The organism is Acinetobacter sp. WCHA29 (genome assembly GCF_002165335.1).
Taxonomy (GTDB): Bacteria; Pseudomonadota; Gammaproteobacteria; order Pseudomonadales; family Moraxellaceae; genus Acinetobacter.
Window position 1 is genome coordinate 1 of the sequence record NZ_NHRQ01000010.1, and the last position, 57,671, is coordinate 57,671.

General features: G+C 38.1%; 57 protein-coding genes and 3 pseudogenes (1 of these 60 running past the window's edge). 22 read left to right on the forward strand and 38 right to left on the reverse strand.

Translation table 11 applies throughout. The features are described from left to right. Nucleotides 1–75: 75 nt before the first annotated feature. Nucleotides 76–516, reverse strand: a pseudogene (locus CDG59_RS08400) (TolC family protein); the annotation flags it as partial. Nucleotides 517–865: 349 nt separating this feature from the next. Between CDG59_RS08400 and serC the strand changes: the two are divergent. Further along, nucleotides 866–1,945, forward strand: coding sequence for a 3-phosphoserine/phosphohydroxythreonine transaminase (gene serC / locus CDG59_RS08405; protein WP_005161323.1), 1,080 nt, complete (start codon nucleotides 866–868; stop codon nucleotides 1,943–1,945). Between the two features lie 73 nt (nucleotides 1,946–2,018). Here serC and CDG59_RS15305 read toward each other — a convergent pair whose 3' ends face one another. Then, complete coding sequence (locus CDG59_RS15305; RefSeq protein ID WP_171287519.1) at nucleotides 2,019–2,162, reverse strand: hypothetical protein; 144 nt, start codon at nucleotides 2,160–2,162, stop codon at nucleotides 2,019–2,021. Nucleotides 2,163–2,198: 36 nt separating this feature from the next. After that, entirely contained in the window at nucleotides 2,199–3,137 is a 939-nt protein-coding gene (locus CDG59_RS08410) for a hypothetical protein (protein ID WP_087544796.1), read from the reverse strand. Between the two features lie 221 nt (nucleotides 3,138–3,358). On the opposite strand from CDG59_RS08410, the gene CDG59_RS08415 reads away from it, so the two are divergent. Both CDG59_RS08415 and CDG59_RS08420 read left to right on the forward strand, forming a co-directional pair. After that, the gene (locus CDG59_RS08415) at nucleotides 3,359–3,829 is read left to right on the forward strand and encodes a YaiI/YqxD family protein (RefSeq protein ID WP_004661117.1); all 471 of its coding nucleotides are present in this window, start codon (nucleotides 3,359–3,361) and stop codon (nucleotides 3,827–3,829) included. Nucleotides 3,830–3,836: 7 nt separating this feature from the next. Next, nucleotides 3,837–4,730 carry a DMT family transporter gene (locus CDG59_RS08420; RefSeq protein ID WP_087544798.1) on the forward strand — a complete coding sequence of 298 codons (894 nt, stop codon included), beginning with the start codon at nucleotides 3,837–3,839 and terminating at the stop codon, nucleotides 4,728–4,730. Between the two features lie 17 nt (nucleotides 4,731–4,747). Here the strand turns inward: CDG59_RS08420 and CDG59_RS08425 are convergent, their stop codons facing one another. Next, on the reverse strand, nucleotides 4,748–5,335 hold the full coding sequence (locus CDG59_RS08425) for a PilZ domain-containing protein (RefSeq protein ID WP_005161296.1): 588 nt from the start codon (nucleotides 5,333–5,335) through the stop codon (nucleotides 4,748–4,750). Nucleotides 5,336–5,360: 25 nt separating this feature from the next. Here CDG59_RS08425 and CDG59_RS08430 point away from each other — a divergent pair, with 25 nt between their 5' ends. The 3 genes from CDG59_RS08430 to CDG59_RS08440 all read left to right on the forward strand — a co-directional run bounded on the left by CDG59_RS08430 (nucleotide 5,361) and on the right by CDG59_RS08440 (nucleotide 9,789). Beyond that, the gene (locus CDG59_RS08430) at nucleotides 5,361–6,596 is read left to right on the forward strand and encodes a lipoprotein-releasing ABC transporter permease subunit (RefSeq protein ID WP_087544800.1); all 1,236 of its coding nucleotides are present in this window, start codon (nucleotides 5,361–5,363) and stop codon (nucleotides 6,594–6,596) included. Further along, complete coding sequence (lolD, locus tag CDG59_RS08435) at nucleotides 6,589–7,275, forward strand: lipoprotein-releasing ABC transporter ATP-binding protein LolD (protein WP_050041672.1); 687 nt, start codon at nucleotides 6,589–6,591, stop codon at nucleotides 7,273–7,275. Before CDG59_RS08430 ends, lolD begins: the two co-directional genes overlap by 8 nt. Nucleotides 7,276–7,362: 87 nt before the next feature. Next, nucleotides 7,363–9,789, forward strand: a complete 2,427-nt coding sequence (locus tag CDG59_RS08440; protein WP_087544801.1) for a DNA internalization-related competence protein ComEC/Rec2 — start codon at nucleotides 7,363–7,365, stop codon at nucleotides 9,787–9,789. Between the two features lie 41 nt (nucleotides 9,790–9,830). Here CDG59_RS08440 and CDG59_RS08445 read toward each other — a convergent pair whose 3' ends face one another. Further along, nucleotides 9,831–10,781: a lysophospholipid acyltransferase family protein gene (locus CDG59_RS08445; RefSeq protein ID WP_087544803.1), complete on the reverse strand. Its 951-nt coding sequence runs from the start codon at nucleotides 10,779–10,781 to the stop codon at nucleotides 9,831–9,833. A 138-nt stretch (nucleotides 10,782–10,919) separates the two neighbouring features. On the opposite strand from CDG59_RS08445, the gene sppA reads away from it, so the two are divergent. Together sppA and CDG59_RS08455 are read left to right on the forward strand one after the other, a co-directional pair. After that, nucleotides 10,920–11,942, forward strand: coding sequence for a signal peptide peptidase SppA (gene sppA / locus CDG59_RS08450; protein ID WP_087544804.1), 1,023 nt, complete (start codon nucleotides 10,920–10,922; stop codon nucleotides 11,940–11,942). Between the two features lie 136 nt (nucleotides 11,943–12,078). Next, entirely contained in the window at nucleotides 12,079–12,873 is a 795-nt protein-coding gene (locus CDG59_RS08455; RefSeq protein ID WP_087544806.1) for an alpha/beta fold hydrolase, read from the forward strand. 498 nt (nucleotides 12,874–13,371) lie between these two features. Here the strand turns inward: CDG59_RS08455 and purN are convergent, their stop codons facing one another. Continuing rightward, complete coding sequence (purN, locus tag CDG59_RS08460) at nucleotides 13,372–14,001, reverse strand: phosphoribosylglycinamide formyltransferase (protein ID WP_171063585.1); 630 nt, start codon at nucleotides 13,999–14,001, stop codon at nucleotides 13,372–13,374. Further along, a complete protein-coding gene (gene purM / locus CDG59_RS08465; protein ID WP_050041677.1) occupies nucleotides 13,998–15,068 on the reverse strand; it encodes a phosphoribosylformylglycinamidine cyclo-ligase in 1,071 nt (356 codons plus the stop codon). Before purM ends, purN begins: the two co-directional genes overlap by 4 nt. A gap of 134 nt (nucleotides 15,069–15,202) precedes the next feature. Here purM and cxpE point away from each other — a divergent pair, with 134 nt between their 5' ends. The 4 genes from cxpE (at nucleotide 15,203) to CDG59_RS08485 (ending at nucleotide 21,577) form a co-directional block, all read left to right on the forward strand. Next, entirely contained in the window at nucleotides 15,203–16,396 is a 1,194-nt protein-coding gene (gene cxpE / locus CDG59_RS08470; protein WP_087544808.1) for a chloramphenicol efflux transporter CxpE, read from the forward strand. Nucleotides 16,397–16,416: 20 nt separating this feature from the next. Continuing rightward, nucleotides 16,417–17,112 (forward strand): DnaA regulatory inactivator Hda, encoded by a 696-nt coding sequence (gene hda, locus CDG59_RS08475; RefSeq protein ID WP_087536399.1) that lies wholly within the window; start codon nucleotides 16,417–16,419, stop codon nucleotides 17,110–17,112. Between the two features lie 115 nt (nucleotides 17,113–17,227). Continuing rightward, nucleotides 17,228–19,075, forward strand: a complete 1,848-nt coding sequence (gene rbtA / locus CDG59_RS08480; RefSeq protein WP_087536400.1) for a rhombotarget A — start codon at nucleotides 17,228–17,230, stop codon at nucleotides 19,073–19,075. A gap of 18 nt (nucleotides 19,076–19,093) precedes the next feature. Further along, nucleotides 19,094–21,577, forward strand: a complete 2,484-nt coding sequence (locus tag CDG59_RS08485) for a hypothetical protein (RefSeq protein ID WP_087536401.1) — start codon at nucleotides 19,094–19,096, stop codon at nucleotides 21,575–21,577. A gap of 95 nt (nucleotides 21,578–21,672) precedes the next feature. Here the strand turns inward: CDG59_RS08485 and CDG59_RS08490 are convergent, their stop codons facing one another. The 5 genes from CDG59_RS08490 to CDG59_RS08510 form a co-directional block, all read right to left on the reverse strand. Next, on the reverse strand, nucleotides 21,673–22,062 hold the full coding sequence (locus CDG59_RS08490; protein WP_087536402.1) for a DUF3106 domain-containing protein: 390 nt from the start codon (nucleotides 22,060–22,062) through the stop codon (nucleotides 21,673–21,675). Continuing rightward, on the reverse strand, nucleotides 22,052–22,375 hold the full coding sequence (locus CDG59_RS08495) for a hypothetical protein (RefSeq protein WP_087544809.1): 324 nt from the start codon (nucleotides 22,373–22,375) through the stop codon (nucleotides 22,052–22,054). Before CDG59_RS08495 ends, CDG59_RS08490 begins: the two co-directional genes overlap by 11 nt. Beyond that, complete coding sequence (locus CDG59_RS08500) at nucleotides 22,368–22,979, reverse strand: RNA polymerase sigma factor (protein WP_087544811.1); 612 nt, start codon at nucleotides 22,977–22,979, stop codon at nucleotides 22,368–22,370. The genes CDG59_RS08495 and CDG59_RS08500 overlap by 8 nt, the downstream gene beginning before the upstream one ends. Before the next feature lie 157 nt (nucleotides 22,980–23,136). After that, nucleotides 23,137–23,913, reverse strand: coding sequence for a TrmH family RNA methyltransferase (locus CDG59_RS08505; RefSeq protein WP_087544813.1), 777 nt, complete (start codon nucleotides 23,911–23,913; stop codon nucleotides 23,137–23,139). Nucleotides 23,914–23,972: 59 nt separating this feature from the next. Then, a complete protein-coding gene (locus CDG59_RS08510; protein WP_087536405.1) occupies nucleotides 23,973–24,944 on the reverse strand; it encodes a class 1 fructose-bisphosphatase in 972 nt (323 codons plus the stop codon). Between the two features lie 176 nt (nucleotides 24,945–25,120). On the opposite strand from CDG59_RS08510, the gene CDG59_RS08515 reads away from it, so the two are divergent. Continuing rightward, a complete protein-coding gene (locus tag CDG59_RS08515; RefSeq protein ID WP_005161254.1) occupies nucleotides 25,121–25,306 on the forward strand; it encodes an NF038105 family protein in 186 nt (61 codons plus the stop codon). Between the two features lie 50 nt (nucleotides 25,307–25,356). Here the strand turns inward: CDG59_RS08515 and pal are convergent, their stop codons facing one another. The 11 genes from pal to CDG59_RS08570 all read right to left on the reverse strand — a co-directional run bounded on the left by pal (nucleotide 25,357) and on the right by CDG59_RS08570 (nucleotide 35,167). After that, nucleotides 25,357–25,926 (reverse strand): peptidoglycan-associated lipoprotein Pal, encoded by a 570-nt coding sequence (gene pal / locus CDG59_RS08520; protein WP_087544814.1) that lies wholly within the window; start codon nucleotides 25,924–25,926, stop codon nucleotides 25,357–25,359. Between the two features lie 22 nt (nucleotides 25,927–25,948). After that, entirely contained in the window at nucleotides 25,949–27,232 is a 1,284-nt protein-coding gene (tolB, locus tag CDG59_RS08525; RefSeq protein WP_087544816.1) for a Tol-Pal system beta propeller repeat protein TolB, read from the reverse strand. A 96-nt stretch (nucleotides 27,233–27,328) separates the two neighbouring features. Next, nucleotides 27,329–28,738, reverse strand: coding sequence for a cell envelope integrity protein TolA (gene tolA / locus CDG59_RS08530; protein ID WP_087544818.1), 1,410 nt, complete (start codon nucleotides 28,736–28,738; stop codon nucleotides 27,329–27,331). 3 nt (nucleotides 28,739–28,741) lie between these two features. Beyond that, entirely contained in the window at nucleotides 28,742–29,194 is a 453-nt protein-coding gene (gene tolR / locus CDG59_RS08535) for a protein TolR (RefSeq protein ID WP_087544820.1), read from the reverse strand. After that, nucleotides 29,194–29,892, reverse strand: coding sequence for a protein TolQ (gene tolQ, locus CDG59_RS08540; RefSeq protein ID WP_087544822.1), 699 nt, complete (start codon nucleotides 29,890–29,892; stop codon nucleotides 29,194–29,196). Before tolQ ends, tolR begins: the two co-directional genes overlap by 1 nt. A gap of 25 nt (nucleotides 29,893–29,917) precedes the next feature. Then, nucleotides 29,918–30,325, reverse strand: a complete 408-nt coding sequence (gene ybgC, locus CDG59_RS08545; RefSeq protein ID WP_004661168.1) for a tol-pal system-associated acyl-CoA thioesterase — start codon at nucleotides 30,323–30,325, stop codon at nucleotides 29,918–29,920. A 155-nt stretch (nucleotides 30,326–30,480) separates the two neighbouring features. Then, the gene (locus CDG59_RS08550; protein WP_087544824.1) at nucleotides 30,481–31,389 is read right to left on the reverse strand and encodes a hypothetical protein; all 909 of its coding nucleotides are present in this window, start codon (nucleotides 31,387–31,389) and stop codon (nucleotides 30,481–30,483) included. 141 nt (nucleotides 31,390–31,530) lie between these two features. Further along, the gene (gene ruvB, locus CDG59_RS08555; RefSeq protein WP_046739447.1) at nucleotides 31,531–32,526 is read right to left on the reverse strand and encodes a Holliday junction branch migration DNA helicase RuvB; all 996 of its coding nucleotides are present in this window, start codon (nucleotides 32,524–32,526) and stop codon (nucleotides 31,531–31,533) included. Between the two features lie 18 nt (nucleotides 32,527–32,544). Beyond that, nucleotides 32,545–33,147: a Holliday junction branch migration protein RuvA gene (gene ruvA, locus CDG59_RS08560; RefSeq protein WP_087544895.1), complete on the reverse strand. Its 603-nt coding sequence runs from the start codon at nucleotides 33,145–33,147 to the stop codon at nucleotides 32,545–32,547. 8 nt (nucleotides 33,148–33,155) lie between these two features. Next, nucleotides 33,156–33,827: a hypothetical protein gene (locus tag CDG59_RS08565; RefSeq protein WP_087544826.1), complete on the reverse strand. Its 672-nt coding sequence runs from the start codon at nucleotides 33,825–33,827 to the stop codon at nucleotides 33,156–33,158. Next, nucleotides 33,827–35,167, reverse strand: a complete 1,341-nt coding sequence (locus CDG59_RS08570) for a deoxyguanosinetriphosphate triphosphohydrolase (RefSeq protein ID WP_087544828.1) — start codon at nucleotides 35,165–35,167, stop codon at nucleotides 33,827–33,829. The genes CDG59_RS08565 and CDG59_RS08570 overlap by 1 nt, the downstream gene beginning before the upstream one ends. A gap of 301 nt (nucleotides 35,168–35,468) precedes the next feature. On the opposite strand from CDG59_RS08570, the gene purL reads away from it, so the two are divergent. Continuing rightward, the gene (gene purL / locus CDG59_RS08575) at nucleotides 35,469–39,299 is read left to right on the forward strand and encodes a phosphoribosylformylglycinamidine synthase (protein ID WP_087544830.1); all 3,831 of its coding nucleotides are present in this window, start codon (nucleotides 35,469–35,471) and stop codon (nucleotides 39,297–39,299) included. 101 nt (nucleotides 39,300–39,400) lie between these two features. After that, a complete protein-coding gene (locus tag CDG59_RS08580; protein ID WP_087544897.1) occupies nucleotides 39,401–39,715 on the forward strand; it encodes an NGG1p interacting factor NIF3 in 315 nt (104 codons plus the stop codon). Here the strand turns inward: CDG59_RS08580 and CDG59_RS08585 are convergent, their stop codons facing one another. Together CDG59_RS08585 and CDG59_RS08590 are read right to left on the reverse strand one after the other, a co-directional pair. Further along, nucleotides 39,716–40,477 (reverse strand): nitroreductase family protein, encoded by a 762-nt coding sequence (locus CDG59_RS08585; RefSeq protein ID WP_087544832.1) that lies wholly within the window; start codon nucleotides 40,475–40,477, stop codon nucleotides 39,716–39,718. It abuts the gene before it with no gap. Between the two features lie 112 nt (nucleotides 40,478–40,589). Then, nucleotides 40,590–41,390 carry an enoyl-CoA hydratase-related protein gene (locus CDG59_RS08590; protein WP_087544834.1) on the reverse strand — a complete coding sequence of 267 codons (801 nt, stop codon included), beginning with the start codon at nucleotides 41,388–41,390 and terminating at the stop codon, nucleotides 40,590–40,592. 108 nt (nucleotides 41,391–41,498) lie between these two features. On the opposite strand from CDG59_RS08590, the gene CDG59_RS08595 reads away from it, so the two are divergent. Continuing rightward, nucleotides 41,499–42,074, forward strand: coding sequence for a nicotinate-nicotinamide nucleotide adenylyltransferase (locus tag CDG59_RS08595; protein ID WP_087544898.1), 576 nt, complete (start codon nucleotides 41,499–41,501; stop codon nucleotides 42,072–42,074). Nucleotides 42,075–42,283: 209 nt separating this feature from the next. Next, nucleotides 42,284–42,988: pseudogene (locus CDG59_RS08600) on the forward strand (IS5 family transposase). A 104-nt stretch (nucleotides 42,989–43,092) separates the two neighbouring features. Here the strand turns inward: CDG59_RS08600 and CDG59_RS08605 are convergent. The 6 genes and pseudogenes from CDG59_RS08605 to dapD all read right to left on the reverse strand — a co-directional run bounded on the left by CDG59_RS08605 (nucleotide 43,093) and on the right by dapD (nucleotide 46,625). After that, nucleotides 43,093–43,557, reverse strand: a complete 465-nt coding sequence (locus CDG59_RS08605; RefSeq protein ID WP_087544836.1) for a peroxiredoxin — start codon at nucleotides 43,555–43,557, stop codon at nucleotides 43,093–43,095. Beyond that, a pseudogene (locus CDG59_RS15760) lies at nucleotides 43,550–43,706 on the reverse strand (hypothetical protein); the annotation flags it as partial. The pseudogene CDG59_RS15760 and the gene CDG59_RS08605, both read right to left, overlap by 8 nt. A 77-nt stretch (nucleotides 43,707–43,783) precedes the next feature. Next, nucleotides 43,784–44,200 carry a hypothetical protein gene (locus CDG59_RS08610; protein WP_087544838.1) on the reverse strand — a complete coding sequence of 139 codons (417 nt, stop codon included), beginning with the start codon at nucleotides 44,198–44,200 and terminating at the stop codon, nucleotides 43,784–43,786. Between the two features lie 30 nt (nucleotides 44,201–44,230). Next, nucleotides 44,231–44,899, reverse strand: a complete 669-nt coding sequence (gene queC, locus CDG59_RS08615) for a 7-cyano-7-deazaguanine synthase QueC (RefSeq protein WP_205666456.1) — start codon at nucleotides 44,897–44,899, stop codon at nucleotides 44,231–44,233. 77 nt (nucleotides 44,900–44,976) lie between these two features. After that, nucleotides 44,977–45,687 carry a 7-carboxy-7-deazaguanine synthase QueE gene (queE, locus tag CDG59_RS08620; RefSeq protein WP_087544842.1) on the reverse strand — a complete coding sequence of 237 codons (711 nt, stop codon included), beginning with the start codon at nucleotides 45,685–45,687 and terminating at the stop codon, nucleotides 44,977–44,979. A 116-nt stretch (nucleotides 45,688–45,803) separates the two neighbouring features. Then, nucleotides 45,804–46,625, reverse strand: coding sequence for a 2,3,4,5-tetrahydropyridine-2,6-dicarboxylate N-succinyltransferase (gene dapD, locus CDG59_RS08625; RefSeq protein ID WP_004661218.1), 822 nt, complete (start codon nucleotides 46,623–46,625; stop codon nucleotides 45,804–45,806). Nucleotides 46,626–46,917: 292 nt separating this feature from the next. Between dapD and carO the strand changes: the two genes are divergently transcribed. Then, on the forward strand, nucleotides 46,918–47,670 hold the full coding sequence (gene carO, locus CDG59_RS08630; protein ID WP_087544843.1) for an ornithine uptake porin CarO: 753 nt from the start codon (nucleotides 46,918–46,920) through the stop codon (nucleotides 47,668–47,670). A 107-nt stretch (nucleotides 47,671–47,777) separates the two neighbouring features. Here carO and CDG59_RS08635 read toward each other — a convergent pair whose 3' ends face one another. From CDG59_RS08635 to CDG59_RS08660, 6 genes are all read right to left on the reverse strand, one after another. Then, on the reverse strand, nucleotides 47,778–48,701 hold the full coding sequence (locus tag CDG59_RS08635) for a CysB family HTH-type transcriptional regulator (RefSeq protein WP_087544845.1): 924 nt from the start codon (nucleotides 48,699–48,701) through the stop codon (nucleotides 47,778–47,780). A gap of 65 nt (nucleotides 48,702–48,766) precedes the next feature. Then, on the reverse strand, nucleotides 48,767–49,837 hold the full coding sequence (locus CDG59_RS08640; RefSeq protein ID WP_005161170.1) for a sulfate/molybdate ABC transporter ATP-binding protein: 1,071 nt from the start codon (nucleotides 49,835–49,837) through the stop codon (nucleotides 48,767–48,769). Nucleotides 49,838–49,848: 11 nt separating this feature from the next. Further along, the gene (cysW, locus tag CDG59_RS08645) at nucleotides 49,849–50,733 is read right to left on the reverse strand and encodes a sulfate ABC transporter permease subunit CysW (protein ID WP_087544846.1); all 885 of its coding nucleotides are present in this window, start codon (nucleotides 50,731–50,733) and stop codon (nucleotides 49,849–49,851) included. Then, complete coding sequence (cysT, locus tag CDG59_RS08650; RefSeq protein ID WP_005215272.1) at nucleotides 50,730–51,563, reverse strand: sulfate ABC transporter permease subunit CysT; 834 nt, start codon at nucleotides 51,561–51,563, stop codon at nucleotides 50,730–50,732. The genes cysW and cysT overlap by 4 nt, the downstream gene beginning before the upstream one ends. Before the next feature lie 90 nt (nucleotides 51,564–51,653). Then, complete coding sequence (locus tag CDG59_RS08655) at nucleotides 51,654–52,256, reverse strand: RBBP9/YdeN family alpha/beta hydrolase (protein ID WP_087544848.1); 603 nt, start codon at nucleotides 52,254–52,256, stop codon at nucleotides 51,654–51,656. Between the two features lie 31 nt (nucleotides 52,257–52,287). Beyond that, nucleotides 52,288–53,295, reverse strand: a complete 1,008-nt coding sequence (locus CDG59_RS08660) for a sulfate ABC transporter substrate-binding protein (protein ID WP_087544849.1) — start codon at nucleotides 53,293–53,295, stop codon at nucleotides 52,288–52,290. A 403-nt stretch (nucleotides 53,296–53,698) separates the two neighbouring features. Here CDG59_RS08660 and pabC point away from each other — a divergent pair, with 403 nt between their 5' ends. The 4 genes from pabC to CDG59_RS08680 are packed head-to-tail and all read left to right on the forward strand — an operon-like array spanning nucleotide 53,699 to nucleotide 56,480. Then, complete coding sequence (pabC, locus tag CDG59_RS08665; protein WP_005161148.1) at nucleotides 53,699–54,511, forward strand: aminodeoxychorismate lyase; 813 nt, start codon at nucleotides 53,699–53,701, stop codon at nucleotides 54,509–54,511. A 1-nt stretch (nucleotide 54,512) separates the two neighbouring features. Further along, nucleotides 54,513–55,583, forward strand: coding sequence for an endolytic transglycosylase MltG (mltG, locus tag CDG59_RS08670; protein ID WP_087544851.1), 1,071 nt, complete (start codon nucleotides 54,513–54,515; stop codon nucleotides 55,581–55,583). An 8-nt stretch (nucleotides 55,584–55,591) separates the two neighbouring features. Beyond that, entirely contained in the window at nucleotides 55,592–56,191 is a 600-nt protein-coding gene (tmk, locus tag CDG59_RS08675) for a dTMP kinase (protein ID WP_087544853.1), read from the forward strand. Between the two features lie 10 nt (nucleotides 56,192–56,201). Then, the gene (locus tag CDG59_RS08680; protein ID WP_087544854.1) at nucleotides 56,202–56,480 is read left to right on the forward strand and encodes a hypothetical protein; all 279 of its coding nucleotides are present in this window, start codon (nucleotides 56,202–56,204) and stop codon (nucleotides 56,478–56,480) included. A gap of 44 nt (nucleotides 56,481–56,524) precedes the next feature. Here the strand turns inward: CDG59_RS08680 and nadB are convergent, their stop codons facing one another. After that, a protein-coding gene (nadB, locus tag CDG59_RS08685; RefSeq protein ID WP_171295019.1) for an L-aspartate oxidase crosses the window boundary here: on the reverse strand, nucleotides 56,525–57,671 show its 3' portion. It continues 491 nt past the right edge of the window; only the last 1,147 of its 1,638 coding nucleotides appear in the window; the start codon falls outside the window, past its right edge; the stop codon is at nucleotides 56,525–56,527.

The window sequence follows — 57,671 nt, forward strand, 5'->3', positions numbered from 1 at the left end:
CATGTTTAATTCGTCTGATCACAGATACTTTATAAAGCATTTTAATACTTTTTGAATCCGTCAATGCGTAAGTCCTACTTTATTTAAACCATCGCTAACAACTTGATCAAAACCTTGGCTGACCTGATCGATGACTTCTGGAGGTAATACATTTTGCCATTGAGATAATTTTTCATCGAAACCATTTGTTAATGAATTTTCTAAACGACGTTTACTTGATTCAAGAGGCACGCTGGTTTCACTATGAAATGCATAGGCTCGAGCATTTAAATCAATTCTTGGTAAGCCTAAATTTTTAACAGCTTCCATTTCTAATTGCGATGCTTGCTGTAAGGCTTGTTGCGCTTGAGCACTATAAGCATTTTGCACGACATATTGTTCAGCTTCACCATAGCTCAGGGTTTGGGCAAATACAGGCATGGAGAACAGAGCACAACTGATCAAGCTCATACTCAAACTCAACTGCCTTGGAAACCGTTTGACCTTAAAATTCGGTCGATGATGCCGTTTCAACATGATCTGATGTCGCAATTTAATAATATCCTGCGTTAGTCTAAATTATTTTTATAAAATTGAAATATTATGTTTTTAATTAAATAGTTATATCACTTCAATTGGTGTATTGAATTTGTAAAAAATAGAGTTTTTAGTCTAGTGTCCGCACGGCCAAATCCTGTTTTTCTGATGATGGAAATATTCTGCTGAAAATGAGTAAATCCATAAAATGGGGTGCAAAAACATGATTGGAAAATTCCCCATTATTTTCAATTAAATTGAAATATTTACTCGATAAGCTGCTGCAACCTTCGCTAATCTATGATTAAATCCCCATTTCAATTTGTTTCACTTTGACAAGGGAAAACTCATGCGTGCTTATAATTTCTGCGCTGGTCCTGCTGCATTACCTACTGCCGTTTTAGAGAAAGCTCAACAAGAAATGTTGGATTGGCAAGGTAAAGGTTTGTCGATCATGGAAATGAGTCATCGTAGTAGTGACTATGTTGCTGTCGCGGAAAAAGCTGAAGCAGATTTGCGTAAGCTCATGAACATTCCTGAGAACTATAAAGTATTGTTCTTACAAGGTGGGGCATCGCTTCAATTTTCAGCAATTCCTTTAAACTTGCTCGGCAAGAATGCGAAAGCTGATTATATTCATACTGGTATTTGGTCTGAAAAAGCGTTGAAAGAAGCAAAACGTTATGGGGACATCAATGTCATTGAAGCGGGTACGCTCATTGATGGAAAACACGCCATTACTGAGCAAAGTACTTGGAATCTTTCAAACGATGCGGCTTATGTGCACTATGCGGATAATGAAACGATTGGTGGTCTACAATTTGCAGGTGTACCAGACGTTAATGCGCCGTTGGTATGTGACTTTTCTTCAAGCATTTTGTCTGCACCATTAGATGTAAGTAAATTCGGTTTAATTTATGCTGGGGCACAAAAGAATATTGGCCCAGCAGGTTTAACGATCGTTATTGTGCGTGATGATTTATTAGATCAAGCAAAACCTGAAATTCCAAGCATTTTGAAATATTCAGATCAGGCAAAAAATGATTCAATGGTAAATACGCCTGCAACTTATGCTTGGTATTTGTCTGGTTTAGTATTTGAATGGTTACTTGAACAAGGCGGTGTAGACGCAATGCATAAAGTAAACCAAGAAAAAGCAAAATTGCTTTATGGATATATTGATTCTAGTGATTTTTATAATAATCCAATCGCAATTCCAAATCGTTCAATCATGAATGTACCATTTACACTTGCAGATGAAGCACTTGAGAAACTTTTCTTAAAAGAAGCTGAGCAAAGCCATTTGCTTAACTTAGCAGGTCATCGCTCTGTGGGCGGTATGCGTGCAAGTATCTACAATGCTGTGCCATTAGAAGGTGTACAAGCATTGGTTAATTTCATGGACGAGTTTGCAAAACGTCACGGTTAAGCAATTTATCATCCATAAAATAAAAGCCCTCATGAATGAGGGCTTTTTTATTAACAAAATTTAAATCTAAAAATTAAAATAAGCCGATTTGATGAAAAAACAGTGCTGCTAAAAACATACCAAGTAAAAAAAAGCAAAAAGCACCAATATCAAGTTTAAGACCTTGATCACTCGAATGAATCAAACTGGTGGTTGTCTGTTCTGGTATAATTTTCATTAGAACGCCTAGAAATGCTATTTATGTGATTTTTTGTCACTTTAGTGCAGTTTTAGCATAAATATTCGCCTGAATCCATAGGTTGCCGCGAATATATTCGCCAATGTTAAAGTTTTTATACAAATCATTTTTTGTTGCAATTCGAATTAAAATTGCAGGTAAATCATCTTCTAAAACTAAAGTCACATCATACAGCGTATATTCATCTTGCATAAATTGCATGGTTGTTTTGCCAACGATATTGCCTTGGAACCAAGCTTCATCTTCTTGACCTAATGTTTCACCATACAAATATGCCACCATTTTAGAAAAATCAACGGTCACAGGTTCGTGATCTTCAGGTGTTTGTGGTTGCCAGTCGTTAATCAGCTCTTGTAAGTTTTCTGGTGCAACACCATTATGTTCAGCCAAAATAGCATTTAAAGCACGATGATGTTTAATCGATGCAGGGTCATCAACAATGATTTTCTCATTTTCAGCAACTGCTTCTAATTCATATGCCCAAGCATTAAATTGAACTTGATAAGTTTGATTTTGATCATATTGGCAGTGATTAACACTAAATAAATTATCAAATGCATAAATAACCGTATTTTTATTTAAACTCAGGCGCAATACTGCTTGAGTTGCAGAATCACAAGTAATAATACGCTCAATTTGGGCATCATATTTATATGGGCTTTCAAAACTTGGGAATGCTGTTTTTAAAGCGCGTGGTTTTTGATTTTCAACCGCAATAATTTGATTGATTGAAATGGACTGACCCTTTGGCCCTTGAATTAACCAAAATGATTGATCCATATCTTGTTCATCTTCACATAAGCCCATAGGCATCACTGGAGCATCAAGTGCCAATCCTAACCATTTGGGAACATCTGTTTCGGGTGTATCAGTCAATAGGTTCCAGTGCTCAACATGATTGCCGAAATTTTGATCTTGAATTTTAATAGTTTCAGGACTGTTTTGATTTTTCATAAAGCGTGATGCTAAAAAGATTGAACTTATTCTATTAAATCGAGGGTAACATCCATTTTTCAAGTCTGGATATGTAATTCATTAAAAATTAATTCAAATTTCTGTTTTTGATCTCAAATCTAATCAATGAAATGGATAGCAGCAATTATTCTAATGATGCTAACTCTACTTTTACCGTAATCTGCTACACTATATTTTTATTTTTATGAGCTTGTGCCAACGTGCTGCCATTTAAATTATGGGTAGATGCGGATGCTTTACCTAAAATTTTACGTGAAGTGATTTTACGTGCGTCTGATCGTTATCAATTAGAAGTTACCTTTGTCGCTAATCAGAATGTTGGGATTACGCCATCTCTACGGATTAATTCGATTCAGGTGATGAGTGGGGCAGATCAAGCAGACAAAGAAATCATTGAGCGTATGCATGAAAATGATATTGTCATTACACAAGATATTCCACTTGCTGCACAAGTCATTGAAAAAGGCGGCATTGCTATTCATCCTAGAGGTGAAATTTATACGGTTGCAAATGTTAAAGCACGCCTACATTTACGTGATTTTATGGATACTTTGCGTGGTGCAGGTGTGCAAACAGGCGGTCCACCACCTATTTCTGAACGTGATAAACGTGAATTCTCAAGCTCTTTAGATCAAACTATTTTCAAACAAAAACGCAAAACCGCTTCTTGAGCTAAATATGCCTTCACGAATCAACTTAGTACTGACATATGGATTATTAGTATTCATTTGGGCAACCACGCCATTAGCAATAGTTTGGAGTGTTACTGATTTACACCCTATGTGGGCTTTGGTATTACGCTTTTTTATTGCCTTACCTTTGGCGGTTAGCGTGCTATTGCTATTAAAGGTTAAATTCCCGATTCATAAAGTTGCGTTATCAAGTTATGTAGCTGGTTCATTAAGTTTGATCGGTTCGCAAATTTTTACTTATGCAGCAACACCTTATTTAAGTTCTGGGTTGATTGCATTGATGTTTGGCTTAGCTCCGATCATGGCTGGGCTGATTGGAAGTTTTGGTTTTCAACAAAAGTTAGCTGGTTTGCAGTGGTTGGGGATGGGAACCTCAATTATTGGATTAGCGATGATTTGTCTGAGTGGTAGTCAAAAACATGTGCAGCCGATAGGTATTGTTTTAATGCTGATGAGTGTTTTTGCATATTCGCTTTCTATTTTTCTGGTGAAAAAAATCAATGCAGATGTGCAGCCTATGGCGCAGGCGACAGGTTCAATCCTCGTCTCAACCGTGTTGGCAGCTTTGCTTTTGCCGTGGATTTGGCAGTATGCACCAACGCACATTCCTTCGACGAAATCATTGTTAGCATTGACTTATACCGTTGTAATGGCTTCGTTAATTGCGATGTTTTGTTATTTTAAGTTGGTACAAAATTTGAAAGCGACCACCTTATCACTGACGACCGTAATGACCCCAATGTTGGCAATACTCATAGGTGCTTACCTCAATCATGAACAGTTGTCTGTACAGGTTTTTGTTGGGGCGAGCATCATTCTATTAGGTTTGTGTCTTTATTTTTATAAAGATTTTAATACCTATCGCCGTTTGAAAATATGAAAACGACATTTTCATATTTAATTTGGGTTGATTTCAGTTTGTTGTGATTCTTGAATACTTTCCGCTAATTTGGCACGATCTTGTGGATTAAGGGTAATGAAGTAAGCACCAATACGGAATTTACCTTGTTCATCTGCTGAGCTGTAAGCAACTTGAGCAGTTGCTGCGATATGAAAGTAGTTTTCAGGATGACTCAACGTAATATGAATGTAGGTTCCTTCATTAATATCTTGTGAGCTAAAGAAGCTCAAACCGTTCTCGGAAAAGTTAACTTGTTCAGGGACTGGCAGTAGGGATTGCACGATATTGTCGTAAAAAGAACCAGTAATCAGATTCAATTTTTGATTGAAAAGGGATAATATGCGAGCAATTTGTTGATCTTTTTCATTTAATTGTTCTAATTCGTAGCGAAATGCATGATCAAATTGATCTAATTCAGCAAGTAGTAGAAAATAGCGTGGCAATACAAAGTGAGAATCATAAGGATCATTCAGCGCAACGTCGTCCGGAATGACTTGATAGTTGATTCTTAACACAGCATCAATACGAGACATCACTCGACGTTCAGAGTTGTCCTCAACAAGCTGATGTTGTGAATTTTCCATAATAAATCACCTCGGACTAAATGGTATGTTTAAGCCAATTTCGCTGTATATAGGGTTGAGATACACTCGTGCTCGGCGAAGTAATCATTTTATTTCTTTTATTGCCTTGGTTTCCATGATTGGTTTAACCCTTGGCGTTGCTGTCCTTATTACAGTACTGTCTGTTATGAACGGTTTTGACCGTGAATTAAAAAATCGTGTTCTTGGAATGGTTCCGCAAGCCACAGTTTCTTCTACTCAGATACTAACAGATTGGCCTGAGCTTGTAAAAAGAGTTGAACACCATCCGCATGTGACAGGTGTTGCACCATTTACTCAATTGCAAGGGATGTTAACCGCTCAAGGGCAAGTTGCAGGGATTATGGTGACCGGAATTGAGCCTAAATATGAAAAGAAAGTTTCAATTATCCAAAACCATATGGTCTCAGGTGATTTAAATGCTTTGAAGAAAGGCGAGTTCGGTATTGTTCTAGGCAAGGACATGACCGATGCGCTTGGTCTTGGTTTAAATGACAATGTCACCTTAGTTCTGCCTGAAGCAACACCATCACCAGCAGGTGTGGTACCACGTTTTAAACGTTTTAAAGTGGTTGGAATTTTTAGTGTAGGTGCAGAAGTTGATTCGATGGTGGGTTATATCGCCTTAAATGATGCATCAACATTATTGCGTTTGCCTGATGGTGCGCAAGGCGTGCGATTAAAGTTAGATGATATTTTTGCCGCACCATCTGTTGCAGATGATATCGTGAAACAATTACCAAGTAATTTCTACGCATCGAATTGGACGTATACGCACGGCAATCTTTTCAATGCAATTCAGATGGAAAAAACCTTAGTGGGTTTACTTCTTGTTCTGATTATTGTGGTTGCTGCATTTAATATCGTTTCATCTTTAGTAATGGTCGTAACAGATAAAAAATCTGATATTGCGATTCTGCGGACTCTCGGTGCTTCACCGTCCATGATCACTAAAATTTTTATGGTACAAGGCACAGTGATTGGTATCATTGGAACGATTGCAGGAACAGTGTTAGGTGTAACTTTAGCATTGACCATTAGCGATATTATTTCTTGGTTCAATACTGCTCTAGGTTTGAACTTGTTTGATGCCTATTTTGTTCACTATCTGCCTTCATATCTCAGGTGGCAAGATGTTACGGTAATTGTCATTGTTTCATTATTGATGAGCTTTTTGGCGACAATTTATCCTGCATTACGTGCAGCCAAAGTTCAACCTGCTGAGGCATTACGTTATGAGTAAGATCGTCTTAGAAGCCAAAGATATTTATAAACATTTTGATGATGGTAAAAGCAAAGTTGAAGTGATTAAAGGTTTATCACTTCAAGTAAAAGCAGGCGAGTTTGTTTCGATTGTCGGTTCTAGTGGTTCAGGTAAAAGTACGTTATTACATGCGCTTGGTGGCCTAGAGCAACCATCGCAAGGACAAGTCTTTTTGCAAGGTCAGCGTTTTGATAATTTAGGCGAAGCAGAGCGTGGTTATAAACGTAATCAATATCTAGGTTTCGTTTATCAATTTCACCATTTGTTGCCTGAGTTTTCTGCTTTAGAAAATGTAGCCATGCCTTTGATGTTACGTCGTGAAAGTAATTATAAGGATGTTAAAAGACAAGCAGAATACCTACTTGATCGTGTCGGTTTATCGCATCGTTTAGATCATAAACCAGGTGAATTATCGGGCGGTGAGCGTCAACGTGTGGCTTTAGCGCGCGCCTTAGTGACGAAACCTGCAGTTGTCTTAGCAGATGAACCAACTGGTAATTTAGATCGTAAAACAGCATTGAGTATTTTTGAATTGCTGACTGATCTCAAAAAAGAGCTGAATATGGCGATGTTAATCGTGACTCATGATGAGCAATTGGCTCAATCAGCAGATTCGATTTTGCATATGCAAGATGGTTTATGGATTGATCCAAAATAATTTATTTTGTTTAATCTCTTGTTAAAGCCCTGAAAACGGGCTTTAATTTTGCGTTCAGAAAAATCAAAAACTTAATTAAAAAATTACATGCTAAAAATTATTTTATTGGGCTGGATTGCTGGTATTGCAATCATGGGATTTCATCTTGATTTTATCGAGCTGACATGGTGGATTTGGTTGGCTATTGCAATCCTGATCTTTAGCTTTGGCATATACAAGAAAGAATCTTATTTTTATCGGCCTTTTTATAAAGCGCTTATTTTAATCAGTGCAAGCTGGGGATTGTTTACAACAGGATATTATTTTGCAGATTCCGCATTAGAACAACGACTGCAATTAAAAGAGTTTGAATCACAGACATTTGAAGCCATTGTGTATATTAAAAATATAGATGAATTGAGTGATGATGGTCATAAACAAATTGCTGAAGTGCTTAATCGACATAAGCAATCTGTCAACTGGTTACTTTATTTAAAACAAGACAAATATCAGTTAAATCAGAAGCAAAGCTTAGAGTTGGGTCATTATTATCGAGTTCAAGGTCAAATTAAACCAGCGCATAGTTATGCTGTTGTGGGTGCATTTGATCAGGAAAAATGGTTTTTGCAGCAAAATATAATGTCTGCATTTTCAGTGCAGTCTATTCAATCTTTAAGCTTTGATGAAATTTACCGTTTGGGTTATCAAGGGCATTTAAAGCAACAGCAAAGCATTTCTGCTAAATTTTTGTTAAGTGTTGAGATAAAGCGCCTAGCATTTCGGCAGATGTTACAAACTTCTAATCTTCAGCACAAGGGTTTACTTTTAGCCTTGCTAACAGGTGATGAAAGCCTGTTATCCAACACATTGAAACAACAATTTCAACAGCTTGGAATTTCGCATTTGTTAGCGATTTCTGGTCCACATGTGTTGATCTTTGCATTCATGTTGTCTTGGTTGATACAACGTCTCATACAGCATTACTGCCCACATCTATACTTATGGCAGCCTAGACAAATTTTATTATTATTGCCATTTTTACTCAGTGTTCTGGTGTATGTGGCATTTGTTGGTTTTGAGATTCCAGCGATCAGAACTTTATTGACTGCTTTGCTTGCAAGTATTTTTCTCTTCTTTCGTCAATCGATTCGCCCATTTAGCTTATTGATTTATAGTGCCAGTATATTATTACTTTTTGATCCTTTTAGTATTCTATCCGCTGGTTTTTGGCTGTCATATGGGGCCTGTTTTATTCTACTTAGAGTTTATCAGACCATTGCACAATTACCGCAAGATCAGCCGATTACATGGACTCAAAAAATATTTTTAGCTGCTAAAGCTTTGGTTGAATCGCAATCTAAGATCTTTATCGCCTTGTTACCATTAGTCTTGATTTTCTTTCAGCAAGTTTCTTGGATTGCACCTGTAAGTAACTTAATTGCAATTCCTTTAATTGGCGGTGTCGTTGTGCCATTAGATATTCTGGCTGCATGTATTTGGCTCATCATTCCTGCATTAGGGCAGTTTTTATTTCAAATTAATGATTTTGTATTATTTATATTGATGTCAATTTTAGACATCTTGCAAAATATTGCACCGCATTTATATGGGGTAAGTTATACACCCTTAATGATGGTATCTTTAATCCTTGGTATGCTTATTTTATTTATGCCGAGGGGAACGATTCCTAAAGCTTGGGCATTGATTTGTTTTTTACCTATATGTATAGGTGTAAAGACTCAACCTACGGTTTTAAATATTTTAGATGTTGGACAAGGGCAAGCTGTATTTTTACAACATCCCGAACAAATCTTTATGATTGATACAGGGGGCTCTTACAATGAAAATAAATTTAGTTTAGGAGAGCGGGTTGTTATTCCATTTATACGCCAACAAGGTGTACGCCACATCGACCATGTAATCTTATCTCATCTTGATCAAGACCATAGTGGTGCTTTTGCTATTATTCAAAAAAACTTTGAAATATCCCAAGTTCAGTCAAATGAATATGACCAAAAAATGCAGTTCAAAAACAATTTCTCATTTTGTCAGCAAGGTCAGCATTGGTCATATAAAAATCTAAAAGTTGAAATTCTATCCCCTAAATCAGATGAGCTTATTCATGCAAAGGATCAGCAAAATGAGTATTCCTGTGTGGTGTATTTGCAGTTTCTAAATGCCCAACCTTATCAAAACTTTTTAATCATGGGAGATGCAGGTTGGGAGGCTGAATATAAATTAATGCAACAATATCCCGATTTAAAAGTAGATGTTTTGATCTTGGGACATCACGGGAGTAAACATAGTTCTGCTTATGATTTTTTAGCGACTTTAAAACCGAAACTTGCGATTGCTTCGGCAGGGTTTGATAATCGTTATGGTCATCCCAGTCAAGAGTTGAAAAATCGTCTACAGGCGCTACAGATTCCATTATTAACTACGGTTGAAGCAGGAACAATTCGTTTTGTTTTTGAAAATGGTCAGGTTGAGCTCAGACAGCAAAGACAGCAAATTAAATGGTTGGAAAGAAAATAACTTAAATATTGTAATATTTTCATATCACAATATTTATAGGATTAAAGTTGAGTATTTTCTTGCCGACGAACTTCAGCAACTTTTGCTAAAGCTTCGTTGACGTCAATATCATAAATTTTGCGTAAGCTAGGGTTCGCACTGAATCGTTTATAACTCCAGTGATAATGCATTGGAAGACGTTGGATTAAATTTTCCAAAGTCTGATGAATAATAAGCGTACCATCTTCGGCATTGCCTTCATAAATTTGAGGATTGATACGTTCGATATGCATGTCGAATCCACCTTGGTCATTCCTCAAAGCATAAAGGAATAAAGTTCGTGCTTTTGTTTTTTGAATTAACTTTGCGCTTAAACTACTCGATGCCAAGGGAATACCAAAATACTTAATCATTTCACCACCGTGATTAGGGGTGTGATCAGGTAAAATAACAGTTGTACCACCTTGTTTTAATGCTTTAAAAATTTGACGAACTCCACTTTCATCAGTGGGTACTAAATTCGCTTGATTACGGCTACGTGCATCACGAACAAAACGATCAGCATCAGGATTTTTCACTGGCTTATAAAGGATGGTCATTTGAGTATGTTTGGATAGCCATGCATTCATCACTTCCCAAGTACCCAAATGAGGCATAATCAGGACAAGTCCTTTTTTCTCTGCGAGGGCTTCGTGAAAATAATGCTCATTATGAATTTTGTGAATGCGCTGAATATTTTTCTCATTTGAAGCTCCCCAAATGCTCACAAATTCAAAATAAGAGGTTAGTTCATTTTTAATTGCTTGTTTTTTTAATTGATTTATTTCTTGTTGAGATGCTTCAGGAAATGCGATCTGTAAATTCAATTGTATAATTTTTGAGAGTTTAGATAGCTGGAAACTATTGAGCAATCGTGCAACAAAACCTGCGATAAAACGACCTAATTGAAGTGGTTGATGACTCAGAAATTGGATGAGACGGTAATTACTATTTGTTGATTTGGGGTGTGCCATATATCAAACATTAAAAAAATTACAAGAGGAGAGTATAACGTATAAAATAATTATAAGTTAAAACAAGTTATTTAAACAGTTTTCTATAAATCAGCGTATATAATAAATTCACTTTACAATACATTGGATTGGAATCTTATGTCCGATTGGCCACCAAAACCACAAAATGAACCTACAAATAGCAATAATGTGACAGGCAAAGAATGGCAGATTTTAGAAAAAGCTGTTTTGGCTTCTGTCGAAGAACAACGCCGTAGTCGACGTTGGAGCATCTTTTTTAAATGCTTAGGTTTTGCATATTTATTAATCGTATTGATCGCAATGAGCAAAGGCTGCTCAAGTTCTGTAGAAAAATCAAATACGAATGTCAGCTCTGATCATTTAGCTGTGATTGATATTGTTGGAACTATTGATTCTTCTAGTGGTCAATCTACTGTCAATAGTGAAGACACCAATAAAGCATTAAATCGTGCATTTGAAGCCACTGGCAGTAAAGCGATTGCATTGAATATTAATTCTCCTGGTGGCTCACCCGTGCAATCTGATGAGATTTGGCAAGAGATTCGCTACCTTAAAAAACAACATCCAGATAAAAAAGTCTATGCCGTGATTGGTGATATGGGTGCATCGGGTGCTTACTATATTGCTTCTGCTGCAGATGAGATCATTGTAAACCCATCAAGTTTGGTTGGTTCAATCGGTGTGATTATGCCGAACTATGGTTTGAGTGGTTTAGCGCAAAAACTTGGTGTTGAAGACCGTACTTTAACTTCTGGTAATAATAAAGACATTCTAAGTATGACTAAGCCAATTAATCCAGCGCAACAAGCACATGTGCAAGCTGTTTTAGATAATGTTCATACACACTTTATTAATGCAGTCAAAGAAGGTCGTGGAAAACGATTAAAGTCAAATGATCCTGCGGTATTTTCTGGTCTATTCTGGACGGGTGAACAGGCAATTGCATTAGGTGTTGCAGATCGTAGTGGTAGTATTACAACATTGATGCGCGATCTTAAAGTAGATCAGAAATTAGATTATACCGTTCAACGCAATCCTTTAGAGTCGATTTTAGGACGTATGGGTACAAAGATTGGTGAAGGAATTAGTAGTTCACTTTCTGCACAATTACAAACTCAACAAAATGCAAAAATACAATAATCATCAAGACTAGGCTGTGATCATTCACAGCCTTTTTTATTTTTAAACATAACTGGGCAGTTCTCCCTTTTAAATTGCAAAGCATTTGCAGCGCGAGATAATCGACCAATCAATATATAAATTGAAAGAAACACTTATGAAACCTTTGATTCATTTTGCACATGCTAATGGTGTTCCATCTAAAGTTTATCAGAAGCTATTTGAGCTGTTAAAAGATCAATATGACATTATCTATGTTGCAGAGATTGGCACTGATAAACGTTATCCAATTACACATGGGTGGAGGCATTTAGTTGATCAAATCATTGATAGTATCGTGCAACAATCACAAGGTCGAAAAGTAATTGGCTTGGGACACTCGTTAGGTTCTGTATTAACACTAATGGCATCTTATCGTCGTCCTGAGTTGTTTTCTCAAGTGATTATGCTTGACCCACCATTTATTATAGGTAAAGCATCATTTGCTTTTCATCTTGCTAAAGTTTTTCAACCTAAATTGGTCGATAAAATTACCCCAGCAGGTCTATCTGTACGTCGCCGTGATCATTGGGAGTCTCGTGAACAAGCAGCAGAACTTTTAGGCTCTAGAGGATTTTATCAACACTTTGATGCAGATTGCTTCCAAGCTTATATTCAGCATGCTTTGAGCAATGATCCATTGAAGGGTGGAGTGACTTTAACCATTCCGAAAGTGGATGAGGTTGCAATGTTTAGAACCACACCATCAATGTGGTGGTTACCTATGCCAAAACCTAGAGTACCTGTTCATTTGGTTGTTGGTCGTGATAGTGTGTTCTTAAAAGAAAAACTTCCTCAAGTTGCTAAACGGAAATTGGGTATTCCTTTTTCAATTGTTAATGGTGGACATATGTTCCCATTAGAGCATCCGACTGAAACTGTGGAAAAAATCAGAAGTTTGATTGATAAATAAGCTAAAAAAATACGAAATTCAACCAAGTATGAGGTGATCAAAACTTGGTTGAATTAATGGACAATAAGAAATGCGCTTTATTCAAATAATTTATAAAGAAGAACGATGGAAAACTTATGGTGTAGCTGTATACGTTAGGTATTCTATTTTTCTATGGGATAGAATATTTTTATTATCAAAATAACCAACAATTGTTATGGTTAAGTTTGAACACCTCTGTTGGGCGCTTGGTTCAACACCCTTACATTTACTTATTCTTAATTGTAGATGTTCTTCCAATCTTAGCCTTATTTTTGCATTCGCAACAACAATTTGAAAAATATTTTAAGTGGTGTGTTTATTTTTTTTATTATTCCGATTGATTTGTATTACTTTTGGGAAATTGGTCTTCCTCTAAACATATTATGCTTCAATTTATCTTCATTATCCTTATATAGAAAAACAGTGAAAATTTAAAAATTGAATTATAAAAAACACATCCGAAGATGTGTTTTATTTTTAGAATTGAGCAAATTGAATTGGTCGTTCTAAAGGTTTTTTATTGAAATATGCTTGACCATTTGTCCAAGTGAGTTGACCATTACATAACCATTCTGCAACCTGAGGGTAGATGAAGTGTTCAAGCTCATGCACACGTTGTGCTAGGCTTTCTACATTATCATGCAAACTCACTTGAATGGCGGATTGCGCTATACTTTGTCCTGCATCTAGTTCAGCAGTGACAAAATGAACGGTACAACCATGCAAGCGATCTCCAGTATTTAATACACGTTGATGGGTATTAATTCCTTTATAAAAAGGCAGCAGAGAAGGGTGGATATTTAACATTTTACCTTGCCATTGACTGACAAAGTTTGGCGTTAAAATACGCATAAAACCTGCAAGGATAACTAAGTCAATTTCCCAAGCAAGCAATTGCTGATGCATAGCATCGTCAAAGCTTTCTCGATTTGGATAATCTTTATGTGAAATAACAGCGGTTGCAATATTGGCTTTCTCAGCACGCTGCAATGCATAGGCATCAGCTTTATTTGAGAGTACACCAATGATTTGCCCCGATAGATTTGCATCTATCAGGGCTTGTAAGTTGCTACCGTTGCCTGAGACAAGGACAGCAATTCTCATTATGCAAAGATCACGCGAATTTTTTCGTCTGCACCTTCAACTGATTCAGCATTTTCTTGGATATAACCAATTTTCCATGCTTTTTCGCCTTGAGCATTTAATACATCAATTGCTTTATCAGCTTCGCTTGCATCAACAGCGATTACCATGCCAACGCCACAGTTAAATGTACGATACATTTCAAAGCGTTCTACATTACCTTCACGTTGTAACAACTGGAATAATTCAGACCATTCCCAGCTTGACTCGTCAATTACAGCTTGAGCGCCATTCGGAAGAACACGCGGTAAGTTACCCGGTAAACCACCGCCAGTAATGTGTGCCATGGCATGCACGTCAACTTGTTTGCAAAGTTCTAAAACAGGTTTTACATAAATGCGAGTCGGTTCCATTGCAACATCTGCAAGTGGGCGACCATCAACGATTTGAGTTAAATCAACGTTCTTAACATCTAAAATTTTGCGTAGTAATGAGTAACCATTAGAGTGCGCACCACTTGATGCAACACCGATCAGTACATCACCAGATTTTACTTTAGTGCCATCAATAATTTTACTATGCTCAACTACACCAACAGCGAAACCAGCAAGATCGTAATCTTCGCCTTCATACATACCTGGCATTTCAGCAGTTTCACCACCAACAAGTGCACAGCCAGCAAGTTCACAACCTTTACCAATACCCGTTACTACATTTGCTGCAACATCAACATTCAAATGACCTGTTGCATAGTAGTCTAGGAAAAATAATGGTTCAGCACCACAAACAAGTAAATCGTTTACACACATTGCAACAAGATCTTGACCAATCGTGTCGTGACGATTTAGATTTAACGCTAAACGTAATTTTGTGCCTACGCCGTCTGTGCCAGAAACCAATACAGGTTCTTCATAGCCTTTTGGAATTTTGCATAGTGCGCCAAAACCACCTAAACCGCCCATGACTTCAGGACGAGTGGTACGCTTAGCGACAGATTTGATACGATCGACCAGTGCGTCGCCCGCTTCAATGTCGACGCCCGCATCTTTATAGCTTAAACCAGTATTTGGGGTAGAAGTTGAGTTGCTCATAGTGAAGTCTCCGCATTGGCGGCAGATTATAACCTGAATATACGAAACTCTTATGTTATTTATGCTCGAAAATGCTATCTTTAATTAAATTTTTTTCCCATTTATAACGATTACACGAAAAAAGGCTAGATTTTATGCAAGATCAGGTACTACGTCGTATCTTTATCCTCGCAGGACTCGCATTACTACTTTGGGTGTTGTATCTATTAAAACCAGTTGTATTACCATTTGTTGGCGCTTTTTTTATTGCCTATCTCTTTAGTCCCCTTGTAGATGTCCTTGTAAAAATTAAATTACCTCGTTGGTTGGCGATCAGTCTCGTCTTTGTTGGGATTGGCATAACCTTAACAGTTGTTTTATGGTTCCTTGTCCCATTGGTTTGGAAGCAATTAATCTATGCGCGAGATAGTATTCCAGCAGGTATACATTGGGTAAATGCGACATTTCTACCTTGGGTATCCCATACTTTTAATGTTGTTCCAATGGAGTTGGATACAGAACAGATTTCTAAAGCAATTATGGAATACATTCAAACGAATTACAGTGCAGATAGTATTCAAGCCATGGCTTTACGTTTAGCACAATCTGGTTTGAATTTTATTCAATTAGGTGGCGTATTTATTTTGATTCCTATCATTTCATTCTATTTCTTACTTGATTGGGAAAGAATGTTGCAAAGTATGCGTCGTTTAATACCTCGTCCATATGAAGAATCAACTTTAGTCATTGTTCGTGAATGTCATAGTGTGCTTGGAGCGTTTGTTAAAGGTCAGTTCCTCGTAATGCTGCTATTAGGAATAGTGTATGCCGTTGGCCTGCAAATCATTGGTTTAGAAGTGGGTTTAATTATTGGAATGATTGCTGGTTTGGCCAGTATTATCCCTTATCTAGGCTTTGGGGTTGGTATTATCGCAGCCGTGATTGCTTCATTATTCCAGTTTGGTCTTGATTGGATGCAGTTACTTTTAGTGGGTATTGTATTTATGATTGGGCAAATGGTGGAAGGATATATTTTGCAGCCTTTCTTACTTGGTGACAAAATTGGTCTATCTCCTGTTGCTGTTGTATTTGCGGTACTAGCTGGTGCTCAACTGGGTGGTTTTTTAGGGATGCTGATTGCTTTGCCTGTAGCGGCTGTTATCGTCGTGTTACTTAAACACGCAAGAGATAATTACGAAAAAAGTCGATTTTACGGATCTCCAATTGAGGTCAGTATTCAACATGGTGAAATTCAACGTATAAATGTGGATGCTGGTGATGTAGAATTTGATATTGAGATTAAAAACTCTCAAGATAGTGAAACTTCACATTCAAATGATCTAAAGTAATTGAGGAACAAATTAACGATATGCGTCAACTACAACTCGATATAGAACCACAGCTCGATGCGCGAATTAGCGATTTTTCGGGGCCAGGGTGGGGTCATGTAGTTGATGCGATACGACAGTTACATACTGGACTGGTAAATCGCTTTTATGTTTATGGCGGTGCTGGTACTGGTAAAAGCCATTTACTCTCTGCAATTTGTGATTCATATTTAGAATTGGGTCGTCGTGCAATAAAAGTCTCATTATTAGAATTATTAGATGCACCAATTGAAGCGATTACTTCATTAGAGTTTTATGATTTAGTGGCATTAGATGATATTGATGCAATTAGTGGTGTACCTCATTGGCAAAAAGCTGTTTTTCATTTAATGAATAATCATGATGGACAACTGGTCTTTTCATCTCGTGTAGCACCGATAGAATTAAAATTAGAATTACCTGACTTACAGTCGAGACTGACTCAAGCGGTCAGTGTCAAAGTGCCAAATGGAAGCTCATATACAGATCGACAGGCTTTATTACACTCTGTTATGACGAGGCGAGGAATTCATTTTGACCAACAAATTATTGATTATTTGTTGAGTAATGGGCCACATCAAGCTTCCATTCTATTACAGACACTTGCCCAACTTGAAAAGATGTTGAAAGGTGAGAAAACAAAGCTCTCAAATACAACGATTAAGCAAATTTTTGCTCTGATTGATGAATATCACTAATCGCATAAAATTTCTTGAGTAATTTTGACAGCTATGACAAAGTACGCACAAAGGAATGTGGTTGCAAATTTGTAGTTTGCAATACTAAGAAAAATGAAAATAGAAGGAGAACGGTATGCTCAAACGGACGCTTGCCTGCGCTTTATTTGCGATTACTGGACATGTATATTCTGCGGATATTCAAGTTACAACATTAGTTGATGAAGACAAAGATGATACCGTTTGTTCATTACGTGAAGCTGTAACATTCTTAAATAATCGTACCCAAAAAGAATTTGAAAATGGTTATCATGGTTGCGGTAATAAAGATGCTTCATCGATTATTATCCTAGATCGTGATAAAGAGTATACTTTGAGTAAAGCACTTGAAGTTAAAGCTGCAATGACAATTAAAACTGCTGCTAGTACAAGCTTTAATGACACAAAGAAAGGTTTAAATAACGCTACTATTAAAATGATAGGCGCAGAAAGCCTATTTATTGTTGATGATAATGATGTTGAAAAAGACCCATTAATTGTTAACTTTAATGAATTAAATTTAAAAGGATCATCCCAAAAAGTAGTTGAAGGTGGTTTGATTTCAAATCGAGAAATATTAACAATTCAATACTCTAGATTGATGGATGGTAATGCAAGTTTAGGCGGTGCTATTTATAATAAAGGTTTACTATCTGACAAGAAAACTGCAGGTGTTGTTAGTGTAAGTAATACTATTTTTGAAGGTAATAAAGCTGATCAGGGGGCGGTCATTTATAGTGAAGTTCCTCGTTATATTATTACTCAATCAGTGATAAAGAATAATGAAGTAAAAGCAAATGGAAGTATTTTATATGTACAAAATGCTTATAGTGATACTGCGATTTCGAACGCCTTAACCTTAACAGCATTTGGAATCAGAAATTCCACCATTTTTAATAATAAGGGAGGCTATGTAGCAAATATTCGAGGGGGAATGGTGATCAATAATATTACGATGATTTATAATGATGCTGGACTATATTTGCAAGCTCCGAAATGGATTTCAACCCCTGCTACTGACACAAAACCCGCTGAATTAGAGAATGGTGCGTTTATTTCAAATAGTATCATAGCTAAAAATAATAAAAACTGTGTTGCAGATAGTAATGATTCTTCGGTTATTCAAAGTAATTTGACAGAGGTGGATTGCAATCGTAATGCACCCGCTGGACTGCCAAATTTTCTATTAAACACTGATTTGATCGCAGGTGGAAAAGTGGAGGGGGATTGTGATTTACCTCAGGACAAAGGATTATTATGTCCTTATACGACTCCCAAAGATCAAATGTTAGGTTTTTTTCAACCAAGATTATTAACTTCTTATAATTCATTGTCTGACTCTCTAATCATTAATAAGGGGAGGATTTTTAGCGATGGAACAAACAAGGGGGCTATTAGTTGTGAAACTTCTGATCAACGAGGTAAAGTGCGCAGTGTTTATAGTGAACTATGTGATCTAGGTGCGATTGAGTTGGTAGTAAATCGTAATGATGTAGAAATTGCTGGGCAAGATATTCTATATGGTCAAATCGCAAAGTTTAGTATTGCGAATAGTTTATTGGATGGTGAATTAGTTGATCCTGAGGCGTGTAAAATAATATTTAAGAGTGATACAGATGCTAACGGATTACCATGGCAATCAGGTTGTCTTAATATTGAACAGACTGAAACAAAGTCAAAAGGTAAATTAACAATAGATTCAAAAGGGAATATTGTCTATGTGCCAAATGGTAATTGGCATGGTGCAGATAAATTTAATATCCGTGTAATCACTACAATCACTAGGCTTAATGACCCTTCAAATTACTATATTGATATTCCTACGACAATTGTCCAAGATCCGCCAAATAATTTTCAAAATAAAACTGTAAATGTTGGCAGCATGGATTTTGGATGGATTTTAATGGTGTTTGGTTTAATTGGATTGAGACGTTTTAAATCATAATCAAGGATGATAAATGAGATGAAAAATTATAAGAAAACCTTATTAACGTTAATGGTTGTTTCAGCTATGCCATTGTTAGCTGCAACAAATAGTGCAACAGCACCAATTAAAGTGACTACCTTTAATGATGAAAATAAAGAAGATTCTCTTTGTTCAATCAGAGAAGCTTTAGAGGTTGCAAAAACGCGTGTATCTGCACATGGTTGTGTTGTTGCGGATATTTATTCTAATACTCAAGATATCCAATTAGAAGCGGGTGAATATACATTAAAAAGTGAATTAACACCTGACTCAGAAGTGAGAATATGGGGAGCAGCTCCAGCTAATTGGAATGAAAAAAATGTTCTAATTAATGATGTTGCGAATCAATATCCTGCACAAGTTGAAATTAAGACGACTATCAAAGCAGAGAATTCTCGAATTTTTAATACAACTGCTGGTAAGAACCCTTTAACTTTAACGAATTTAATACTTGCGAATGGTGTTGCGCCTAATCAGGGAAATGGTGGTGCAATTTATGCTGGTGCAAATATTACCTTGCAAAGTATTAAGGTATTAAACTCTAAAGCAACTACTGGTGCAGGTGGGGCAATTTATCTAGCTGGACTAGCTGCTTCGGCTACAATTTCTAAAAGTTTATTTGAAGGTAATGACGCTACAATTGGTAGTGTAATTGCAATGGCTTGTAAGAATGATAATCTATATTCGCAAAGAAATATAAGTTTTACAGCAAGTAGTCTGATAAAAAATGGATCGGATACTTCATTAAGTATGATGGAGTTCTGTGGCTTGCCTGCAGTGATGTTGGAGGCAAATACAATTGCTCAGAATACCGCTAACTCTGTCAAAGGAAATTTAATAAAATTTAGTGGTGATACAAAAGCTGGATCTGAAGATCAAAACAATTCAACAATATTAAGTAGTGGTAGTGCATTAGCACTAACAAGTAACACTATTGTAGAAAATAAAGCATATACAACTTTTCTATATGATAAGATTGGTGTAAAGACTTTGCTTTTTAATATAATTGCTTATAATTCAGGAGCATATTCTTGTCGTTATTTGTTGGGTGATGCTTCAAAAGAAGAGAATGTGGGAATTGGTGCTGTCTATAATGCATTTTCATTATTAAATAATGGCAAATGTGATTTACCCGCAGAGCTAAATACAGCTAATACAACAAACATTGATTTAACCAATGTTCCTATGGATACTGTATTAAGTTCAATGGCCCCAGCATCTCAATATACTGCTTTTTTACCAATGTATTATCCAAAAAGAATAACACAAGCAGGAGCTGATAAGCAGGATTTAGTGAATGTAAGTGGTGAAGGTACAACTGGTTGTAGTGAATATGATCAAAGAGGAGTAGCTCGTCTTGCTGATAGAGTATTATTTTATCAACCGGAAGCAAAAAATACATGTGATATTGGTTCTGTAGAGTTGATGCGGCTAACAGCTGGTGATATTAATAGCATTACTAATGGATCATTAAGTCAATTAATCAGTGATTATAAGACTCAAAATGATTATTTTGATAATCTAGTTAAGAATCCGAATGATCAGGAATATCTTACTTACTATAAATATCGCTTAGAGCAATATAAAAAATTAGTTGAATATTACGATAAAAAAGAAAATTTGAAATATCGAGCTATTTATATCGATTTACAATCATTTAAACTTCCATTACCACATGAGGTTGCTTTATCTGATGAAAGTCACCGATTAGATTTTTTTAGTCCGGAATTGTATGATATTAAAGTTGATACGGTTGGGGTTGGTTCAGTTGTTAATGGTCAACTAAATTCTCGTGAAGATAGAAATTTAGTATGTACTTGGGTCCCTGAGATTCAACAAATTGTTGTGTATAGAAAAGATGATACGATTACACAAGATGGTGAACAAGCTTTGTGTAGTTATACCATCACATATAAAAATGATCATACAATACAAACAAAAGGTTTAATTAAGGCCTCATTTACAAATCAAGCACCTGAAGCTAAAGATACATCTGTGACATTAAAGTATCAGCAAAAAGAAATCGCAAAATTGAATCTTTTAGAACTAGCTAACGATGCAGGTGATACAGGCCCAGGTGGTAAAGGTCCTGAAACAAAACCTAATAAGTCAGACTTTTGGATAAATGAAGATGGGTTAGAATTACCGATAAGATTATCGAACGTCCCAACAAAAAATCTAATAGTTACTGCTGATCGTAAAGGTAAATGTCCTCCGCCTGATCAAAAAGAAACGTGTTATGGTGGAAATATTTATATTCAAGAAGTAAATACTTTTAATCCATTTAATTATTCGTTTAATTATCAAGTTTATGATAATGATGAAACACCAAAACTTTCAAATTTAGCAACTGTAAACGTAATTAGTACAGCAACTACCTCGGATGATACTCGACCTGCGAAAAGCGGCGGAGGAAGTATGGGTATCTTCTCTGCATTAGGTTTGTTGGGTTTACTAGCATATCGTCGTTATAAAAAGTAAGAGTGAATAAAAAGAGCGCTTTTAAAGCGCTCTTTTTATATGTTCAAATTATAAATTAAATGTATACAACTAAAGAGAAATTCATATAAAAACAATTAGTGTTCAGAATATTTGCTTAAATATTCTTCACGGATGTTCACTTTATCTTCGGCACTGGCATTTTGCATACGTTTACGCAAAGTGTTCCGTTCCTGAGTTCCCAGTTTTTGCCAAACATTACGCATTTTTTGTTTTTCATCTTCTGGAAGCTGAGTAAACCATTCCATTCTTTGTTGAAGCTGAGAGCCCTGATCAGTTGGGATTTCTTTTAAACTTTGATAACGTTGAATAAGAACACGTTGTTCTTCTGGAGATAAATCATCCCAAGCTTCTTCTGTAGTTGGTTTATTTGATTTTGAGAACACCCAAAAACGCTCAGAACCAGCAAAACTTGTTTGAAGTAAGCTGAGTGCACACACAACAATTGCTATTTTCTTAGCTGCCATGTGGACCTTTATCCTCACCAAGTACCATCAACATTTCCATATCTTCAACCATTTGTGGTGAAAGTTTTGGATTTACAACGACCTGACTTTGTGGCTTATCGTTCAGTTGTAGAGAGTTTGGTAATACAACGATACCAGTAAGAGCTGCTGCTAAAGCAAAGCCTCCCATTTTCCAGAGGCTGTAATAAGAGGTTGGTTTCTTTTGGACAGTATCTAGAACATGGTTCATCACTAACATTTTTTTGTGATGTTGCTCTTTTGCTAGTTGATCGAGTTTGGAAGTCACTGATTTAGTGAACTCATCTTTATTCATTTGATGACCCTCCCGTATGTGGATTTAAATGCTCTAAAGCAATTCTAAGCCCTTGGATTGCACGATGATAATGGGTTTTTACACTACCTTCACTGCAATTCATAATTTGAGCGGTGGTTGCAGTATCAAAACCTTCCCAAGCTCTTAACATAAATGCTTGCTGTTGACGTACTGGTAATTGGTTGATGGCAGCCTGAATTTCATCCATTGTGACTTCTTGATTAAGAAATTCGAATGGATTGGGGGTAGATTCATCTACCACATCAATAATTTCCTCATCATCGTCTAAGCTAATTTTTTTGAATAATGAGAAAGGAGTTGCTCGACGCGCTTCTTTGCGCCTCCAATCCTGTAATTTGTTATTTAAAATGGTATAAAACAATGGATACCATTCTTCAATACTTTTATCTGAATACGATTTATGCAATGAAATAAAGGCTTCTTGTACCAAATCCATTGCAATGCCTTGTTGTCCCTGAGTTGCACTTTCCATCATCACAAGTGCACGACCTGTAACGTCTTGCATAAAAAAACGCAGACGTTGTTCAACAGTACTACAATCAGTACCATTTTCAGTTCGAGCCTGTTTCGGTGCTAAATCCATAGAGATGGAAAATCCTGTCATGGATACCCACCATTATTTCAATTAATTAATCATATAACGTTGAAAATGGTGGATGCGTTGACAACTTAAGCAATTATTTTATGAGTGTAATGGATTTTTTCATTAAAAAAATCGTATTTAAAATAATTTAACGTTTTTATTGGCGTTGGCGAACCATTTCAAAAAAGCAAATTGATCCAGCAATTGCAACATTTAAAGATTCTTGCCCGCCCGGTTGAGGAATAGTAACAGCCTGAGCATGTTCTAGGGCATAGTCACTTGCACCTTGTCCCTCATTACCTAAAATCCAAACACATGCTTGCTTTAAATCTTTGCTATACAAGCTGGTTGAACGATGTGAACTCGTTACAAACACAGGAATTTGAAACTTGGGAAGAATGTCGGTTAACTGAAAATTCTCAAAACAATGTACGCTAAAATGGGCACCCATTCCTGCGCGTAATACACGTGGGGACCAAAGAGAAGCTGAACCTTGCGTACAAATTACTTGCTTAATGTTGGCTGCGGCAGCCGAACGCAATAGCGTACCAACATTTCCAGGGTCTTGCACATTTTCTAAGATTAAGGTATCAGCTTTAAAATCAATTGTTAATGATGTTTTAGGGAGATCGACAATTGCTAAACAAGGCAGAGTTGTACCTAAAGTACTTAAATCTTTATACAGTACTTCACTAATGACAAAAATATGTCCCTGTTGTAATTCAATCACCTTTTGTAATTCAGGATGATCGAGAGCTTGTTCAGTCGTAAATAATGAAAAGATTTTTTTATGTTGTTGTAGCCATGCTAAACACAGATGAGTACCTTCTAGAACAGTTTGCTGATGTTTCTTTCGAGCACTATTGAGTTCGATCAGCCCACGCAAATGTTTGATTTTTGCATTGTCTTTTGATTCTAGAAAAATAACAGCCATAATATAAAGATCCAAAAGGGCATTATAAGATGATAATAATGCCCTGAATATAAAAGTAATTAGTGGTAGCTTGTTACACGTTCCACTTCATTTTTAGAGCCAATTATAACAGGAACACGTTGGTGTAATTCTGTTGGTTGAATATCCATAATGCGAACACGTCCTGTCGTAGAGGCACCACCAGCTTGTTCAATTAACATGCTCATTGGATTTGCTTCATACATTAAACGCAAACGACCTGCTTTTTTAGGATCTTTGAGATCATAAGGGTAGAGGAAGATGCCGCCACGACATAAGATACGGTGAATATCACCGACCATACATGCAACCCAACGCATATTGAAATCTTTTTCACGGACTGATGTTTTACCCGCTAAAAGCTCGTCAATATAGCGTTTCACTGGATTTTCCCAATGACGTTGATTTGATGAGTTGATAGCGAATTCTTGTGTATCTGCTAAAACTTGAACTTGATTCGTAGTCAGTAGGAAGGTTTGAGTGGTTGGATCGAAAGTAAAGAATACAACACCTGCACCTACGGTAAGCGCTAACATGGTTGAAGGGCCATAAAGTACATACCCAGCAGCGACTTGCTCAGTACCCGCTTGCATAAAATCTGCAGATTGAGTGACTGCATTTTTAGCGGGAAGAATAGAGAAAATTGTACCGACACACATGTTGATGTCGATGTTGCTTGAACCATCGAGTGGATCGAATAACACTAAATATTTGCCATTTTCTTGGGCAGGTGTGAAATCATCCAATTCTTCAGAAGCTAATCCACCTACTTGCGGATGCGCTTTTAATGCATCAATAAGATAGTCGTTAGAAATGACATCTAATTTCTTTTGAGTTTCACCTTGTACATTTTCGTTGCCAGCACTGCCTAAAATACCAGCTAAAGCGCCTTTTTGTAGTGCTTGGTCAATGGTTTGGCATGTTGCCGCGATTGTTTCAATGACTTGTGCCAATTCTGGTGTCAAATTCCCTTTTTGTTGTTCTAAATATTGGGATAATGTAAGGTTTGACATATTGAATTGCTCCGATTTAGCCGCATCAAAAATTGATAAAAAGAATGTCGCTATTCTAGATGAGATCGCTCGAAAATAAAAATTATCTTACTTTATTTATGTTGCTTTTGTGATTACAAGCATTCTATTACATGCTATGTTGATTGCATACTAGACAGGAAGTTTGGAGAGGAACGATGTCAACCAAAAATTTTGAAGCTACCCCTACGCCAAGTGAATCGATTAGCTTAGATACGATTTCGAAAGAAAGTGTGAAAGATGCTTGGAAAGAGTATGAAGCGAAGCCTGAGTACAAAGAATTTAATAAGCACGATATGATTGAGTCGATGCAACCTCAGTCGAAGCAAAAATCTTCATCTTAATCAAAATAAAAATGCTCACATTGTGAGCATTTTTATTGCAAATCCGAACATTATTTTAATAATGGTGGCACTGCTTCATAATTAATTTCTACGCGACGATTTTCTTTCCACGCTGCTTCGTCATGACCTGGGTTTACAGGTGCTTCTTTACCGTAGCTCACGGCTTCTAACTGCTGTGGGTTGACACCATTGGTAATCAAGAAACTTTCGACCGCTTTTGCACGACGCTCACCTAAAGCCATATTGTATTCACGCGTACCACGTTCATCCGTGTGACCTGTCAATGCCACCCGAGAATTGGCATTTGCAACGAGGAACTGTGCATGTGCTTGAAGTGTTTGATAGTCATCATTTGATAGATCGCTGCTATCGTAATCAAAGTGAACAACACGTTTCGCTAAAAAAGCTTTGTTCGCAGCAGTTACCCCTTTTGATGAAGCGCCAGCCAAGTTCTGTGCATTCAATGCAGCATCTTCACTTAGTCCTTCGGTGCTTACGGTGGTTGATGTATTAGGTGCTGTATTGCCTGCTGTGATTTCAGCAGCAGGTTTACGACTCGCACAACCCGTGAAAGCAATCGTCGCAGCTAAGAGTGGAAGTGTTAGGTATTTAATATTCATGTGATTCTCCAATCAATCAAATTTATTTTGGTGCCCAAGCGGGTTCACGGACTTCACCTTGTTCGCTTGGTAAATTCATACGGAATCGACCATCTGTAGACATAATAGAGAGTAAGCCGCGGTTACCCTCACGTGTTGCATAAACAACCATCTGCCCATTCGGAGAGAAACTTGGTGACTCATCCAGACTGGTTGGTGTCAATATATTAGTGATCCCTGTATTAATATCTTGTAATGCGACTTTGTAATTACTGCCACTTGGTCGATGAACTAAAGCAATTTTTTTACCGTCAGCACTTAACGTGCCGCGAGCATTAAATGCACCTTTGAAGGTAAGGCGTTTAACTGAACTATCATCAAAACTGTAGCGATAAATTTGAGGAGAACCGCCACGATCTGAGGTGAAAATAAATGATTTTCCATCAGGTGCATAACGTGCTTCGGTATCAATCGCTGAGTCATTGGTCATACGCTGTAGTTGGCGCGTATTTAAATTCATCTGATAAATTTCAGGATTACCATGCATAGATGCTGTGAACAACATTGATTGCCCATCGGGCGAGAAGCTTGGTGCACCATTTAAGCCTTTGAAACTCGCTAAAACCTCACGTTGAGCCGTTGCTAAATCCTGAATGTAAATTGCAGGGCGTTTAGTTTCGAAAGAGACATAAGCAATTTTTTTAGCGTCAGGTGTCCATGTTGGAGAAAGGATTGGATCTCGTGATGACAGTACCGTTTTAGGTTGTTCACCATCCGTATCAGCAATTTGTAATGTATAGCGTTGAGCAGGGGTTTCTGGATTGCGTAATACATAGGCAATACGACCGCTAAAATCACCCGCAATACCAGTTAGTGCTTGATATATCGCATCACTGATCATATGCCCAGCTTGACGAACACGAGAGTTTGGTACAGTCAGCACTTCATTTAATAAATATTGTTGTTTTTGTACATCATAGAGTTGGTAATGGATTTCAAATGTATTCGCATCAATGTTTTTAATTTGACCAACCACCACATATGGCACACCAGCATTTTGCCAATCACCAGCTTGGATTTGGTTGATGCTTGCAGTTGCAGGTAAGTTTTGCGATGCACTTGTAAATCGACCTGAACGATTTAAGTCATTCTCAATAATTGGGTAAAGCGAGTTGTCATTTGTAAAAGGGATAATTGCAATTTTTGGTGCTTGTTCGGGTGCTTTTGCAATTTCAAGGTGAAGTTGTGCAAAAATTGCTGTTGGAACAATTGCGCTAATAGCAGTCAAAACTGCTAAGGAGATGAGGTGTTTACGAGTCTTGTCCATAGTTACAATTACTTATGTTCGTATTTTTGTGGCTGTTGATTATTTAACATAGTTACAGGCTTTGTTCTATTAAAAGCATGTAACGTTAACTATTCATTACTGTTTTGCAGTAAAGCTAGAAGTAAAGCTTCTTGCTTCACGGCGTGCATCAGGGTCATCTGGCATAGGGTAAGGAGCAGCGGCTCGAACAGCGGCTTCTACACTTGCTTTTACATCGGGATCACTAGAATTTACAATCACAGATAAAACAGCACCACTATCACTAAGTGTTACACGGGCTGTTGCTTTTTGTCCTGTTGAACCAGAAGGGACATTCCAAGCTCTTTCAATTTTATTTGTGAAATCACGTTTGGCAGTCGAAGCAATTTTTTTCGAATCTGCCTTTTTCTGAGCTGCCTCTTGCTCTGCCTTTTTAGCAGCAACGGCTTTTGCATCTGCTTCGGCTCTTTCGGCATCTGCTTTATCTTTTGCAGCTTTATCAGCAGCGGCTTTGTCTTTTGCAGCTTTATCAGCAGCGGCTTTGTCTTTTGCAGCTTTATCGGCAGCGGCTTTGTCTTTTGCAGCTTTATCGGCAGCGGCTTTGTCTTTGGCAGCTTTATCGGCAGCGGCTTTGTCTTTGGCAGCTTTATCGGCAGCGGCTTTGTCTTTTGCAGCTTTATCAGCAGCGGCTTTGTCTTTTGCAGCTTTGTCAGCAGCAGCCTTGTCTTTTGCAGCTTTGTCAGCAGCAGCCTTGTCTTTTGCAGCTTTATCAGCAGCGGCTTTGTCTTTTGCAGCTTTATCAGCAGCGGCTTTGTCTTTTGCAGCTTTATCAGCAGCGGCTTTGTCTTTTGCAGCTTTATCAGCAGCGGCTTTGTCTTTTGCAGCTTTATCAGCAGCGGCTTTGTCTTTTGCAGCTTTATCGGCAGCGGCTTTGTCTTTTGCAGCTTTATCGGCAGCGGCTTTGTCTTTTGCAGCTTTATCAGCAGCGGCTTTGTCTTTTGCAGCTTTATCAGCAGCGGCTTTGTCTTTTGCAGCTTTATCAGCAGCGGCCTTGTCTTTTGCAGCTTTATCGGCAGCGGCTTTATCTTTTGCAGCTTTATCAGCAGTAGCTTGTTCTATTTGACGTTTTGCTTCTTCATCTGCACGTTGTTTTTCGGCAATTTTGCGTTGTTCTTCTGCTTGTTTTGCTTGGGCTGCTTCTTTTGCTTTTTGTTTTGCATCAGCAAGTTGCTGTGCAGTAGGCGTTGGTGGAGTGGCAGGAACATTTTCAGGTTGAGTATTATCTATAACAGGGCTTAATATTTCTTCCACTTGATTTTCAGCAGTCGTTTCCTGTTCTACAGGTTTTGCCATCGGTGGTGGTAAATCTTCTGGCTTGATGAGAACAGTCGTCAGTTTTTTCGGTTGCTTAGGCGGTTTACTTTGACCTAAGAAAAGCAAGCCAACAATCGCAATTGCATGTACCCCAAGGGTAAAACCTAGCGCAATTGCATTTTGTTTAAAAGGTGGCTCTTGAAATTTTTTCATAACTTATTTTAATGGCTCTGTCAGTAAACCAACTTGAGTTAAACCTGCTTCTTGTAAACTTGCCATGAGTGATACAACTTCACCATAAGGACGAGATTTATCACCATTGACTAATACAGTGAGTTGTTTATTTTCTTGTTCCGCTTGCTTTTGAGCATTACTCAAAATAGCTTCAAGCTGCTCAAGTGAAAGAGGTTCACTATCTCTATGATCTTGGTATTGCAAATAAATATTGCCATCTTTGCCAATCGTTACCATTGCAGGCATATCTTTCGATTCGATAGGATTATTATTGGCTTGGGGCAAATCAACTTTGATGCCGCTGGTAATCATAGGTGCAGTGACCATGAAAATGACTAAAAGTACCAACATAACGTCAATATAGGGTACAACGTTCATATCACTTTTCAGTGGTTTTTTAATGCGTTCAAAACGCCCAGATCGTTGAATTGCCATTATGCATCTTCCTGTGACGATCCAATCGCTTGACGCTGTAAAAGAGCGACCATTTCTTCTGCAAATAATGCACGATCTGAATAAATTGATTCACCTTTCGCTGTGAAGTGGTTAAAAGCAAGCACAGCAGGAATCGCTGCAAATAAACCGATTGCTGTTGCAATAAGTGCTTCAGCAATACCCGGTGCTACGGTTGCCAAAGTAACTTGATCAACGGCAGCAAGGCCAATAAAGGCATTCATAATGCCCCAAACCGTACCGAATAAACCGATATAAGGCGCAACAGAACCAATGCTTGCAAGCGCTCCTAAACCTTGTTCTAAACCGCCTTGATCACGACTTAGACCGACACGAAGAATACGTTCAGTACCTTCGATCGTTTGATTGGTATCTGCTTTGCGTTTTTGTAGTTTAAAAAACTCACCTAAACCGTGATAAAAAATATCTTCTAGGCCACTACGTTTGGAGTTTAACTGAGCATTATTGTAGAGCGTGTTTAATTCGGCACCTGACCAGAACATTTTTTGAAAATGCTCATCATCTTGAGCTGCTTTTTTAAAACCCATATGTAATTTGGCAATTAAATACCAGCTGAAAATTGACGCTAGTAATAAGATCAACATGACCAATTGCACGACTGGGCTGGCTTGTAAAATCAGGTCAGAAATATGTAGAGAAGATTCTAAATTAGTTGCCATAAGTCACTGTGCCGAAAGTTTATTTTTAGTCCTGTGCTAATTCTTTTTGAATCAGATCACGTATTTCTTCAGGAAGTCTACGTGGCATTAACTCTTTGTTTAAACATGCCAACGTAACCTCACCTGAAGCCAGCAAGATTTCACCACGATAAATATTTTGTTGCAACACAAAAGATGCTGCTTTACACGAAATAACACGTGCTGTAACGGTAATTAAGTCATCCATTAATATTGGACGTACATATTTCACCTGAATTTGATGTACAACGAAGTTGTAGTCTTGTTGATGCCAGTAATGATCGACGCCTGCTGCACGTAACCATTCAGTTCGCGTGCGTTCCATAAAACGAATGTGATTGGCATGGTAAACGATACCGCCTGCATCTGTATCTTCGATATATACACGAATATTAAATTCAAAATGATTAGCCATATCCTTAACCTATTTCTGCATACTGCGAGCAATTGAGGGAATGATATTGCGTCAATCATAAGATGGGAATAGTAATAAATAACATATTCTTGAATACACATAAAAAGCTAAGCCTTCATTTGTGAAGGCTTAGCATAAAGTACTAAAAAAGAAGATTATTCAAAATAGTCCCAATTTACAGTTTTAGGATAACCTGATACAGATGTTCCATTTGCAAATGCGCTAATAAGTACTTTCCCATTAGATGTATTTTTAATCGTAATCGCATTTTTAGAGTTGTCTGTGTCTTGAATATTAATAACCGCTATGTTAGGTGAAGAGCTATATAAATCATATTCACGATTGCTATCAAAAATTACAGAGAATTTTTGATTATCTATAGTAGCTTGTAGTCTACCTTTAGCCTGAGCTTTAGTTGTTGTATAGGTCCCAACATTATGGGTTTCTGTAAGTAGATAATCTGTTAAATTATAACTCTCCTTATTTGTGTTGTCACTCCATGTAAAGATCAAGTTATTAATCTTATAATCTACTTTTAGGTTTTCAGTAGCGTCATTGAAAGTATATGTTTTTACTACTTTACCATTATAGTTTTCAATTTCGCTATCATTGTATTTGATAATGAAATTTGTTAAAGAAAGATCATTGTTGATTACTGATTTATCTTCATTAACAGTATAATTACTATAGATTTTACCTGAAATGGTGAAATTATAACTATTATCATTGATTTTTATATTTTTACAGTTGTTTAGGATAACAGAGCCATCAGTATCTTTTTTAAATGTCCCAGATTCACATGACACAGCAGGGCTAAGATTATTATTTAGTTTATCTGCATAATAAAATGTATCATCTGCTAGATTGCTAATAAAATATAGTGGATTATATTTTATGCTAGTTAGACTTACGATAGGTAAGCTAATAGAATCAATAGTTTTAGATTTATTATAGTCAACAGTGCTAGTTGTTGTATAGCTCTCATTGCTAGATCCGCCACCTCCACATGCTGTTAATAATAAAGCTCCAGTACATAATGCAGAAACTAGTATTTTATTTGTCATTTTTAACCCTACGTATTAAAATTTAAGTGTTTAAAAAAATAAGTATTTTAAGTGGTTAATTATAACAAAAAATTAATTTTTTATGGTTTTTATTTATAACATTATTCTGCCTTTTTATAATGAAAAGGCAGAATAATCATTTCATTCAGGTGGTGTCATACCAAACTGTAAATAAGCCATATTTGTTGCAATACGACCACGTGCAGTACGCATGACATAACCTTGTTGGATTAAATAAGGTTCGATTACATCTTCAAGTGTTCCGCTATCTTCAGCCATCGCGGCTGCTAAAGCTTCAACACCTGTTGGACGACCTTCAAAACGCTCAAGTAACATACTGAGATAACGACGGTCTAAAGTATCTAAACCATCTTTATCTACATTCAGCATGTCTAAAGCACGTTGTGCCATCTCTTGTGTCACTTCACCCGTGCCTTTCACTTGCGCATAATCTCGAACACGACGTAATAAACGATTGGCAATACGTGGCGTACCACGTGCACGTCTAGCGATTTCAGTTGAACCTTCTTTGGTAATCGGAACATCCATGAGATTTGCCGAACGGGTTACGATATGGGTTAAATCCTCAACAGAATAGAACTCTAAACGCTGTACAATCCCAAAACGATCACGTAAAGGTGAGGTGAGTAGCCCCGCACGCGTTGTTGCTGCAACTAAGGTGAAAGGTGGTAAATCTAATTTAATTGAACGAGCAGCAGGACCTTCACCAATCATGATATCCAGTTGATAGTCTTCCATTGCCGGATAAAGAATCTCTTCAATCACAGGGGATAGGCGATGGATTTCGTCAATAAAGAGAACGTCACCCTCTTCCAAATTGGTCAGCATCGCCGCTAAATCTCCAGCTCGTTCCAATACAGGACCAGAGGTAGATTTTAAATTACCGCCCATTTCGCGTGCGATAATATTCGCCAATGTGGTTTTACCTAAACCCGGCGGACCAAAAATCAAGGTATGGTCGAGTGCTTCACCACGACCTCGTGCAGCACCAATAAAGATTTCCATTTGTTCACGTACCACTGGCTGACCAATATAGTCTTCAAGAGAGGTTGGGCGAATCGCACGATCAAAATGATCTTCTGGTTTTTCAGAACCACTGATTAAACGGTCTTGCATAATGAGTTCGGTCTATCTTTATTTATTCAATGATTTAAGTGCAGCTCGGATAATATCACTAGCTTCGGTAAAATCTGCTTTAACGGCTTGAATCAATTTCTGTGCTTCAAGTGGTTTGTAGCCCAGTGATTGTAAAGCGGCTTCAGCTTCGGCAATAGCAGAATTTCCAGTGAACTGTATTTGAGCGGACGCTGTATTATTTGAAACGGTAGTGGTTGAAAATGCTTTAAAACGATCACGTAGTTCAATCATTAAGCGTTCAGCTGTTTTCGTACCAACTCCCGGGACTTTGACCAGTGTTTTTACATCACCATGTTCGACTGTATGGATGAGCATGTCCACGCTCAAAGTCGAAAGAATACCGAGCGCCATTTTGGGTCCGACACCATTTACTTTAAGCAAAGTACGGAAAATGATTTTTTCTTGAGCTTCACTAAAACCATAAAGTTGCTGAGCATCTTCACGAACGACTAAGTGGGTCCATAACGTGACTTTCTGTCCTTTTTGTAATTGGCAAAATGTCGAAAGTGGTGTGTCTATTTCATAGCCCACGCCATTCACATTGAGCAATACGGTTGGGGCTTCTAAGGCAAACACTTCGCCAATTAAACATCCGATCATTGAGTCTTTCACTTATTTGTTAATGGTTGAATAGTAGATGCCATTTCTTCTAAACGCAAAATGGCTTTTAGAATTTCTTTACGATTTCGTGTGGATTTTATCCAAGCAGGTAAGCGGGAAAAATAACTACCATTTCCAGTTTGAGAGGTTCGCTCTCGTAACCCAGCTTGAATAAATGTTTTGAGTTCTTTTAAGTGTTCAATATTATAAACAGAAATCACGCCATGCTGAGTTTGGGTTTTTAAATAGAGCTCTAAGCCGTAAAAGGTGTAGCCGATATTTTGATCTAAAATAAAATTTAGTCCATATTGCTCAAACTTTGATATATGTTGGCAAAGGCGACACCTTGCCCGAATAAATGGGGGTAATGAGCCTACATTCAGCAATTTTTGCTTTGCTCTCAACCAGACTCCACCACATTTTTGGCAGCATTGGTATGTTGTTGCTTCATAATGTCCATTATGAAGCTGAGGAGTATCATGATTTTGGTTTGGGTTAATTTGATAAGCGCAATTTAAACAGCTCAGAAAAAATGTACCTTGATACCTGTTTTTTTCAGGCGCTCGAGGTTTATGATATTTTAAGAGACTTGGCTGATTACATTTAGAGCATTTAACCCATTGATCAAGATAAATAAAACTTGATAGATAAACGCCATTATCTATATGCCGCCCAAGCATTAAAAGAACCCAACTTTATTACCTTGTAACTCTTGCGCTAAGCTATAGGCCTGATGGTCAGAAAACTTACTAATAATATCGAGGACTTGCATAATATTATTATAGTGGTTGTTTTGTAGATTTACCCCTGAATGCTGCAAAATTGACATTAAACGTTGTTCTTTAAAGCTTAATGTTTTGTGCGGCATAGTCAAAGGAATAAAAGCATCCAAAATCGTTTGTAAGCTTTGATGTGCAATAATCTCTAAACCTGATTTTTGGGGATGTTCAAAAATACGATCTCTCGCCAGATTTTTTGCCGTTTGAATGCCTGCTTCAATATCGGGCGAGCAATATTGTAATAGGCTACCCTTGAGTTGACCGGTTAAAATTTCATATTGATGTTTGGCAAAAGCGGTAGTGACTTCATCGACTAAACGCTTCATGACACGCCCACGCAAAGCTGCGATTTTTTGCTGCCATGTGGTATGGGGTAGGTGTAATTCTTCTGGTAGACCGAAATCGGCAATTAAATTGAGAAAGATCGGCTCAACTTCTTCATAACTGAGCATATTCAGTATGATGCCATCTTCCAAATCAATAAGTGCATAACACATATCATCTGCAGCTTCTAATAAATAGGTCAGCGGATGACGACAAAAATGATATTCACCGAGTTGAATTAAGCCGAGCTGTTCAGCCAATTGTTTTAAGATTTCTTTTTCAGATTGATAGCAACCAAATTTTGCTCTTTGATGCGATGGCATATCGCCTTGTTCTTCAATGGTTTTAGATAACCATGGATATTTTAAATAAGCTCCGAGTGTGGCACAGGTCAAACGCATGCCACCATCATCAGGATGATAGTCAATCCGAGTAAGCAAACGTAGTCCTTGTGCATTGCCTTCAAACTGACGTACATCTGCTGCTTCTTCGGGTGTTAATTGGCTGAGAAAGTCACGATGCGATGCATCATCAAACCATTCCCGAATCGCGTATTCTCCTGCATGTCCAAAGGGTGGATTCCCAATATCATGCGCTAAGCAAGCAGCTTGAATGATTGCGCCAACATCTGCTGGTGAAATCCACATTGGTAATTCATCTTTGATTTTTTCAGCAGCCAACATGCCGAGCGAACGACCAATACAAGAAACTTCTAGCGAATGAGTCAGTCGAGTATGAATACCATCGTGTTGAGTCAATGGGTGAACTTGAGTTTTTCTATTCAGTTGTCGAAAACTTTGGGAAAATATAATTCTATCGTAATCTTTGTGAAATGGGCTTCGAGCCAATTCTGTACTGCTTTTTTTACTGCCTAAACGAATTGCAGAAAGCAATTCCAACCAACGCATTTGTTCCATTCATCATTATTCACTATGAGTTCAAGATCATCATGCCAAAAAAAAGATTAAAGCACTAGCGTAGGGCGACATAGTTTGTCTTATTGCTGTATTGTCCGATCAATAGAAATGTAAGTAGATTTGATGACGACAGCGAAAAATCACTTTATTTATGAAATTACAATAATTTTGACGAAATAAAGCAGCGATAAATCATTGCGCTGCATCTAGCTGATTTGAGCAAGACACAGTAGAATATGCGCTCTCTCATAAGTCACATTGTGGTAGGTTCGTTAGACCCGCCCGTGGAGCCAAAGTCAACATGTTTATCGTGGCCGGTGCATCAGCACATTCTTCTTTTAAGAAAGCTCAACTCTTAAACCGTTTAGCGTCAATGAGTTCTGTTCAATCTTTTGACAGCCAGTGGGTTTATTTGTTTGATCAAGCGCTCAACGAGCAGCAACATCAATCGGCATTACAACTTTTAAACGATGGTCAATCTTTCGAACTTCGCCAAGCTGCAAGTGATGAAATCCAGATTTTAGTCACACCGCGTGTAGGGACAATCTCGCCGTGGTCGTCTAAAGCAACTGATATTTTCCAAAACTGTAATACACCTATTCACCGTTTAGAACGTGGTCTGCTATTTACACTGAAAGGTGTGAAAGAGATTTCGAATGAAGTGAAATTGGCATTACATGACCGTATGACAGAGAGTGTTTTTGCTCAAATTGATGATGCAAAAGCTTTATTCTTAGAAACAGCGCCGAAACCATTGAACTCAATTGATATTTTGAGCCAAGGTAAAGAAGCGTTAGTTAAAGCGAATAATGAGTTTGGCTTTGCTTTATCTGAGCAAGAAATTGATTACTTAACCGAAGCATTTACAAAGCTGGGTCGTAATCCAAATGACATCGAGTTAATGATGTTTGCTCAGGCGAACTCTGAACACTGTCGTCATAAAATCTTTGGTTCTGAATGGACAATTGATGGTGAAAAACAACCATTATCATTGTTCCAAATGATTAAGAATACCTATAAAGAATCTCCAACAGATGTATTGTCGGCGTATAAAGATAACGCCTCTGTCATTGTGGGTTATGACACCATGCGTTTTTATCCGAAAGCGGATGAAAATGGTCACTTCGTTTATAAATATAAGAGCCAAGCTGCTCATATCTTGATGAAGGTTGAAACACACAACCATCCAACTGCAATTGCTCCATTTGCAGGTGCTGCAACAGGTTCGGGCGGTGAAATCCGTGATGAAGGTGCAACAGGTCGTGGTGGTAAACCAAAAGCAGGTTTAACTGGCTTTACGGTTTCAAACTTAAATATCCCTGGTTTTGAACAACCTTGGGAAGATAACTACGGTAAACCTTCGCGTATGGCATCGCCATTACAAATCATGATTGAAGGTCCATTGGGTGGTGCTGCGTTTAACAACGAGTTTGGTCGTCCTGCATTGAATGGTTATTTCCGTACCTTCGAACAGAATGTGAATGGTGAAGTTAAAGGCTTCCATAAGCCAATTATGATTGCTGGTGGTTACGGTAACATTCGTCCTGACCACGTTGAAAAAGATGCGATTCAACCAGGTGACTTGCTGATTGTATTGGGTGGTCCTGCCATGTTAATCGGTCTTGGTGGTGGTGCTGCATCATCTGTAGATAGCGGTACCATGGGTGAAAGCTTAGACTTTGCTTCAGTACAACGTGAAAACCCAGAAATGGAACGCCGTTGCCAAGAAGTCATTGATACATGCTGGCGCTTAGAAGACTTTAATCCAATCGTGTCTGTACACGACGTGGGTGCGGGTGGTCTATCAAATGCGATGCCTGAACTAGTGAATGATCACGAGTTAGGTGCTGTATTGAACCTGCGTAAGATTCCATCTTTAGAGCCAGGCATGAGCCCGATGGAAATCTGGTCAAATGAAGCGCAAGAACGTTATGTGTTAGCGATTCGTCCAGAATCTTTAGAACAGTTTGAAGAAATTTGTGCACGTGAGCGTTGTCCGTTTGCAGTACTTGGTGAAGCGACTGAAGCACGTCATTTGACTGTTGAAGATCCGTTATTTGAAAACAATGCAGTCGATATCCCAATGCAAGTCATGTTGGGTGGTACACCACGTATGCAACGTTCGTATGAAACGATTGAACGTAAAGGTAACGACTTTGATGCATCAAAAGTTGATTTGAAAGATGCGATTTTCCGTGTATTGAAAAATCCTACAGTTGCGTCTAAGTCATTCTTGATCACCATTGGTGACCGTTCGATTACAGGTATGGTTGCGCGTGATCAAATGGTTGGTCGTTGGCAGATTCCTGTTGCAGATGCAGCAGTAACGACGACAAGCTTACAAGGCTTCACTGGTGAAGCAATGGCGATGGGCGAACGTCCACCTGTGGCATTGTTAAATCCAGCAGCATCGGCTCGTTTAGCGGTTGCGGAAGCAATTACCAATATTGCCTGTGCTAACATCGAACAAATTAGTGATATCAAGCTTTCTGCAAACTGGATGGCTGCGGCTGGTCAAAAAGGTGAAGATCAAGCCTTGTTTGAAGGTGTGAAAGCGATTGGTATGGAAATGTGTCCTGCTTTAGGCATTGCCATTCCTGTCGGTAAAGATTCACTTTCAATGCGTACCACTTGGAACGATGGTGAAGACAAAGCCGTTACTTCGCCAATGACTGGTGTGATCACTGCATTTGCACCAGTTTTAGATGTACGTAAAACATTAACACCTGAACTCAAGAATTTAGAAGACTCAGTACTGGTTCGTATTGATTTGTCGAAAGGTCAATTCCGTTTAGGCGGTTCGATCCTTGCACAAGTGTATAAAGCGATTGGTTCAGTGACACCTGATGTGGATAGTTTCGATGACTTCAAAGCATTCTTTGCCTTGATTCAAGACTGGAACAATCGTGGCGTAATTAAAGCTTACCATGACATCGGTGATGGCGGTTTATTGGCGACTGTTGCTGAAATGATGTTTGCTTCACGCTTAGGTGTAGCATTAGAAAATCAAACAACTGAAAGCTTATTTGCAGAAGAAATTGGTGCAGTACTTCAAATTACGGCTGCTGATTGGGTGCAGTTAGAAGTTGAAGTTGCAGCATCAAGTCTTAAAGATGCAATTGCTGTTGTTGGTCGTGTGAATACAACTGATCAACTTGTTGTAAATGGTTTAACGCTTGAGCGTGCTGAATTACAACAAGCTTGGGCTGAAGTATCACATCAGATCCAACGTTTACGTGACAACGTTGAAACAGCTGATCAAGAATTTGCCTTAATTGCAGATCAAAACCACAAAGGTTTAATTGCACAACCGACATATGACTTAAATGAGCCAGTTGAAGCGCCGTTTATCAATACACGTCGTCCAAACATGGCAATCTTGCGTGAGCAAGGTGTGAACGGTCATGTGGAAATGGCAGCAGCTTTTGACAAAGTTGGCTTCAATACCATCGACGTACACATGAGTGACTTACTTGCAGGTCGTGTCAGCTTGAGCGATTTTGAAGGTTTAGTGGCTTGTGGTGGCTTCTCATACGGTGACGTAATGGGTGCTGGTGGTGGCTGGGCGAAATCAGTATTGTTCAACCCGAAATTACGTGATCAGTTCGAACAGTTCTTCCATCGTGAGAGCACTTTCAGCTTAGGTGTATGTAACGGCTGTCAAATGATGTCACAACTTGCACCATTAATTCCAGGTGCAGAGCATTGGGGTCGTTTCCACCGCAATACCTCAGAAGTATTTGAAGCGCGTGCTGTTAATGTTCGCGTAGAAAAATCGGTTTCTGTATTGCTTGAAGATATGCAAGGTTCGATTTTACCAATCGCAGTGGCGCATGGTGAAGGTCGTTTGGTTGCAACTGAACAGCAACTTGCTGCTTTAAATGCAGAGAATCAAGTGATCTTGCGTTATGTAGATAGCTTGGGTAATCCAACTCAGCACTATCCATTGAACCCGAATGGTTCACCTGAAGCGATTACAGGACAAACTTCTAAAGATGGTCGTGCAACAGTAATGATGCCACACCCAGAGCGTAACTTCCGTGCTTTACAACATTCTTGGAAGCCTGAAGATTGGGCTGAAGATGGTGCTTGGTTGCGTATGTTCCGCAACGCACGTAAGTTCATTGGTTAATATGAAATAAAAAAATAAGCCACCGTCAGGTGGCTTATTTTATTCTTGGATTCAATATAAAATAACGATGAATGAGCAAGAACAATGAAATCAAAAAGAATATGCTAAAACTGATTTATTACGTGCCTGAATCACACATTGAATTAACCAAACTTGCTATTTTTGAAGCAGGAGCAGGTAGTATTGGTAATTATGAACATTGTGCTTGGCAAGTGAAAGGAATAGGGCAATTTAAACCTATTAAAGGTGCAAATCCATTTTTAGGACAATTAGACGAACTAGAACAGCTTGAAGAGTGGCGTGTAGAAACCATTGTGCCTGAAGATAAAGCCAGTGTTGTGGCAAAGGTATTAAAGGCAAGCCATCCTTATGAAGAGCCTGCCTTTGAGTTTATTCAAATATTAGATATTGAATAATTATACTTTTTGAATAAATAAATCACGATCAAAACGATACTGCGGGAAGAACACACCATCTGTAGCCCGTTCACCTGCACCAATCACCATGACAGGATGCTGTTGATCATTTAATTTTAAAATTTTACAAACTAAAGGCTCATCAAAACCTTCCATCATACAACTGTCAAAACCATAGGCACGTAAAGCCAATACCAAATTTTCACATGCTAAAGCAGTGGTTTTAGTTGCCCATAATTTAGCATCGGCAGGGTTAAATGCAGTCACAGGAAGTTGTTTATCAAGTGTACGGGCTACTTTAAATGCAACTTTTTTGAAGTTACCTAATGCATTGAAATAACCTGTTTTATAGTTGTAGGGGATAAAACGGTAATATTTTTGTACCATTGCAGGGGCTTCAGGAAATGGAAATTCGCTAATATTTCGTTTTGCCATTTCATCAACACGATCTGTACGCGCCACGCATACGATCAATTCTGATGCAGTTTTAGCAGCAAGCTGTCCTAAGCATGCTTTAACCAGTTGCTTTTTCTTACTTGGATTTTGCACCACATAGAATGTCCATGGCTGTAAGTTTGATGAGTTGGGTGCAAGCAGTGCCAAATCTAAACATTCATCTAAAATCTCACTTGGAATCGGTTTATCCGTGAACTTACGTACTGAACGGCGGCTTTCAATCACCTTACGGAAATTTTCAACATCAATGTCCTGTGGCGCGGCTTCGTAATAACGTTTCTTTTCAGTTTGTGTGTGTTCTGACATGAGGAAAGTGTCATCCTAAAGTTATTTTATATTTATATTGGGACGTTCAATAAAAAAACCACTTCGATTTTGCAATGAAGTGGTTTTTTTTCATTAATGAGTGATTACCTCATTAATTGAACTGGGAAAAATCAGGTTTACGCTTTTGCATAAAGGCCTGTACCGCTTCCATCATTTCAGGTGAGCGGACACGTTGCATAAAGATTTCAGCTTCTTCATCGACACAAGCAATAATTTCAGCTAAGTCTTTTTTCATTAGCGCTTTACTTTGTTTTAGAGACGCTAAAGGTAATGCTGCTAAATGTTGAGCTGTTTGTTGTGCGGTTGCATAAACATCTTCAACGACATCATTCACGAGATTTGCTTTTACTGCTGTTGCAGCATCAAATTTCTTCGCTGTGAATAATAATTCAGCCGCTTTCTGATAGCCTGCTTGTTTGACCAATAAACGGCTCGCAGCACCTTCAGGAGAAAGGCCTAGGCTTACGAATGGAATTTGGAATAGGGCAGTATTGTCTGCAAATACGATATCAGCATGTAATAAGATTGTTACACCAATACCAATCGCTACGCCTTTCACTCCAATAATCAGTGGTTTAGAAAAACGAGCCGCAGCTTTTAATAATACAAATGGAGGCTGATCACCCGCTTTGCCTTCATATGGCTTCTGCATAAAGCCCATGAAATCTTTCATGTCATTACCCGCAGTAAAATCTTGTTCTGCACCACGGAAAATAACAACACGTACATCTTTATTTGTATCAGCTTCATCTAATGCTTTTGCAATCCATAGATAAAGTTCGCCGTAAAGTGCATTCTTTGCTTCTGAACGGTTAATGGCTAAGGTGAGTACGCCATCTTCTAAATTTGCTTGCAAATGTTGATGAGGTTGTTGAATACAGCTAAGTGTCATCGTACTATCCTTGCTTTAATCCAGATTGATTTTTTAAGTGTCCTCATTATGTCGCATATTTACCTAAATGGCGCAACTGATGAGTTCACAAAAAGTGAAATTACGCCTATGTACACATTTGACTATCTTGTTTTTATTGGACGCTTTCAGCCTTTTCATTTAGCGCATCTACAAACCATTGAAATTGCATTACAACAAAGTCAGAACGTGATCTTGGCATTGGGTTCAGCGCAAGCAGAACGGAATATCAAAAACCCATTTTTAGCCCATGAACGTGAGCAAATGATTCTGTCTAATTTTTCAGAAGATGAGCAGAAACGGATTCATTTCGTGCATGTGGTTGATGTGTATAACGATGAAAAATGGGTCAAACAAGTCAAAACATTGGTCAATCAAGTGGTTCAGCCAAATGCAAAAGTAGGTTTGATTGGTCACTTCAAAGATGAATCTTCATATTATTTAGCTTTATTTCCAGAATGGCAGATGGTTGAGTTGGATAGTTTAAAAGATTCTATTTCAGCCACGCCTATGCGAGAAGCCTATTATCGGGGAGAGATTCAAACTGAATTTTTCCCTAAAGGCACGATTGAATTTCTGACTGAATTTAAAAATACAAAAGTCTATGTGGAATTGCAGCATAAATATCTTGCGGGTGATAAAAGTAATTTGGATGAATGTTTTTAAGATTTTAGTTTTTTAAGCAGAAAATCGATGAAAACACGAATATGGAAAGATTCGTGTGTTTTTGATGGATAAAATAGGGTCTGTTGAGATTTGCTGTATAAAAAATAGCGAGTAAGTAAAATTTAATCGTCAAACCAAATTCACCACTCGCTATGCCTCGTACAATGCCGAATGATCAACACTAGTCAAAGTTAGAATCTTGCGGAGCGATGCTCCTTATGCGTAATTTTGATATTTATCTCAAATGAAATCTTAGAAATTTTATTGAAACCATACTTTATCGAATTAGAACAGTTTGCCCGTGGCGAGACTTACCACCAGATTTTGGTAATTCAAATTCGATATTCAAAAAATATAGTCGTTGGTCTAAACACAATAAGCTGATGAAAATATTTAAATTAATCAGTAAACATACAGATAAAGAGTGGATTTTTATTGATGGCTCTCATATCAGAGCACATCAACACTCTGCTGGATTAAAAGATCAATTTATATCAAAAAGCATTGGTGGGAATAGTTCAAAAATACATTTAGCCGTTGATTCTCATGGTAATCCAATTGAAATTATCATCACGAATGGAACAACACATGATGTTAAAGTTGCGCCTGAGCTAGTTGAAAAATTAGATTTGGAAGAAACTGATGCCTTATGTGCAGATAAGGGTTATGATTCTGAACCACTACGAGAGCAAATCAGCGCGACGAATACAAAAGTCAATATCCCCCGAAAGCCAAATACTCAGTCCAATAATAATCATATTGACTGGAATCTATATAAAATTAGGCACTTAGTAGAAAATACTTTTGCAAGATTGAAGCAATTTAGAGTAATAGCAAGTCGATATGACAAGCTAAAACGTAATTATGAAAATGCGCTTGCTTTAGCTTGCATATACATCTGGTTGCCATTATGAAATGTCAACAGACCCTAATCTTTTTATCATACGCTAAGGTATAGGCAGCGGGCAATTTACCCATAACAAAAAAGCGAGTACACAACTCGCTTTTTTACTCAACATTATGAAGTGCCTTGTAATGCTTTTAGATCTTCCAATACTTGTTCAGCATGACCAGCAGCTTTAACTTTGCGATAGCTTTTCACTAACTGTTTGTTGTGAAAAATAAAAGTTGAACGCTCAATGCCCATGACTTGTTTGCCATACATATTTTTTTCTTTGATGACATCAAAATGTTTGCATAACACTTCTTCTTTATCACTAATTAAATCAATTGTGAGCGCTTGTTTTTCCGTGAAATTTTGATGTGCTTTAACAGAATCTCTAGAGACTCCAAAAATTTGACAATTTAATCCTTGAAATTGATCTTTTAAACACGAAAATCCAATGGCTTGAGTCGTACAACCTGGGGTTGAATCTTTAGGGTAGAAATAAATGACAAGCCATTCGCTGCCTAACTCAGCAAGATTGACTTCACCTTGTGTAGTTGAAAAAGTATGATTCGGTAATTCAATATTCTCAGACATTTTTATTCCTTCTATAAAGCTTAGCGTGATCTAGTTCAAGTGGTAAAAAAGCATATTCTTCATGATAAACAATTTCACCGTGACGTATAGGAATTGCTTTGTTAAAACCTTGTCCTGTCAATCACAATGGTATGGAATTTTCCATCCTCTTCAACATAAAGGAAAGTTTAACAGAGCCTACAAAAAAGCCTGCATTTATGCAGGCTTTAATCTGAACAATACAAGCTTACTTTTTAGGAGCTTGTTGCTGAGCAGCTTTCATTGCTTCCTCAGTTAACTTTTCAAGCTTAGACACCAGTGGTGCACCTAGGCAAGCTTGTAATTCTTTATTTTGTTGCTGTACAAATGCTAAAGAACTTGGGCTTTTCTTCGCATTGATTGCGCTTTGAATTTCCCATTTTTGAGCTTCAGTTACTTTCCCTTGAGCATCAATTTGGCAACCACAAAATTTACTCACTTCCGCAGCTGATAACTTGCCACCTTTAGTGGTTTGTTCCTTACAGACGTTAATCAATGCAGATTTTACATTGGTACTTTTATATGCTGCTTGTAATGGATTATCAGCTGCATGAGATGCTGTAGCAAAGAGAGCCGCAGCTGACATCATTGTTGAAAGAATAATATTTGATTTAGAAAACTTCATATAATGTACCTAATTTTTACCTTATATCGTTTATTCCGCATAGCGCGTAGGATCCGCGACACCTGCTTCGATAAAACCTTGCTGACGTAAACGACAACTGTCGCATTTGCCACATGCACGTCCTTGAGCATCTGCCTGATAGCAGGATACCGTTTGGCTATAGTCTACGCCATGTTCGATACCTAAGCGTATAATATTCGCTTTGGATAAATGTAACAGAGGTGTTTCAATTTTAAGAGGTTTTCCTTCAACACCAGCTTTGGTTGCAAGTCTTGCAAGATTGGCAAAAGCGTCAATAAATTCTGGGCGACAATCTGGATATCCTGAATAATCAACAGCATTGACACCAATAACAATGGCTTCAGCGTCAAATACCTCAGCTGCTGCAAGAGCATAGGATAGAAAAATTGTGTTACGTGCTGGAACATAAGTTACAGGAATCCCTTCTTGTAATTGTTCAGGTACATCAATGTTATGATCTGTAAGCGCAGAGCCGCCAAAATTGCCTAAATCAATATTAATCACACGATGTTCTACACCTGCACGTTGTGCGAGTGCTTTGGCTGCATCAAGTTCGGTGGTTGAGCGTTGCCCATACATAAAACTGATGGCAATACATTCATAGCGTGCTTGCGCCCAGGCAAGACAGGTTGTTGAGTCCAAGCCACCAGACAATAATACGATGGCGCGGGAACGCATATTATTTTCCATGATTCAACCTAAAAGTAAATTTGATAAAAGCCGATCTATTTTGCAGAACGGATATGTTGAGTATTTTAACGACCAGATTCATCATTCCATAACAGCTTATGTAACTGTAATTGGAAGCGAACAGGGAGATGGTCATTTAAAATCCATTGAGCTAAGTCACGCGCCAAGGCGGGCAATCCGACAGCTCCTTTTTCGATAGCAAAGGCTGGTGAAAACCATACTGTACTTACTTTATCTTGCAACTGAAATTGTTCAAGTTGCTGTTTTGACCACTCATAGTCAGCACGATTACAAATCACAAATTTAATCTGGTCATGTGGGGTGAGATGGTCAAGATTACTATATAGATTACGATGCTCTTCTTTTGACGTTGGTGTTTTTAAATCCAACACTTTGGAAACACGAGGGTCAACTTTCGATACATCTAAAGCACCGCTGGTTTCAAGTGAAACTTCAAATCCAAGATCACAAAGACGTTGTAATAAAATCAGACAGTTTGGTTGTGCAAGCGGTTCGCCACCTGTCACACAGATATAAGGTGTTTTATGTTGGCTTGCTGTTTCGATAATCTGTTCAAGGGATAAACGTTCACCACCTTCAAATGAATAAGTCGTATCACAATAACTACAACGTAAAGGACAACCCGTTAAACGAATAAAAACGGTCGGTAAACCAAAAGTATTCGCTTCGCCTTGCAAAGAATAGAAGATCTCGGTAATACGTAAACCAGCCGCAGGATCAGATACAGGAATTGCAGAAGAACGTAAGGAAGCCATAAATAGTTACCACAAACAATTGCTACATAAGCAGCAAGTACATAAAAAACAAAATCTCTACGACCATAGCTGATCGTAGAGACGAGGAGCGATGAAACTCCGAGAAACGTTATAAATTAGTCTGCACGTAATAAATCGTTCAAGCTAGTTTTTGCACGTGTTTTCGCATCTACTTTTTTCACAATAATTGCAGCATAAAGGCTGTAAGTACCACATTTCGATGGAAGGCTACCTGCAACAACGACTGAACCTGCTGGTACGCGACCATAGTGAATCTCACCTGTTTCACGATCAAAGATTTTAGTTGATTGACCAATGAATACGCCCATTGAAATCACTGAACCTTCTTCAACAATCACACCTTCAACGATTTCTGAACGAGCACCGATGAAGCAGTTGTCTTCAATAATCGTTGGATTTGCTTGTAATGGTTCGAGTACACCACCGATACCAACACCACCAGATAAATGAACGTTTTTACCGATTTGAGCACATGAACCAACAGTTGCCCAAGTATCAACCATAGTGCCTTCATCAACATATGCACCGATGTTGACATACGATGGCATCAATACTACATTTTTCGCTTGGAAGCTACCACGACGAGCAACAGCAGGTGGTACAACACGGACACCAGCAGCTTTAAATTGTTCTTCAGTCCAACCTGAATATTTTGTTGCAACCTTGTCATAAAACTGTAGATCACATGCTTCGATTGGCTGGTTGTCATTCAGTTTGAATGAAAGTAAAACAGCTTTTTTTAGCCATTGGTGAACAACCCACTCACCATCGATTTTTTCAGCGACACGAAGTGTACCATTGTCTAAACCTGTTAGCGCCTCTTCAACAGCTTGACGAATTTCAGTAGGGCAATCTGCTGCACTGTAGTTTGCACGGTCTTCAAAGGCTTGTTCAATGATTGTAGAAAGCTGAGACATGATCTTCATTCTTCCAAAAATAAATTTCCGAGATTTTACACTAATTTGATACAAGAATCTTTGAAAAAAGTCGTTACAATAAAGTGTTTTAAAATTAAGCAATAAAATTGTACTAAATTCGGATTTAATTGTTTTTTATCCATTATTTTGAAATATACAATTATCCTTAATTTGTATCAAAAAATAACAGAAAGTAATCAGTTTCTGTATAAAAAGATATCAATCATTCTTTTAAGATTTTATTACAGTAACAACTATACATTAGATAAAAGTATTTTTTGAGGAGACTTCAATGAAAGCTTTGCGCGTTATTTTAGCTGCAGGTGCATTAACAGCGATTGCAGGTTCTGCTTTAGCAGCAGATGAACAAGTTGTGAAGGAATCAGGTTCTACGTTTTCTTCATACTTAGATCCAGTTTCAGTTCGTGCTGAAGTGGGTACTACAGGTTATGGTGGTGCAATTTCTTATCGTGTTAATCCATATGTAGGTTTAAGCCTTGGTTACAATGGTGGCGATATTTCATGGTCTGATGATGTCAAAATTGATGGCACCAAATATGATCTTGATATGGAGAATAACAACACATATTTAAATGCTGAACTTTATCCATGGGGTACGAGTCAAAATGTGTTCGCTCGTTCGCTTTATGTAGCAGCAGGTGTTGGGTATCTTGATAATGATTATGATCTTCAGAAACGTACATCAGCAGGTCGTACTTTAACAATTGACAACAATGATTATGAAGTTGTTAATCCTGGGCAAGAGGGTGGTGTACGTGGCAAAATGTCATATAAAAATAACATCGCGCCTTATGTCGGTTTAGGTTTGAATGCACCAGTGTATAAAAATATTGGTTTGTTTGGTGAAGTTGGTGCTTACTACACAGGTAACCCTGACGTAAAACTTGATGATTACAACTTAAAAGGTGTTAACGGAGCTAAGCCGATTAATCAGGCAGTTGCTGATGAGCAAGACAAAATTGCGAATAAGAGTCGCTATGAATGGTTGCCAGTGGCTAAAGTGGGTGTGAGCTTTAAGTTCTAATCTACCAACTCTGCATAAAAAAACGAGCGCTAAGCTCGTTTTTTTATGCTCAGATTTTAGGTTGGAATAAATGGCTAATAGTAGTAAAGCCATTCATTTTGTTTGATTTATTCTTCGGGATAAGCCACTTTTTTAAGTTCTTTGATGTTTGTTTTTGGGGAACATAAAGAAATAAACTCATAACTATAGCCACGTAAAAGATGCCCTTTACGCACAGCAATCCATGTTGTATTCACTCCAAAAACATCAGTTTTTAATTGTTCTAAGCGATAATCTTTGTCTGTGTCATACGCGACATCATTGACAATACCCACCCCCATATTGAGTTCAACATAGGTTTTAATGACGTCGGCATCTAAGGCGGACATCACGATATCGGCATGTATATGAGCATCTTCAAATGCCTTATCGATTTTAGAGCGTCCAGTAAAGCCGCCATGATATGTAATCAATGGATATTCGGCCAAGACATCTAAACTAATTTTATCTAATTTAGTCAACGGGTGGTCTTTAGGTGTAATGATACTATGATGCCATTCATAATAAGGTACGCTAACTAAGTTCTCTTCCGTCGTCAAAGATTCAGTTGCGATACCAATATCTGCTTCACCTTGGAGTAGCATTTCTGCGATTTCAACAGGACTCGCTTGTTGTAAAACCAAATGTACTTTTGGGAATAATTTTTTAAACTGATTCACAATCGGTGGAAGAACATACCGTGCTTGGGTATGCGTTGTTGCAATCGTTAATGTCCCCTCATCAACTTTATTAAAATCATCTGCGAGACGTTTAATATTGTCAGCATCAACTAACATACGCTCCACAATGCTTAATAACGATTGACCTGGTTCAGTCAAACCAAGTAAACGTTTACCTTTACGTACAAAGAGTTGTACACCTAATTCATCTTCTAAATCTTTAATGTGCTTACTGACACCAGATTGGGAGGTATAAAGTGCCGCAGAAGCTTCAGTTAAATTAAAGTTTTGGCGAACAGTTTCTCGAATAATTCTGAGTTGTTGAAAGTTCATAATAATTTTTCCACATAAAAGATGAGGAACGATCAAACTTATTTAATCGCCCTCAAGATATTATTCTAAGCAACTTGAGTCGTTTGGTCTGCAAATAAATGAAGTTGAGCTGCACTAATCCAGACGGTTTGATTCGGTCTAAATTGATGTAAATTTGCTTCTTCTACACTAAGTAAAATCTCAATGGTACGTCCACTGCGATCTTGTAATTCCGCAATCACTTTGCCCGCAATCCAGACTTCACGTATAAACGTTGCCTCAATCGTATTCGCTTGGGGACGGGTATGAATATGTAATTCATTTGGTCGTGCAAATGCAATCACTTTTCCTTGCGGTGCTTCTAATGAGGTTGGTAGTTGGATTCGATCATCACCAATGCGGATGATACCGCTAGTATGTTCGCCTTCAAAACGATTTGCTTGACCTAAGAAATCAAAAACAAAGGGGGTTGCTGGTTTTTCATAAACTTCACGAGGTGAACCAATTTGTTCAACATCACCTTTATTCATGACAATAATTTGGTCTGCGACTTCCAAAGCCTCTTCTTGGTCATGTGTAACAAAAATAGATGTGATATGTAGTTCATCATGTAAGGTTCGTAACCAACGGCGTAATTCTTTACGAACTTTGGCATCTAGTGCGCCAAAAGGCTCATCGAGTAACAAAACACGTGGTTCTACTGCAAGAGCGCGTGCTAGTGCAATACGTTGACGTTGTCCACCTGAAAGTTGAGCAGGGTAACGATCAGCTAAGAATCCAAGTTGAACCAAATCTAATAAGCGCGTGACACGTTTTTTAATTTCGGCTTCTGATGGACGAGTTGCACGTGGGCGAACGCGTAAACCAAAAGCAATATTATCAAACACAGTCATATGGCGGAATAAGGCATAGTGCTGAAATACAAAACCGACTTGACGTTCACGAACATGGATATTGGTCGCATCTTCGCCTTCAAGTAAAACTTGACCATGATCAGCAGATTCTAAACCCGCAATGATGCGTAATAATGTTGTTTTTCCACAGCCTGAAGGACCAAGCAAAGCAACTAATTCACCTTCAGGAAAGTCTAAAGAGATATTTTTGAGTGCATGGAATGCACCGAAGTGTTTTTCAATATTTTTAACTTGAATACTCATGTGTTCATTCCTTAGTGATTCGGTTGATGTTCATTTGCTTGGTCTTGGCGTATTTCTAACCAAGTTTTCAAGATCAATGTAATAATCGCTAAAAATGCCAGTAACGAAGACACAGCAAATGCAGCACTAAAGGTATATTCGTTATAAAGAATCTCGACGTGTAACGGCAGGGTATTGGTTTCACCGCGGATGTGTCCTGAAACCACAGACACCGCACCAAATTCTCCCATTGCACGGGCATTACACAGAATCACACCGTAAATCAAACCCCATTTAATATTTGGTAGGGTCACTTTCCAAAAGGTTTGCCAACCTGAAGCACCGAGTACAATCGCAGCTTCTTCTTCTTCGGTCCCTTGTGCTTCCATGAGTGGAATTAATTCACGAGCAACAAAAGGAACTGTAATAAAAATTGTGGCTAAAACAATGGCAGGTACGGCATACAGGATTTTAATATCGTGATCCATTAACCAACCGCCAACCCAACCTTGTGAACCAAAAATCAGAACCAACATTAAACCTGCAATTACAGGGGAGACTGAAAATGGCATATCAATAATGGTGGTCAAGATGGCTTTGCCACGGAACTGGAACTTAGCTACAGCCCAAGCTGCCGCAACACCAAAAACCACATTAATCGGCACAGCAATCGCTGCTGTCAGTAAGGTTAGTTTGACTGCTGACAGTGTGTCTGAATCAGTTAAGGCATTGATGTAAACTGAAAGACCTTGTTTAAATGCTTCAACAAAAACCAAAATGAGTGGCAGCATCAAGCAACTTAAGAAGAAAATCAGTGCAATGCTAATTAAGGTATAACGTACCCATGTTGGTTCACGGGTTGAATCACGCGACTGCAACTTCACGGCTAAAGCATTGCTATTGGTATTTAAACTCATTGTGCAGTTCTCCCTGTACGACGGCTTGCCCATGCTTGTACTAAATTAATTAAAAATAAGATGGCAAAAGAGAGAACAAGCATGACGACAGCAATCGTGGTCGCTCCAGCATAATCATATTCTTCTAAACGAGAGATGATCATGAGGGGGGCAATTTCAGTCTTATAGGGTTGGTTACCTGCAATAAAAATAACTGAGCCATATTCACCGACACCACGAGCAAATGCCAAAGCAAAGCCTGTTAATAGTGCAGGGAATAGGATGGGTAAAATGATTTTAGTAATGGTTTGCCAACGATTTGCACCGAGTGCAGAAGCTGCTTCTTCTAATTCAGTTTCAATGTCGCTCAAAACAGGTTGTACGGTACGCACCACAAACGGCAAGCCAATAAAGATTAAGGCAAGCGTAATCCCAATCGGTGTATAGGCAACTTGGATACCAAGTGGTTCAAGATATTGTCCGATCCAACCTGTAGGCGCATATAACGAGGTCAATGCAATCCCAGCGACAGCAGTGGGCAAAGCAAAAGGTAGGTCGACTAAAGCATCGACAATTCTTTTACCTGGAAAATTATAACGAACCAAGCACCAAGCCAGTAGTATGCCAAAGATCACATTGACTAAAGACGCAATCAATGCGGCACTAAAGCTGAGTTGTAACGATTTTAAAATTCGTTCTGAAGTTAAAATTTCCCATAACCCATCCCATCCAATCCCTAAAGATTTGATAAATACAGCAGATAACGGAATAAGCACAATAAAAGATACATATGCGAGGGTAAAGCCTAAAGAGAGACCAAACCCAGGCAGCACTCGGGAACGCTGCGACATGATATTTCCTCAAAGAGAAATGTTTGCTAAAGCAAGCAAATAAATAACGCTAAAACTAAAAAGATGGAGAGTCGCCAATTCAACGACCGGTCAGGCAAATTTCAAATTAAAATTTGTCTGAGGCATTCGATTTACAGGTTGCAGTTTTTTTTCAGGCAACATGTAATTAAGGATGTCTGGAAAAGGACCAAACCCAGATGCCACATTAATATGACCTACTTGCCCCAAATTGATGGGTGTCAGTTTCCAAGCTTGAGCCAGTTGTAAAGCATCGAAATAGCCTAACCAAGGATCATTTTCACTAATCAATAAGGTGGTTGGCACATCAATATTGAGCTGATGAAAATATTGTTTATAGTCAGTCAAACTGTGACGAGCAAAGCCTGCCTCGCCAAAACGTGCAGGATTGGCAGGCGCAACCAAAACTAAGTTCTTTACCTTTGCGCTTAATTCTGGATGTTCTGCAAGTGCAGCAACACTGGTTAAACAGCCAAAGCTATGGGCAACAATTTGTATGGGTGCTTTAACAGCTGCAACAGTTTTGACAAATTGGGCAACCCATTCACTTAATACTGGACGATCCCAATGTTTTTGTTGAACGCGAGAGCTAGACACGAGTTGTTGTTGTAACCAAGACTGCCAATGCTGTGCTTCGCTACCGCCAACACCGGGAACAATTACGGTATGAATCATGTCCGCTCTCCTTATTTACCTAATTAGTAAATTATTTTGTGGTGCTGTTGATCTTAACGATTTGATCGAAAATACCGCCATTATCAAAATGAGTTTTTTGTACTTTGGTCCAACCACCAAACTCTTTATCGATCGTGACAAGCTTCAGAGGTTTAAAAGTGGCGCTATATTTCTTTAAAACAGCTGCATTACGAGGACGATAGAAGTTACGTGCTGCAATTTCCTGACCCGCTGGAGAATATAAGTAGTTCAAATAGCCACGAGCGATTTGTGAATTACCTTTTTTCTCAGCATTTTTTTCTACAACCGCAACTGGAGGCTCAGCCAAAATTGAAAGTGACGGTGTAACAATCTCAAATTTACCCGGTTGTTCACGTACTGCTAGGAATGCTTCATTTTCCCAAGCCAGTAAAACATCACCGATGCCGCGTTCAGCAAATGTAGTGGTTGCGCCACGTGCACCTGAATCAAGTACTTTGGTTTGTTTGTAAATTTGGCGAACAAATTCTTGTGCCTTAGCATCGTTACCACCTTTTTGGTGTTTTGCCCATGCCCAAGCACCTAAATAGTTCCAACGTGCGCCACCTGATGTTTTTGGATTTGGTGTAATAATTTCTACACCTGGTTTAACCAGATCACCCCAATCTTTAATTTGTTTTGGGTTGCCTTTACGTACAAGGAAAACAATTGTTGAGGTGTAAGGCGTGGAGTTATTTGGTAGTTTCTTCTGCCAATCAGCTGGAAGTAATTTTGCATTTTCAGCGATTTCATCAATATCCGCAGCAAGTGCTAGTGTTACGACATCAGCATTTAGACCATCAATAACGGCACGTGCTTGTTTGCCTGAACCACCGTGAGATTGCTTAAACTCAATATCCTGTCCTGTACGCTGTTTCCAGAATGCACCGAATTGCTTATTAAAATCTGTATATAGCTCACGAGTTGGGTCATAAGACACATTTAAAAATTCTTGTGCCGCAAATGAAGAAACTGAAAGTAATGCGGCAATAACACCGACTTTAACTTGAGAAAAACGCATAAAAACCCCTTAAATCGATCTGTTATCAGCAGACCTTCAATCATTGTTTGGAATATGGATGCAGCATAGCGCCAGTTTTTTTGCAAAAAAAATAATTAAAATCGAATTTGATATGAATAAAAAAGAAATATAAAAAAGAGATAACTTATGCTGAATTTCTGATAATTGTTTTGTATATAGCTATAAAACAAAATGTTGAATTTGATTCATATTGAATGTTTATTTAAAAATGAGTTTCGGTAGATTATGCCTGAATATATTGAGAGAGTCCGTGCTAATTCGAGTTGTTAATAAACGATTGGATTCTAGATCATGATGAATGAGGCGTGGATTGTGTACATGCTTTTGCCAAACTTAGGTTTCAGGGTATGATGACGATGTGTTGGAGACTGAATTTTTGATCATGCAGTGTTATAAAAATGGACAATTGATTGATTCGATTCCGTTGTTAGATCGAGCCTTTCATTATGGAGATGGTTGCTTTACCACTGCGCGAATTTTTCAAGATACGTTTGAACTAAAACAATTACACTTTGCTCGTTTGGCATTGGCTTGCCAAAGATTAAGTCTTGATGTGGATTTATCGGTCGTAGATAGAACCTTAGCACAACTACAACAACAGCATTTTACCTTGAATGGCACTTTAAAAATTGTGATTAGTCGAGGTGAGGGAGATCGAGGATATAGCTTACCTTTACATGCTGCTGATGTTTATGTTTGGTATTACCCTAAAGTCATGCAAGTTTTTCAACCAGAGTGGATTGAGAGTGGAGTACTCAATCATGCTCTAGGTTTGAATATGCCGCATTTAGTGGGTTTAAAAACATTAAACCGTTTAGAACAAGTGTTATTAAAGCAGGAAGCTGACCATCAGGGGTGGCTTGAAGCATTGGTAACTGATGTACAAGGTTATATTGTAGAAGGGGTGAGCAGTAATTGTTTTATTCGTATAAATGACCGATGGATTACACCAGAACTTCGTTATAATGGCGTCCACGGCGTCATGCGAGCCAAGATTCTATCTCGTATGAAGCAACAGAATATTGAATGTGAACAAGGTTGTGTAGAGATTAATGATATTGAACGTATTCAAAGTCTATTTTTCTGCAATGCTTTACATCCAATGAAAGCAGTTATTCGATTTAATGGTCGGGCTTTTGAGCAGCAACCCTACCTTGATTTATTTGAAACATTGAAACTTAGCCAGATTGATTAATATGCCAAAGCCACCAACGACCCCAGCCAAAACAAAGAAAAAGCCAAAAGCTCAACCGAAGTCTAAGTTTTCTATCAAATCCTTATTATTTATAATCGTCGTCTTTCTTTTGCTCGTATTCGGTGTGCTTTGGGCAAGTTTATTTAAGAACTATCCAGTCGAAGGGAAAAAGCAGGTTCTAGTCATTTCTTCGGGAGATACTTACTCAAAATTTATTGATCATCTAGCCAAAGAAAATAAAGTTAATTTCCCTATTATTTTAAAGATTTATCAAAAATTTATGATTCATGACAGTTTGAAAGCTGGTGTGTATGAAATCAATAAAGGGATGAGTGTTCGTCAAGTACTTGATATGCTATCTGATGCTGAAAATGCACAAATGAATCGTATTTTGGTGATTGAAGGGACAACTTTTAAACAATTGCTACAGAATTTAAAGAAAGATCCGAATGTTAGCAAGACTATTTTAGATCTACCACAAGACCAATTATTAAAAGCTTTAGATATTCCTTATTCACACCCTGAAGGTTTATTTGCACCAGATACTTATTTCTTTGCCAAGGGCGAAACTGATAAAAAAATCTTAACGGATTTATATCGCCGTCAAATGAAATCCTTAGATGAAGCTTGGGCAAAAAAAGCACCTAACTTACCCTATAACGATAAATATCAAGCTTTAATCATGGCTTCGATTATTGAAAAAGAAACTAGTTTAGATAGTGAACTAGAACAAGTTTCAGGTGTATTTGTACGTCGTTTAAAAATCGGTATGCGCTTACAAACTGATCCAACTGTAATCTATGGTATGGGGGATAATTATAAGGGGAATATCACTCGCAATGATTTACGGACAGCAACGCCTTATAATACATACACGATCAATGGTTTGCCGCCAACTCCGATTGCATTGCCAAGTAAAAAAGCGATTGAAGCAGCAATGCATCCAGACGATGCTAAAAATATTTACTTTGTTGCTACAGGTAATGGTGGACATAAATTTACAGCTTCTTTAGAAGATCATAATCGTGCAGTTCAAGAATATTTAACTGTGTTACGTGCAAAGCAAAAGTAGGATGAATGATGTTTATTAGTTTTGAAGGTACGGAAGGTGTAGGTAAGACGACACTCATCCGTAAAATTCATCAGTACTTTGAACAGCAAGGTAAAGAAGTCGTTTTGACGCGTGAACCAGGTGGAACGCCGTTAGCTGAACAGATTCGCTCTTTATTATTAGCGGTGAATCACGAAGAGCAAATGAGTCATGATACTGAGTTGTTATTGATTTATGCAGCACGTGCGCAACATTTACAACAAGTCATTATCCCTGCTTTAAATGCAGGTAAGATCGTTTTAAGTGATCGTTTTACTGATGCCAGTTTTGCATATCAATGTTCTGGACGTGGTTTAAGTCAGGAAAAGTTGCAATTATTAAATCAAACTTTTGTGGCGAAAATGCCGAATATTACCTTTTGGTTGGATGCGCCGATTGAATTGGGCATGACCCGTGCGAGAGAGCGTGGTGCACTGGATCGTTTTGAGCAAGAGAAGTTGAGTTTCTTTGCTAAAGTGCGTGCAGGTTATGAGACCTTGTGGCAAGCAGAGCCTGAACGGATGAAGCGTTTGGATGCAACACAGAATGCGGATGTTGTGTTTGATGAAGCTTTGCAATATTTGAAATAGGTAAGTCCTCATGAATAAAGATCATGGCAGCTATCATCTAGATAAGACAATTGATACTATATCGAATCATACTGAGCTCGCGACTTTTATTAAGAAACTACGTCAGAATCTTATAGATGATTCAAACAGTTGGGAGAATATTAATCTGTCTGATTTTCTTGATGCTTTAGCTTCATGGACTGAAGATATGGATGGATATTATAAAAATACAGATCAGGTTGACCGTTTAGATCAGCCTGATTGGAAAACCTTTGCAGAAATGCTCATGGCTGCTCGAATTTATGAATAATTTTAGTGGCTAAAGATAAAGAAGTATCTTTAGCCTTGATTTTATTACTGATTCACTAACGGCTGTTCCACTTTAAAATTCGGTGGTGTTAACACCGTTTTGCGAATTTCATTAGAAAGCTCAGGATAATCCAACGTGTAATGCAAACCACGTGATTCCTTACGTTCCATCGCACAACGTACTATCATTTCGGAAACTAAAACGAGGTTACGCAATTCGATCAGGTTCTTACTGACGCGGTAATCTTGATAGTATTCGTTGATTTCACGCTTCAACATCTCAATACGATGTAACGCACGTTGTAGACGTTTAGTGGTGCGAACAATACCCACATAGTTCCACATGGTTGAACGCAATTCATCCCAGTTTTGTAAGATCACAACATCTTCATCGGCATCAGTCACCTGTGATTCATCCCAAGACGGTACATCTGGAAATTCAAAGCTTAGGTGATGTTTGCTTTGAATGTCTTCTGCTGCACTCATACCATAAACGAAACATTCAAGCAGTGAGTTACTTGCCATACGGTTAGCACCATGTAAGCCAGTATATGAAGTTTCGCCAATCGCATATAAACCATCTAAGTCAGTTTGGCTATGCTCATTTACAACGACACCACCACAGGTATAGTGCGCTGCTGGAACAACAGGAATCATATCTTTAGTAATATCAATCCCAAGTTCGAGCAAGCGTGCGTAAAGTGTAGGGAAGTGCTCAGTGATAAATTCAGGTGATTTATGTGTGATATCTAACCAAACATGACGAATACCTAGACGTTTGATTTCATAGTCAATTGCACGTGCAACAATATCACGTGGCGCAAGTTCAGCACGTTCGTCAAGACGTAACATAAAACGTTCACCATCAGGCAAACGTAAATAAGCACCTTCACCACGCATGGCTTCAGTAATAAGGAAAGAACGCGCTTTCGGGTGATATAAACACGTTGGATGGAACTGGTTAAATTCCATATTGGCAACACGACAACCAGCTCGATAAGCCATCGCGATACCATCACCTGTTGCAATGTCTGGGTTAGATGTATAGAGATAAGCTTTCATTGCGCCACCACAGGCCAAAGCTGTGAAAGGGGCTAAGAATGTATGAACTTGTTCTGTTTTTTCATTTAATGCATATAAACCAATCGCACGATTATTTTTGTCTTGATGACCAAGCTTGTGTAGTGTGATG

Bases quoted from the DNA above. Each gene is read 5' to 3' on its own strand.
- serC (WP_005161323.1), top strand. From the start codon at position 866: ATGCGTGCTTATAATTTCTGCGCTGGTCCTGCTGCATTACCTACTGCC.
- CDG59_RS15305 (WP_171287519.1), bottom strand. From the start codon at position 2,162: ATGAAAATTATACCAGAACAGACAACCACCAGTTTGATTCATTCGAGT.
- CDG59_RS08410 (WP_087544796.1), bottom strand. From the start codon at position 3,137: ATGAAAAATCAAAACAGTCCTGAAACTATTAAAATTCAAGATCAAAAT.
- CDG59_RS08420 (WP_087544798.1), top strand. From the start codon at position 3,837: ATGCCTTCACGAATCAACTTAGTACTGACATATGGATTATTAGTATTC.
- CDG59_RS08425 (WP_005161296.1), bottom strand. From the start codon at position 5,335: ATGGAAAATTCACAACATCAGCTTGTTGAGGACAACTCTGAACGTCGA.
- CDG59_RS08430 (WP_087544800.1), top strand. From the start codon at position 5,361: ATGTTTAAGCCAATTTCGCTGTATATAGGGTTGAGATACACTCGTGCT.
- lolD (WP_050041672.1), top strand. From the start codon at position 6,589: ATGAGTAAGATCGTCTTAGAAGCCAAAGATATTTATAAACATTTTGAT.
- CDG59_RS08440 (WP_087544801.1), top strand. From the start codon at position 7,363: ATGCTAAAAATTATTTTATTGGGCTGGATTGCTGGTATTGCAATCATG.
- CDG59_RS08445 (WP_087544803.1), bottom strand. From the start codon at position 10,781: ATGGCACACCCCAAATCAACAAATAGTAATTACCGTCTCATCCAATTT.
- sppA (WP_087544804.1), top strand. From the start codon at position 10,920: ATGTCCGATTGGCCACCAAAACCACAAAATGAACCTACAAATAGCAAT.
- CDG59_RS08455 (WP_087544806.1), top strand. From the start codon at position 12,079: ATGAAACCTTTGATTCATTTTGCACATGCTAATGGTGTTCCATCTAAA.
- purM (WP_050041677.1), bottom strand. From the start codon at position 15,068: ATGAGCAACTCAACTTCTACCCCAAATACTGGTTTAAGCTATAAAGAT.
- cxpE (WP_087544808.1), top strand. From the start codon at position 15,203: ATGCAAGATCAGGTACTACGTCGTATCTTTATCCTCGCAGGACTCGCA.
- hda (WP_087536399.1), top strand. From the start codon at position 16,417: ATGCGTCAACTACAACTCGATATAGAACCACAGCTCGATGCGCGAATT.
- rbtA (WP_087536400.1), top strand. From the start codon at position 17,228: ATGCTCAAACGGACGCTTGCCTGCGCTTTATTTGCGATTACTGGACAT.
- CDG59_RS08485 (WP_087536401.1), top strand. From the start codon at position 19,094: ATGAAAAATTATAAGAAAACCTTATTAACGTTAATGGTTGTTTCAGCT.
- CDG59_RS08490 (WP_087536402.1), bottom strand. From the start codon at position 22,062: ATGGCAGCTAAGAAAATAGCAATTGTTGTGTGTGCACTCAGCTTACTT.
- CDG59_RS08495 (WP_087544809.1), bottom strand. From the start codon at position 22,375: ATGAATAAAGATGAGTTCACTAAATCAGTGACTTCCAAACTCGATCAA.
- CDG59_RS08500 (WP_087544811.1), bottom strand. From the start codon at position 22,979: ATGGATTTAGCACCGAAACAGGCTCGAACTGAAAATGGTACTGATTGT.
- CDG59_RS08505 (WP_087544813.1), bottom strand. From the start codon at position 23,913: ATGGCTGTTATTTTTCTAGAATCAAAAGACAATGCAAAAATCAAACAT.
- CDG59_RS08510 (WP_087536405.1), bottom strand. From the start codon at position 24,944: ATGTCAAACCTTACATTATCCCAATATTTAGAACAACAAAAAGGGAAT.
- CDG59_RS08515 (WP_005161254.1), top strand. From the start codon at position 25,121: ATGTCAACCAAAAATTTTGAAGCTACCCCTACGCCAAGTGAATCGATT.
- pal (WP_087544814.1), bottom strand. From the start codon at position 25,926: ATGAATATTAAATACCTAACACTTCCACTCTTAGCTGCGACGATTGCT.
- tolB (WP_087544816.1), bottom strand. From the start codon at position 27,232: ATGGACAAGACTCGTAAACACCTCATCTCCTTAGCAGTTTTGACTGCT.
- tolA (WP_087544818.1), bottom strand. From the start codon at position 28,738: ATGAAAAAATTTCAAGAGCCACCTTTTAAACAAAATGCAATTGCGCTA.
- tolR (WP_087544820.1), bottom strand. From the start codon at position 29,194: ATGGCAATTCAACGATCTGGGCGTTTTGAACGCATTAAAAAACCACTG.
- tolQ (WP_087544822.1), bottom strand. From the start codon at position 29,892: ATGGCAACTAATTTAGAATCTTCTCTACATATTTCTGACCTGATTTTA.
- ybgC (WP_004661168.1), bottom strand. From the start codon at position 30,325: ATGGCTAATCATTTTGAATTTAATATTCGTGTATATATCGAAGATACA.
- CDG59_RS08550 (WP_087544824.1), bottom strand. From the start codon at position 31,389: ATGACAAATAAAATACTAGTTTCTGCATTATGTACTGGAGCTTTATTA.
- ruvB (WP_046739447.1), bottom strand. From the start codon at position 32,526: ATGCAAGACCGTTTAATCAGTGGTTCTGAAAAACCAGAAGATCATTTT.
- ruvA (WP_087544895.1), bottom strand. From the start codon at position 33,147: ATGATCGGATGTTTAATTGGCGAAGTGTTTGCCTTAGAAGCCCCAACC.
- CDG59_RS08565 (WP_087544826.1), bottom strand. From the start codon at position 33,827: ATGCTTGGGCGGCATATAGATAATGGCGTTTATCTATCAAGTTTTATT.
- CDG59_RS08570 (WP_087544828.1), bottom strand. From the start codon at position 35,167: ATGGAACAAATGCGTTGGTTGGAATTGCTTTCTGCAATTCGTTTAGGC.
- purL (WP_087544830.1), top strand. From the start codon at position 35,469: ATGTTTATCGTGGCCGGTGCATCAGCACATTCTTCTTTTAAGAAAGCT.
- CDG59_RS08580 (WP_087544897.1), top strand. From the start codon at position 39,401: ATGCTAAAACTGATTTATTACGTGCCTGAATCACACATTGAATTAACC.
- CDG59_RS08585 (WP_087544832.1), bottom strand. From the start codon at position 40,477: ATGTCAGAACACACACAAACTGAAAAGAAACGTTATTACGAAGCCGCG.
- CDG59_RS08590 (WP_087544834.1), bottom strand. From the start codon at position 41,390: ATGACACTTAGCTGTATTCAACAACCTCATCAACATTTGCAAGCAAAT.
- CDG59_RS08595 (WP_087544898.1), top strand. From the start codon at position 41,499: ATGTACACATTTGACTATCTTGTTTTTATTGGACGCTTTCAGCCTTTT.
- CDG59_RS08605 (WP_087544836.1), bottom strand. From the start codon at position 43,557: ATGTCTGAGAATATTGAATTACCGAATCATACTTTTTCAACTACACAA.
- CDG59_RS08610 (WP_087544838.1), bottom strand. From the start codon at position 44,200: ATGAAGTTTTCTAAATCAAATATTATTCTTTCAACAATGATGTCAGCT.
- queC (WP_205666456.1), bottom strand. From the start codon at position 44,899: ATGCGTTCCCGCGCCATCGTATTATTGTCTGGTGGCTTGGACTCAACA.
- queE (WP_087544842.1), bottom strand. From the start codon at position 45,687: ATGGCTTCCTTACGTTCTTCTGCAATTCCTGTATCTGATCCTGCGGCT.
- dapD (WP_004661218.1), bottom strand. From the start codon at position 46,625: ATGTCTCAGCTTTCTACAATCATTGAACAAGCCTTTGAAGACCGTGCA.
- carO (WP_087544843.1), top strand. From the start codon at position 46,918: ATGAAAGCTTTGCGCGTTATTTTAGCTGCAGGTGCATTAACAGCGATT.
- CDG59_RS08635 (WP_087544845.1), bottom strand. From the start codon at position 48,701: ATGAACTTTCAACAACTCAGAATTATTCGAGAAACTGTTCGCCAAAAC.
- CDG59_RS08640 (WP_005161170.1), bottom strand. From the start codon at position 49,837: ATGAGTATTCAAGTTAAAAATATTGAAAAACACTTCGGTGCATTCCAT.
- cysW (WP_087544846.1), bottom strand. From the start codon at position 50,733: ATGAGTTTAAATACCAATAGCAATGCTTTAGCCGTGAAGTTGCAGTCG.
- cysT (WP_005215272.1), bottom strand. From the start codon at position 51,563: ATGTCGCAGCGTTCCCGAGTGCTGCCTGGGTTTGGTCTCTCTTTAGGC.
- CDG59_RS08655 (WP_087544848.1), bottom strand. From the start codon at position 52,256: ATGATTCATACCGTAATTGTTCCCGGTGTTGGCGGTAGCGAAGCACAG.
- CDG59_RS08660 (WP_087544849.1), bottom strand. From the start codon at position 53,295: ATGCGTTTTTCTCAAGTTAAAGTCGGTGTTATTGCCGCATTACTTTCA.
- pabC (WP_005161148.1), top strand. From the start codon at position 53,699: ATGCAGTGTTATAAAAATGGACAATTGATTGATTCGATTCCGTTGTTA.
- mltG (WP_087544851.1), top strand. From the start codon at position 54,513: ATGCCAAAGCCACCAACGACCCCAGCCAAAACAAAGAAAAAGCCAAAA.
- tmk (WP_087544853.1), top strand. From the start codon at position 55,592: ATGTTTATTAGTTTTGAAGGTACGGAAGGTGTAGGTAAGACGACACTC.
- CDG59_RS08680 (WP_087544854.1), top strand. From the start codon at position 56,202: ATGAATAAAGATCATGGCAGCTATCATCTAGATAAGACAATTGATACT.